The sequence below is a fragment of the Paracoccus broussonetiae genome (genome assembly GCF_031854425.1).
Classification (GTDB): Bacteria; Pseudomonadota; Alphaproteobacteria; order Rhodobacterales; family Rhodobacteraceae; genus Paracoccus; species Paracoccus broussonetiae.
On sequence record NZ_JAVRQI010000004.1, the window covers coordinates 1 to 56,223 of the forward strand.

Sequence of the window (56,223 nt, forward strand, 5' to 3'; positions counted from 1 at the left end):
AAGCCCCGCCTATCGACATGCCCCAATCAATGCCATATCCCGCGACCCGGCTCGACCATCCGGTCAGGAGCCTTCGGCGGATCACGCCCTGCGGCATCTCAGGGTCCAGTCCCAGATCGGCGACCTACTTCAGCCGGCTGTTCTGGTCTTCCAGCGCCGTCAGCCGCCGGATCTCGTCACGCAGCAACCTGGCTCTCAACCACGGAAGGCTCGCCGAAAACTCCCGCTATAAACGGTCCGGTTTCCAGCGGGCAGAGCGGGCAGCAGTGCACGGGGCGATGCGGAGCCATGACATCTCGCAACGCCGGAGGCTCGCGCTACCAGATGGTGTCGTGCCCGGCGCGCTTGCCCTGAAACCACCCGCCCATTTTCGATCAGAAACCGGCCAACTCTCATGATGATCGAGGGAACCGCGGCGACAGGCGGTTTCCTATACAATTCCTATAAAACGCATCGCCCGCCCGTCTCGAAGCACTATGCGGGCCGGGATTATATCCGGTCCATACCGATCCGGATGGCACGCAGGGTTCCGGGCGGTTCGCATTCGGCGCCCATGCGGACGCCGTGCATCATCGGAGATGATTGATGGACATTCTTGTTCTGGCCGTCGCGGCCGGATTTTTCGCGCTGATGGCAGGCTACATCGCCGCCTGCGAAAAACTTTGAAGGAGGGCGGCATGTTATTCGACTATGCCCTGGGGTCAGCGGTCGCCGTCTTTATCTGCGGTTACTTGCTTTACGCCCTCGCCCGCCCCGAAAGGTTCTAGGGCGGTATCATGACAATCAACGGATGGATCCAGATCCTGATATTTGTCGGGATCACCTTGGCGCTGATCAGGCCGCTGGGCGGCTATATCACCCGCGTCATGACCGGCGAACGCACGCTGCTGTCGCCCGTCCTGTCCCCGGTCGAGACGCTTCTGTATCGCGCTGCAGGCACCGATCGCGACCGCGAACAGCATTGGAGCGGCTATATGACCGCGATGCTGGTCTTCTGCGCGGCGGGCTTTGGCCTGCTGTATCTGATCCAGCGGGTGCAGGGCTCATTGCTCCTGAATCCTGCAGGCATGGGCGCTGTGGAACCCACCAGCGCCTTCAACACCGCCATCAGCTTCATGACCAATACCAACTGGCAGGGCTATGTCGGCGAAGCGACGATGAGCTATCTGACCCAGATGTCGGGCCTGACGGTGCAGAACTTCGTCTCTGCCGCCGTAGGCATGGCGGGGGCGATGGCAATCATCCGGGGCTTTTCGCGTGCGGAAAGCCGGACGGTCGGCAACTTCTGGGTCGATCTGACGCGCGCCACTCTTTACGTCCTGCTGCCCATCTGCATCATCGGCAGCCTTGTGCTGGTATGGCAGGGCGTGCCGCAGAACCTGTCGTCCTATACCGTGGCAACCACGCTGGAGGGCGGGCAGCAGACCATAGCGCAGGGGCCGGTCGCCTCGCAGATGATGATCAAGCATCTGGGCACGAATGGCGGCGGCTTCTTCAACGCGAACGCTGCGCATCCTTTCGAAAACCCGACCGCGCTGACCAACCTGATCCATCTGGTATCGATCTTTGCCGTGTCGCTGGCGATGCTGAACGTCTTTGGCCGCATGGTCGGCAACCCGCGTCAGGGCTGGGCGCTGCTGGGGGTGATCGGGGTGATCGTGCTGGTGGGCATCGCCACCGTCTATTGGGCCGAAAGCGCGGGCAACCCGGCCTTGGGCATCACAGGCGGCAATATGGAGGGGAAAGAGACCCGTTTCGGCATCGCCCTGTCATCTCTGTTCGCGGTGGTGACGACCTCGGCATCGACGGGGGCGGTGAACGGGATGCATGACAGCCTGATGCCACTGGGCGGGCTGGTGCCCCTGTTCTTCATGATGATCCCGCCCCTGGGAGGGATCGGTGCCGGCGTCTATGGCATGCTGATCTATGCCATCGTCTCGGTCTTCATCGCCGGGCTGATGGTCGGGCGCACCCCGGAATATCTGGGCAAGAAGATAGAGGGGCGAGAGGTCAAGATGGCCATCCTTGCCATGCTTGGCCCGTCAGCCGCCGTGCTGGCCCTGACGGCCATCGCAGTTGTGGTCCCGGCGGGCCTGTCCAGCCTGCAAGACGCCGGACCGCATGGTTTCTCCGAGGCGCTTTACGCCTTTACCTCGGCCGCGAACAACAACGGCTCGGCATTCGCGGGCATCAGCGCCAATACGCCTTTCTACAATATCATGCTGGGTCTGGGCATGCTGATGGGTCGCTTCCTGCTGATCGTCCCGGTGCTGGCGATTGCCGGATCCTTGGCGGCGAAAAAGACCGTGCCCGTATCGGCAGGGACGCTGCCCACCACCGGGGCGCTGTTCATCGGCCTTGTCATCGGCATCACGCTGATCGTGGGCGGCTTGACCTTCTTCCCGGCGCTGGCCCTTGGCCCGGTGGTCGAGCATCTGGCGATGACCCTGGGCCAGGCCTTCTGAACCTGCGGGCCGCCCCATGCGCGGCGGCCCATTCCCCATCCGCTGGAGTCTTTCATGGACCAGTCCAATTCCGCGAGCATGCTTGATGCCCGCATCCTTGTCCCCGCCATCGGGGACGCCTTCCGCAAACTTGATCCACGCTGTCTGGCCCGCAACCCGGTGATGTTCGTGGTCGCCGTGGTGTCCGCGCTGACCACTGTTTTGCTGCTGCGCGACCTGCTGACCGGGGCCGCGAATATCGGCTTTTCGGTGCAGGTGGTCGTGTGGCTATGGTTCACCGTCCTGTTTGCGAACTTCGCCGAGGCCGTCGCCGAGGGGCGCGGCAAGGCGCAGGCGGAATCGCTGCGCAAGACGCGCAGTGAAACTCAGGCCAAGCTGCTGTCGGATGGCGGCGATTACCGGATCGTCCCCGGCAACAGCCTGAAACCGGGCGACGTGGTGCTGGTCGAGGCGGGCGACATCATCCCCTCGGACGGTGAGGTGATCCAGGGCGTGGCGTCGGTGAACGAGGCCGCGATCACCGGAGAAAGCGCCCCGGTCATCCGCGAATCTGGCGGCGACCGCAGCGCCGTCACCGGCGGCACGCAGGTGCTGTCGGACTGGATCAAGGTGCGGATCACCGCCGCTGCAGGGTCGACCTTCATCGACAAGATGATCGCGCTCGTCGAAGGGGCCGAGCGGCAAAAGACCCCGAACGAGATTGCGCTGAACATTCTGCTGGCCGGGATGACGCTGATCTTTGTGCTGGCCGTCGCCACCATTCCCAGCTTTGCCACCTATGCCGGCGGGGTGATCCCGGTCATCGTGCTGGTCGCGCTGTTCGTGACGCTGATCCCCACCACCATCGGCGCGCTGCTGTCGGCCATCGGCATCGCGGGCATGGACAGGCTGGTGCGCTTCAACGTTCTGGCCATGTCGGGCCGCGCGGTCGAGGCGGCGGGCGACGTGGATACGCTGCTGCTGGACAAGACCGGCACGATCACGCTGGGAAACCGGCAAGCCGCTGAGTTCCGCCCTTTGCGCGGCGTCACCGACCTTGAACTGGCCGATGCGGCGCAGCTTGCATCGCTGGCGGACGAGACGCCCGAGGGCCGTTCGATCGTCGTTCTGGCCAAGGAGAAATACGGCATCCGGGGCCGCGACATGACTGGGCTGAACGCGCAATTCGTGCCCTTTACCGCCCAGACCCGCATCAGCGGCGTCGACTTGGACGGCAGCTCCATCCGCAAGGGCGCGGTCGAGGCGGTGCTGCGTCAGCTTGACCCCGCCACCCGTCAGGACAGTCGCGGATTGCAGCGCATCGCCGACGACATCGCCAAGCAGGGCGGAACGCCCCTGGCCGTGGTCCGCGACGGGCGCCTTCTGGGCGTTATCTATCTGAAAGACATTGTGAAGGGCGGCATCCGCGAGCGTTTCGCCGAGTTGCGCCGCATGGGCATCCGCACCGTGATGATCACCGGCGACAACCCGATGACCGCCGCCGCCATCGCGGCCGAGGCAGGGGTGGACGATTTCCTTGCCCAGGCCACGCCTGAAAACAAGCTGGACCTGATCCGGCAGGAACAAGCCAAGGGCAAGCTGGTCGCCATGTGCGGCGACGGCACCAACGACGCGCCCGCCCTGGCGCAGGCCGACGTGGGCGTCGCCATGAATACCGGCACCGTCGCCGCGCGCGAAGCGGGCAACATGGTGGACCTGGACAGCGACCCCACCAAGCTGATCGAGGTGGTGGAGATCGGCAAGCAGTTGCTGATGACGCGCGGGGCGCTGACCACTTTCAGCATCGCCAACGACATCGCCAAGTATTTCGCGATCATCCCGGCAATGTTCCTGGCGTTCTACCCGCAGTTGTCGGGGCTGAACGTCATGGGGCTGGCCAGTCCCGAAAGCGCCATCCTTTCGGCGATCATCTTCAACGCGCTGATCATCGTCGCGCTGATCCCGCTGGCGCTTCGGGGCGTCAAATACCGCGCGATCGGCGCGGGAGCGTTGCTGTCGCGCAATCTGCTTGTCTACGGTCTTGGCGGCATTCTGGTGCCCTTTGCCGGGATCAAGTTCATCGACATGGCGATCACCGCCATGGGTCTGGTCTAAGGGGGCCGTCATGCTGACATATCTTCGCCCGGCGCTGGTCCTGATCGGCGCGTTCACCGTCATCACCGGACTGGCCTATCCGCTGGCCGTCACCGGCATCGCGCAGGCCGTCTTCCCCAGGCAGGCCGATGGCAGCCTGATCGAACGGGACGGCAAGGTCATAGGCTCGGCCCTGATCGGACAGAACTTCACTGGGGCGGGCTACTTCCATGGTCGCCCCTCGGCCGCCGGGGCGGAGGGCTATGACGCCGCGGCGTCCAGCGGATCGAACCTAGGCCCGACAAGTGCTGCGCTGGTGGAGCGGGTTGCGGCGGAAACGCAGCGCCTGACGGCGGAAAACGGCAGCGTGCCGCCGATCGATCTGGTGACGACCTCGGGCAGCGGGTTGGACCCGCATATCACTCCCGAAGGCGCGCTGTATCAGGTTAACCGCGTGGCAAAGGCGCGGGGCATGTCGCCCGACGCGGTGCGGGCGCTGGTCGCGGGTCACACCCAACCGCGCCTGCTGGGCGTGCTGGGCGAACCGGTGGTCAATGTGCTGGAACTGAACCTTGCGCTGGACGCCCAAGGCTGACGGAAAAACGCCCTCGGTGATCCGGGGGCGTGCTTTTTATGCGGCACGGTTGGCGGTGTGAGGCGCCCGCAACCCGGCCCAGATCCGCAGCCCGCCACCGGGACCTGCGCCGCGTCGCCATTGCGAGCGTGAGGCCAATGCTGCAGCCATTCATGACGCCGTGCGGGTTTTGCCTGGCCTTCGCATGACTGGCTGTGGGCTGATCTTTATAAGAATCCTATATTAATGGTGGGGCTTCCGTCTCGCATCCTTATGGGCCAGGTGACAGATTAGGGGGCCAAGACTGGACCCTCCGCATGCCTGACGCGAATGACGACGCCCGCCCTCTGCCCGAGGCGCTGCTGGAAAAAGCGGTGCAGGAAACGCGCGGGCGGCTGAAGATTTTCCTGGGCGCCGCGCCCGGCGTCGGCAAAACCTATGAAATGCTGGAATCCGGCCGCGCGCTGCTGGCCGATGGGCAGGAGGTGGTGATCGGCGTCGTCGAAACCCACGGCCGGGCCGAGACATCGGCGCTGCTGGACGGGTTCCAGATCGTACCGCGCCAACGCATCCCCTATGGCGGTCAAACGCTGGAGGAAATGGACCTGGACGCCATCATCGCCCGCGCCCCCGCGCTGGTGCTGGTGGATGAACTGGCCCATACCAACGCGCCGGGCAGTCGCCACCCCAAGCGGTATCTGGATGTGCTGGAACTGCTGGCGCGGGGCATCGACGTCTATACCACACTGAACATCCAGCATGTCGAAAGCCTGAACGATGTCGTGGCCCAGATCACCCGTATCCGCGTGCGCGAAACCGTCCCCGACAGCGTGATCGATCGCGCCGACGATATCGAAATCATCGACCTTACCCCTGACGACCTGATCAAGCGCCTGCACGAGGGCAAGGTCTATCTGCCCCGCACCGCCAAACGCGCGATCCAGAACTATTTCTCGCCCGGCAATCTGACGGCTCTGCGGGAACTGGCGCTGCGGCGGACGGCGCAGCGGGTCGATGCGCAGCTTCTGACCCATATGCAGGCGCATGGCGTGCGCGGACCCTGGCCCAGCGGCGACCGCATTCTTGTCTGCGTCGATGCAAGTCCGCGTGGCCCGGCGCTGGTGCGCTATGCCAAACGTCAGGCGGACCGGATGCGTGCGAGCTGGACCGCGCTGCATGTCGAACTGGCCCAGGACATGCGCCTGTCCGACCCCGACAAGGACCGCATCGCCAGCACCATGCGCCTTGCCGAACAACTGGGCGGAGAGGCCGTGACCCTGCCCGGCCAAGGCGTCGTGCGCGAGATCATGCGCCACGCGATGACGCACAACTTCAGTCATATAATCGTCGGGCGTACCGAAAAGGCGGTCTGGCAGGAATGGCTGCGCGGCACGGTCTCGACCGAGCTGATCCGGCAGGCGCGCGACATCAACGTGCATGTGGTGGCGGGGCGGGAACGCGACAGGTCCGCCACGCGCGGGCTGTCCTTCGCCACCCGGCAGGAACTGGGCCTGCTGCCCTATCTGCAGGCCACGCTTTACACCGGAATGGCGGTGCTGGTGGGCATGGCGCTGTTTCGCATCTTCGATGTCAGGAATATCGGGCTGGTGTTCTTGATGGCGGTGTTGACCTCGGCTGCGACGGCGGGGCTGTTGCCTGCGCTGTTCGCCTCGATCCTTGGGGCGCTGGCCTATAACTACTTCTTCCTTGCGCCGCAGTATTCGCTGACCATCCGCGACCCGGAAAGCGTGGTGGCTTTGATCTTTTTCCTGTGCGCGGCGGCGATCACCTCGAACCTGACGGCCCGGGTGCATCGTCAGGCCCGGGCAGCGCGGATCAGGGCACGGATCACCGAAAGCCTGTATCTGTTTTCCAAGCGGCTGTCGGTCGCAGGCACGCTGGACGATGTGCTGTGGGTCACGGTGAACCAGATGGCGACCATGCTGCGCGTCAATACCGTGCTGCTGATGCCCCAGGGAGATACCGTCGCCGTCCGCGCCGGGTTCCCGCCCGAGGACACGCTGGACGACGCCGACATCGCCGCCGCGCAATGGGCGTTCGAACACAGCCTGCCTGCGGGACGCGGGGCCGACACGCTGCCCGGCGCGCGCCGGCAGTATATGCCGCTGCGCACCGGGCGCATGACCGTGGGCGTGATCGGGCTGGACAACGATCGCAGCGGCCCGCTGCTGACCCCGGATCAAAGCCGACTGTGCGATGCGCTTGCCGATCAGGCCGCGCTGGCGATCGAGCGGATCCAACTGGTCGATGATCTGGACCGCGCGAAACTCTCGGCCGAGGCGGACAAGCTGCGTTCTGCGCTGCTGACCTCGATCTCGCATGACTTGCGCACGCCCTTGGCGGGGATCATGGGCGCGGCGGGGATGCTGCGCGATTACTTCGACGCGCTGGCCCCGGACAGCAGGCGGGACTTGCTGGCCACGGTGAACGACGAATCCGAACGGCTGAACCGTTTCATCGCCAATCTGCTGGATATGACGCGCATCGAAAGCGGCGCGACCGTGCCCAACTTCCAGGCGGTCTATGTGGACGAGGCGGTGGGCGCGGTGCTGCGCCGCGCGGAAACGGTGCTGGCGCGGCACCGCATCACCGTCACGCTTGCCCCCGAACTGCCGATGCTGCGGCTGGACCCGACGCTGTTCGAACAGGTGCTGTTCAACCTGCTGGACAATGCCGCGAAATACGCCCCCGAGGGCACGCCGATCGGCATCGAAGGCTGGCAAGAAAACGGCAGCGTCATCCTGCAAATCGGGGACGAGGGGCCGGGCATTCCACCCGCCGATCTGGAACGGGTCTTCGACATCTTCTACCGCGTGCGCAAGACCGATCAGGTGCTGGCCGGGACCGGGCTGGGTCTGGCCATCTGCCGCGGCTTCATCGAGGCGATGGGCGGGACCATCCGCGCCGCGAACCGTGCCGACCGCAGCGGCGCCCTGTTCCGCATCCGGCTGCCCTTGCCACAGGAGATTGCCCCATGAACGACGTCAAAGTGCTGATCGTCGATGACGAACAACCGATCCGCAAGCTTCTGCGCACCGGCCTGATCATCGAAGGCTACACCGTGATCGAGGCACGCAATGGCCGGGAGGCAAGGGAACTGGCCGCGTCCGAACGACCGGACCTGATCGTGCTGGATTTGGGGCTGCCCGACATGCAGGGCCATGACCTGCTGGAACAATGGCGGTCGCAGGCGCTGGAACTGCCCATCGTCATCCTGTCCGCGCGCACCGACGAAACCGGCATCGTTCGCGCCCTGGAACTGGGAGCGGACGACTACGTCACCAAGCCCTTTGGCATGAAGGAGCTGGCTGCCCGTATCCGCGTCGCGCTGCGCCACCGCCTGCAACAACAGGGCGAACGCCCGCTGTTCCAGACAGGTGCGCTGTCGGTCGATCTGGTGCGCCGCATCGTGCGGATTCACGACCGCGAGGTGAAGCTGTCGCCCAAGGAATATGACATCCTGCGTATCCTTGTGCAGCACGCTGGCAAGGTCATCACCCATCAACATCTGCTGCATCATGTCTGGGGGGACATGGGCGAGGTGCAATACCTGCGCGTCTATGTCCGTCAGCTCCGCCAGAAGATTGAGGAAAGCCCAGAGGCCCCCATCTATATCACGACGGAAACCGGCGTTGGGTATCGTCTGCGCGAAGCCGATCCGATTACTGGGCGCAAGGAGTGAACGATCTGCCGGATTTCCACATTCCTCCCGATCGCCTAACTGATCCCCATGACTTCAGTTGATGAAAAGGAAGAATGCCCATGTCCGTCCTTGTCCGAAACCTGCGTCGCGTCGCCGCCGTTGCAGCACTGACCCTTGCCCCGTCCGTGGCGCTGGCCGCACCCTCGTTCGAAACCACGGTCGCGGGGATCGAGCAGCGTCTTGGCGGGCGGGTCGGCATCGCGGTGCATGACAGCGGCGCGCGGCAGGGCTGGGGATACCGCCAGGATGAGCGGTTCCTGATGAACAGCACCTTCAAGGCGGTGCTGTGCGGCGCTGTCCTGGCCCAGCGGGACAAGGGTGCGCTGTCCCTGTCCGAGGTGCTGCCCATCGCGAAATCCGACATTCAGGATCACGCCCCGATCGCCAGCACGCGCATCGGCGGCGGCATGTCGCTGGCAGAGCTGTGCTTCGCGACCCTGGACCAAAGCGATAATACTGCCGCGAACCTGCTGATTCAGCGGCTGGGCGGCCCCGCAGGGGTCACGGCTTTCCTGCATGGGATCGGGGATCAGGTATCGCGCCTCGACCGGATGGAGCCGGAACTGAACACGCTGACCCCCGGCGATCTGCGCGACACCACCAGCCCCGCGGCGATGATCGCGACTTGGCAGAAGATGTTGCAGGGTGATGCGTTGACGCCGGATTCGCGCCGCCAACTGGCGGACTGGATGCGTCCGGGCGGTGTCACGGGGGCGCTGCTTCGCCCTTCGGTTCCCAAGGGCTGGGATGTCGCGGACAAGTCGGGAAGCGGCCGGAACACCCGCAATATCGTGGCGATGCTGACGCCGCCCGGTCGCGCGCCGATCTTCGTCGCGATCTATATCTCGGATACCGATGCCGATTTCGCGACTCGCAATGCCGCGCTGGCCGAGGTGGGGCGCGCTGTCATGGGTCGGTTGACCGAGGACTGACCGCCGCGCTCAATGGGGCGTGGCATGGCTTGCGGCGGTGGTCTTCAGCATCCGCACCAGATCCTCGGCGAACATGGCCGCGGCCAGCCCGCGGCTTTTCCTTTCGCGCTGCACCAGCGAGATCATGTTTCCCGACAGGATGGGGTCGCGGATGGGGATATAGGCAAGGCTGCCGTTCCGTTCTTCCTCGGCAATGTCGAACTTGCTGAGAAAGGCGATCCCGTCCCCGGCCGAGGCAAGGCATTTCATCGCCTCGATCGAATTCGAGCGGAAGGATGGCTCGACGCCAAGGTCCAGATCCTCGAATGCGCGGTCGACGATGTCATGGATCAGCATCGTCCGGTCCGCGAAAATCAGGGGATAGGGCGCGCAATGCGCAAGCGTCAGGCTTTCGGCCCCGACAAGCGGATGGGCGGGGGACAGGACCGCGCCCAGCCGCGTGTCATGTTTCCACAGGGTTTCCAGCTGCGGGGTCGCGGGCAGGTTGAAGGCCAGGCCAAGGTCTGCCTCGCCCTCTTCGACGGATTTCACGACGTCATGGGCGAACATCACGCGGATCGACACCTTCAGGCGCGGGTGGCGGGCGCAGAAACTGGCCACCGTGCGCGGGACGATGCCGCCCGCAAGGCCGTTCATCGTCGCCAGGATCAGCTCGCCCGCCTCAAGGTTCTTCAGGTCGCGGATCTCGGCCTCGACCTGGCTGTATTCGCGGATCGTGCGGCGGATATGCGCGACCAGGATTTCCCCCGCGGGGGTCAGGCGCAAGCCGCGGGGCAGGCGCTCGAACAGCGGCTCTCCGATTTCCTCCTCAAGCAGCAGCAGGTGCTTGTTGATGGCCGAGGGCGCGATGTTCAGCTTCTGCCCCGCCGCCCGGATCGAACCGGTGCGGGCCACTTCGTCGATATAGCGCAGGACACGGGAATGAAGCATATTGGTGTTCTCGAAAAGCGTTCGCTCTGCACGGAAAATACTGCTTTTCGGAAGCGACGCAATCCCGTCATATAGGGGCAAGGGGGCGCGGGAAGCCGCGCATGGGAAAAGCCGGTCATCGCTAAGTGTTGTCTATTCAATGGCTTGCCATTGACCGATGGCGATTGTCCGACGCTTTGCCCACCCCGTCACGACCAGAAGGGACAGGCCATGAAAGACGGCATCGAACACAGCGAAACGCAAGAATACGCCAAGGTCCGCGAGATCTTCGAGATCCTGCACGGCCGCGCCACGGCGGATCTGCTGATCCGCAACGTCAACATTCTCGACGTGCATGGCGAGACGGTGTTTCCGGGGACGATCCTTGTCCATGACAAAAAGATCATCGGTTTCAGCCCGGACGAGGCGATCCTGCAGGTGAAGCAGATCTTTGACGGCAGGGGGCTTTACGCGATCCCCGGCCTGATCGACGCTCATATCCATTTCGAATCCCAGCTTGCCCATCCCGTCGCCCTGGGCGAGGCGATGGTGGCGCAGGGCACGACCACGATCTTTGCCGAATGCCTTGACCTGCTGTCCGCCGCGGCGGGCGAAGGGGTCGAGGCGGCGCGGAACCTGTTCCGCGACCATGAGCTTCTGCCCTATCGCCTGTTCGCCTTCGCGCCGGGCAAGAAGGTCGATGCAGCGGTCACGCGTGAGGTCCTGAAGATGGACCCGGTGATCGGCCTGGGAGAGTTCGAGCATTTCACCTATAGCTCGGGGGACGAGGACGACTTCCGCAAGGCCGCGTGGCTGCGCGCGCAGGGCGGCTTCATGAACACCCATTGGGGCGTGACCGCGCTGGACGACATGGTGCTGAACTATCTTCCCGCCATCGGCGCCTCGAACAACCACGATGTCTGGAACGAGAAAGACATCGAGAAAAGCGTGCGCTTCGGCATGCCCACGCAAATCAAGTTCGGTGTCGGCAGCGCCGAGGTCATCAAGGTTCTTCTGCGCGCGATCGTCGATCGCAAATGGCCCACCGACAATTTCCAGCTTTGCACCGACAACATCTCGATCCAGCGGTTGCTGACAATGGGGCACATGGACTGGATTGTCTCGCTTTGCGCGGAAATGGGGATCAACCCGATCCACGCGATCAAGATGGCCAGCTACAATACCGCGCGGTCGTTCCACATGGACCACCTGATCGGCTCGCTGGCGCCGGGCCGCTTTGCCGATATCGTGCTGACCGACAGCCTGTCCCGGATCAACCCGCTGCATGTCTTCAAGGACGGCGAGCTGGTCGCCGAAAGCCGCCGGATGCTGAAGAAAAGCGCCGAGATCGACTATTCGGTGATGTGCAAGCCGGCGGTGAAGGGGGCAGGGGATCTGATGCCCGCCCAGCTTGATCTGCAACCGCTGGAGATTTCGGCCGATGGCAGCCAGGCCAAGGTGCTGCTGTTTGACGTCTATGGGCGCGGGCACCTGAAATTCCACCAGGAGGTCTGGGTTCCCTATGTCGATGGGCGCGTCCTGCCCGAAATCGATGGGGTCGCGCATAGCCGGATCTCGGTGATCCAGCGCTATCCCACGGGTGAACGGCACGTCGTCAACGGGTTGTTCCGGGGCGTTCATGTCACGCGCGGCGCGGTCGCGACCTACTGGCCGGCACCGCATCCCTATTTCGTCACCGTGGGGCAGGACAGCGCCGAGATGTGCCATGCCGTCCAGCGTGTCGACAGCCATGCCGGGGCCTGCATCGTGACCGAAGGCGGGCAGGACAAGGCCGTCCTGCCGCTTGAGATCTATGGGGTGATGGCGAACATGACGGTCGCGGAACTGACCGCCGCTGCCCATGCCATCGACGCGGCGCTGGCCGAGCTTGGCAACCGGAACGAGGGCGAGCCGGTGGTGAACAAGCTGCTCAGCCTGTTCATCTCATTGCACCGCTTCCGCTTCCTGAAATGACCGATTGCGCCCCCGCCCCGCGCGGGGGCCCCGACCACATGCGCCCCAAGGGGGAGGCGCCCATAAAAAGGGAGGAACATCATGGATCACGGATCCACGGCCGAGGCCGAAATCGTCGATACCGGCAGCCTGAAGGGGCGCTGGATCATTTATGTCGTCGGGATCTATCTGCTGACGCTGGGCGTCAGCATGGCGATCCGCGCGGGCATCGGCATCTCGCCGCAAAGCTCGCTGACGCGGACGATGACGCTGGTCTTTCCACCGCTAAGCCAGGGCACCTATAACTTCTGCCTTGAGCTTATCATGCTGGCGCTGACCTTCCTGATCCTGCCCAAGGGCTGGGAGATGAAGAACTTCGCCTCGCTGATCCCGGCCTTCGTGCTGGCGCTCTGCCTGGACTTCAATCTGAAGATGACGGGCTGGGTGCAGCTTGACGCCTATTGGGCCAAGGTTCTGCTGCTGCTGGTGGGCGATGCCGCGCTGGCCTTCGGCCTGTTCCTGATGATCCGCGCCAATCTGGTGCTGATGCCGATCGACATGTTCGTCAACACGATCTTCAAACGGACCGGCTGGAAATGGGGCAATATCAAGTCCTGCTTCGACCTGACCTTGCTGGTCATGGCCGCGCTGATCGGGCTGGCCTTCCTGGGCGAAGTCAAGTTCATCCGCGAAGGCACGCTGCTGAACGCGATCTTCGTCGGACAATACATCAAGCTGTATTTCTGGCTGTTCAAGCGCCATCAGGCGCGCAAGACCGCCGGGTCCGGCGTCACCGCCTAAGTCATGACCAGCCCGACAGGAATGCCCCGGATCTCCGGGGCGTTTCGTCGTTCCTGCATGGCCGGCCTTCGCCTGATGGTTGTCCCTCGGGTGGACGCGAGCGGGGCTTTGGTGCTTACTGGCACCGCGGCCAGTGCCGTGACGGAGGGGGGATGGCGGATGTGATCGGGGTGATCGGCCGGCATGTCGGGCTGACCGCGCAACTGTTTCGCCGCTATGGATTGCTGCTGACCGCCATCTGGGCGGCGGGGGCGCTGCTGGAGGAAATCCTGATCCGCGTGGCGGTGCAGATCGGACTGTTCAGCCGGATCCTTGGGCTGGTCGCGATCGCGCCGGTGATCCTGCTTCAGCTGGTCATCTTCGTCGCCTTCTTCGTGATCCTGCGAAACGGCCTGCCGCTGATGCGCCTGCGCCGACGCAGACGGGACGCACCGGAAGGGGCAGCCCAACCGCCGGATGGCGCTGTTGCGCCCGGCGGTTTCGCAGTCGCGCTGCTGGCCGTGCTGGTGCCCTTCTATGGCTATTACGCGGGCTGGGGGCTGCTTGGCGACACGCTGCGCAGCTATTCCCAGATCTTCTATGCCGCGCAGATGGCACGGATCGACTTCACCAATCCCCAGGCTTCTCCGACCGCGCTTGAGATCGGGCAGACCGGGTGGGTGGTGCTGGCCGTCGTGCTGATCTGGGGCGTCCGTCGGCTGGCCAAGCATTGCGACCGCCGCAGCGACGGGAATGGCTGGGCCATGCTGATCGTCGCCTGCGAGGCGACCTGGGCGCTGCTGGGCCTTTACGTCATCTCGGGGTGGAAGGACGAATTCGCCGCCTTTCTCGCGACGCTGCCATCGCCGGCAACTCTGTTCGACTGGCTGGTCGGCGCGGCGCGGGCGGATGTTAGCGATGCGGCGCGGATGCCGGTTGATTGGCCCGGACCACCCCAGCCCTGGGCGGTGGTCAGCGCGCTGTTCTGGTATGCGTTGCTGCCGCTGATCTGGTTCAATCTTGGCGCGATCGTCTATGGTCACGACATGAACGCCTTGCGCGGCGAGACACGGCGCATCGCCAGTCGCGCGATCCGGGGTTGGCAGGCGCTGCCAAAACCGCTGACAGACTTCATCGGCCATTTCTGGGACGGGATCGTCCGGCGCTGGCATGCGGTGACGAACGGGATCCTGCTGGCGGCGTCGGCGGGCTTCGCGCTGACCGCCTCGGTCCTGGTGCTGTGGCGCTTCGTCGATTGGCTGGGGAACTGGGCCTGGATTGGGTTGGCCCACCTGATCGGCCCACAGGACATGCTGACATGGCAGGTGGCCACGGTCCCGCTGGGGGCGCTGTTCAACTCGCCCGGTGCCCCGCCGGGAGGGTTGCTGGTCAGCCCGCTGCAATTCTGCATCCTGGCCGCAGGGCTGGAGCTTGCGGGCCGCGCGCAGGCCAAGGCCGCGCCGCAGCCTAGGCCGGAGGCAGCGTCAACGCCGGCCTGAATGGCAGGGACAGTGCCTCGGGGCGTGTCTTCATCGCCGAGATTTCCAAGCGCAATTGGTCCAGCAGGTCCGACGGAATCAGGAAGGCCAGTTCGGAAAAGGACGGCCCGCCATCCTCGGGGGCAAGCGACAGCGACTGGTCGCAATTCCGCCCGCTGGCCCCGGCATCGCCCAGAACCTTGACGATCTGCGTGCCCGCCATGTTGGCCAGCGGCAGCCACCTGCGCCCGGCCCCGTCGATCAGGCCGATGTCGCAGCTGAGCCAGTCGCGTAACGGCGGCCCATCCGATTGCAGACCAAGCCGCAGATAGACGATGGCCCGGTCGGGCGCGACTGGCATGATCATTGCGCGTGCCTGATCGACAAAGACACGGACGCCGCGCAGCTCTCCCTTCGGCTGGTCCGATTGCGTGACGTTCCAGTTCCGGTTCTGCCGGAGGGTCTGAAGATCCGGCCAGGCGACGACCAGCATCGACAGCGCAAGGAACAGCAGCGTCGCGGCGATCAGGCCCAGCGTCTTCATTCGTCCAGCCTTGCCAAGGTTTCATGTCCGGGCGGCGTTTCGGGCGGAGCGATTTGCAGCGTGCCCTCCATCGGCGGGTTCAGCGGCAGGGTCAGCAAAAGCGCTCCGCCCGCGATCTCGTCCGGGGGCAGCTCGAAGACCGCGAAGGTCTTGTTCCTGATGCCGGGCTGCAGCCATAGCTGGTCGATCAGGCGCGGCGGCCCGCTGACCCGAGAGGTTGCGCGATACTGCCGCTTGCTGGCCCCGATCCAGGTCGCCGCCACCATGGTCGAGGTCGTGGTTCCCGACAGCGTCAGGTCCGCGATCAGGAAAACGCCGCCGGTCCCGCGGGTCAACTTGCGGCCATATTGTGAAAACTGGACGCGGTCCGCCGTGCGCCAGCCGTCAAAGCGGCCCGCGATCAGCCGGGTCCGGCCCATCTCGCCAGGCTCGGCTTCGGCGACAAAGGGGCGGATCGCGCTGTTATAGTCGGGATTGCTCAGCATCATTGCGCCCAGCAGGACGGCGGCGACGACAAGGATCAGGCCATTCGCCACGATCTTCATGGCGTGTCCTCGGGCTCGACCGTCATTCTGGCAGAGGGGACAAAGCCAAGCCAGCTTGACTGCCCGTACAGGTTGTCGCGCAGCTTGAAGGTCTGGCGCGCAAAACCGATCTCGACCGGCTGCGCGTGCCAAGGCCGGGGCAGGGTCCAGGCCAGCGTGATCCGCTCGGGCAGGCGCGGCTGCAATTCGCGCAGCATCTCGCCATCGCGCAGCAGGGTGACTTCGGGCGCGTCCAGCGGCGCACCGTCGATGCTGAGGCCGGGCGGGCGCGGGGGGCTGCCGAACACCGCCGCCTGGGTCGCGCCGGTGATGTTCTCGATCAGCGCCGTCATGACCAGCTGGTCGGGGCCGTCCGGCTGGCGGCGCAGGACCAGGGCCTCGGGGGTGAACAGGCTGCGGCCAAGATCGATCTGCTGGCCGAAGGCGGTTTCCGGTGCGTCGTCGGGGCTGCGCGCCTCGTCGATCCTCCACCACCAGCTAAGCAGCACCGCCGCCGCGATGCCGAGCGTGGCCAGAAGTCTCAGCCACAAGCGCCGAAGAAGACGAGGTTCCGCATCGGGCGACATGCTTCATCTGAACTCGCGTTCCGGGCGAGATCAAGCAGTATTGATTATCCCCTGCGGGCGTTTGCCGGTCCGTGGTCCGCGTCGAGCGTGCGGATGAACTGGCCCGCCGCGTCGGTCCAACTCCAGTTGGCGACCGTCTGGTGAGCGGCGCGCGACATCTCCTGCCGGGCGGCGGGGGACAGGTCCATATAGCGGGTGATCGCCGCGGCGAAGCTGTCCGGGGTCGGGTCGCAAAGATAGCCGTTCACCGCGTCGCGGACCAGTTCTGGCGCCACACCCGCAATGCCGGACACGACCGGCGTCCCGCAGGCCATCGCCTCGATCAGCGGCAGCCCGAAACCTTCTTCTAGCGAGGGGAAAAGCCACAGGTCGCAGCCCTGATAGATCGACGGGATGCGGGACTGGTCGGGCCTGCGATGAAAGACCGTGTCGGCCCGCGAGAGGTGTTCGTCCGCCGGTTGGTCGGTCCCGAAGACGACCAGTTTCGCCTTGATGCCCCGCGCGGCCAGCAGGTCCAGCAGGGGAAAGGCCAGGTCCGAATTCTTGATCGAGGGCTGCGAATAGACCATGCCCAGCGTCAGGCAATCGTTTTCGCGCGTGGGGCGAAAGGCGAAGCGGGCCGCATCGACCGCGTTATGGATCACGGCATCGGCGGTGCGGCCGTGATTGGTCTCGACCATGTCCGCGATCCAGCGCGACACCGCGACCTTGATCGTATCAGCCTCGTATGTGCGGGCGACGCGGTCGCGGGGCACCCAGGGGAACATCTCGTATCCCTGCATCAGGTGGGCAAGGCGGCCCTTGCTGGCGGGCATGGGGGCGGCCCACTCCACCGTCTCCCACCACGAACAGACCAGAAAATCCGCGTCGGGCAGGTCGCTGGCCCGCAGCTTGCGGCGTGCCGGAAAGGTGCGCAGCCGGTCCGCGACATCGAAGAAATAGTCGGACAGGTCCTCGCCCGAGCGGCGCCGGAACGCGCGCCCGCGCAGGATGTCCCGCAGCCGTGGCTGCTGCGGCTCGCGCGCGACAAAGGCGACGTCGTGGCCCTGACGGGTCAGTTCCCGCCCGTATTCGCCAATGACCCGGATCCCGCCATTAAGTGACAGCTGGGGCATCAGGAAGGTTATGCGAGTCATCTGTCAGTCTCGTTTGGGCGGCCCAGCGGCATGCGCAGGTTGCCGGGTTCCGGTTGCCGGTTCAAGTCCGTTGCCCGAAGCCGCCTGCGAAAGTTATCATGCTGCGATGCAGTATGATCATCCGGTGAAGAAGTGTTTACAATTTTGCCACGTCGCGCTAAACATTGATCATCGCATCCGCAGACGGGAGGGCGCGTTGAGCGATTTCGAGCGCCAGGACCGGATTGTCACCTTGCTGGATGAGCAACCTTTCGCATCCGTGCGTGATCTTCAGCACCTGATCGGCTGCTCCGGCGCCACGATCCGGCGCGACATCGAAAAACTGAACGAGGCCGGCCGCGCCCGCAAGGTCTATGGCGGGGTCGCGGCGATCGAACGGGGCGTGCGCACCGCATCGCTGCCCTTTGTCGAGAATCGCGACATCGCCGTCGCCGCCAAGCGCGCCATCGCGCGCGAGGCCGAGCGGCTGGTTCAGGACGGCAGCGCGATCATCATTCACGGCGGCTCGACCTGCTTTCACTTCGGTTGCCGCATCGCCAACCGCAATCTGCGCGTCTTTACCAATTCGCTGCCGCTGGCGGCCTATCTGGGCGAATACGGCACCTGCCAGCTGACTCTGGGCGGGGGCGATCTGCATCGCGAACCGGGCATCGTCTATGACGTCGCGGCGCGCGAGCAGCGCTTCTACGCTTCGCAGTTCTTCGTCGGGGCGCTGGGCATCAGCGAACATGGCATCCTTGAACAGCACCCCCTGCTGGTCCGTCTGGCAGAGGAGATGAGCCGGACTGCGGCCGAGGTGATCCTGCTGGCCGACAGCCGCAAGTTCTCGATCCGTCCGCCGACCGTCTCGTTGCCCTTTGCCCGCATCGCGCGGGTGGTCACCGATGACGGCCTGTCCGACGCCCATGCCCGGATGCTGGAACGCGCGGGCGTCGAAGTCATCATCGCCCAGGTCGAGAGGGAGCAATGACCCAGTCCCACATCCTTGAGATGCGCAACATCTCGAAGACCTTCGGCGCCGTCCGCGCGCTTCGGGATGTCAGCCTGACCGTCCTGCCCGGAGAGCTTCATGCCCTGATGGGCGAGAATGGCGCAGGCAAGTCGACGCTGATGAAGATCCTGTCGGGGGCTTATGTCGCCGATCCCGGCGGCACCGTCATCATCGAGGGCAAGCCCCAGCACGAGGCGGCGGGCAGCGTCGCGGTGATCTATCAGGAACTGTCGCTGGCCCCGAACCTGACCGTGGCCGAGAACATGTTCCTGGGACGCGAGATCGCGTCCCGCGGCGTCCTGAACCGGGCCGAGACACTGGCCCGTTCCGAACCGATCCTGAAGCGGCTGGGCGTCAGCTTCGATGCGCGCACACGGGTGGGTGACCTGTCGCTGGGCGAACGCCAGATGGTCGAGATCGCGCGCGCCCTGACCACCGACGCGCGCCTGATCGTCATGGACGAGCCCACCACATCGCTTTCCGCGCGTGAGACCGAGCGTCTGTTCGAAGTCATCGCCCGGCTGAAGGCGCATGGAATCGCCATCATCTATATCAGCCACCGCATGGAAGAGGTCTATGCGCTGGCCGACCGCTGTTCGGTGCTGCGCGATGGGGTTTACATTGGGACGCTGGACCGGGCCGAGCTTTCGGCGCAGAAACTGGTCTCGATGATGGTCGGCCGCGACCTCGACAGCTTCTATAAAAAGGAACATGTCGCCTCGCCCGACCATACCGGCACGCCGGTTCTGTCGGTGCGGGACATGTCCGATGGTGGACTGGTCAAGGGTTGTTCGTTCGATCTGTATCGTGGCGAGGTGCTGGGCATCGCCGGGCTGGTCGGGTCCGGGCGGACGGAACTGGCGCGGCTGATCTATGGCGCGGACCCGCGCACCAGCGGCACCGTCGCCATCGACGGAAAGCAGGTCGACACCTCAAGCCCGCGCGCGGCGCTGGCATCGGGGCTGGCCTATCTGACCGAGGACCGCAAGAAGCTGGGCCTGTTCCTGGACATGTCGATCCTTGAGAACGTCAATATCGGCGTGATCGAGAAGGATGCGAAATCGGGCGGGCGGCTGGATTTCCGAACCGCCGCGCGCCGCGCCAACGACGCCATCAAGTCGCTGGCGGTCAAGGCCCCCAATTCGCGCATGGCCGTGGGTGGCCTGTCGGGCGGCAACCAGCAAAAGGTGCTGATCGCACGGTTGCTGGAAACCGGGCCCAAGGTCGTGATCCTGGACGAACCGACGCGCGGCGTCGATGTCGGGGCCAAGTCCGAAATCTACAAGCTGATCGACGGGCTGGCCCGCCGGGGCGTGGGTGTCGTCATGATCTCCAGCGAACTGCCCGAGATCATCGGCGTCGCCGACCGCGTGCTGGTGATGCGCGAGGGGCATATCGCGGGGCAGGTGCCCTCGGCGCCCGGCCACGCGATCAGCCAGGAGGCCATCATGGAACTTTCGACCGGGACGGTTTCGGAGCCCGCCACTGCGACGGAAGGAGCAACGCAATGACAGAGAACAAGACCAACGCCCCCGCCGCCAGCCAACGCCTGCGCACGGTAATGAGCGTGGTGGGCATGTTGCCGGTGCTGATCGTGCTGGCGATCGTCTTCCAGATGATGAGCGGCCGCTTCATGAGCGTGGGCAACATCTCGAACGTGATGCAGCAGGCCTCGATCAACATCGTCCTGGCCTCGGGCATGACCTTCGTGATCCTGACGGGCGGCATCGACCTGTCGGTCGGCTCGATCCTGGCGACGTCCGCGATGGTCGCGGTCATCGTCTCGCTGATCCCCGAAATAGGCTGGCTGGGCGTCCCGGCGGCGATGGGGGTCGGGCTTGCCTGCGGGTTGGCGAACGGCATCCTGATTTCGGCGCTGAGGCTGCCACCCTTCATCGTGACGCTGGGGTCGTTGACGGCGGTCCGAGGCATCGCGCGGCTTCTGGGCAACGACACCACTGTCTTCAACGCCGACCTGCCCTTTGACGTGATCGGCAACGGCACGCTGTTCGGCATCCCCTGGCTCGCGATCATCGCGGTCGCCATCGTCCTGCTGTCATGGTTCATCCTGAAGCGGACGGTGCTGGGCACCTGGATCTATGCCACCGGCGGCAACCCCGAGGCGGCGCGCCTGACCGGCATCAAGGTGCCGCTGGTGCTGCTGTTCGTCTATGGCGTCTCGGGCCTGTTCGCGGGACTGGGCGGGGCCATGGCGGCGGCGCGGCTTTACGCGGCGAACGGGCTGCAACTGGGCCAGGCATATGAACTTGACGCGATCGCGGCCGTCATCCTGGGCGGCACCAGCTTCGTCGGCGGCGTGGGCTCGATCTGGGGCACGCTGATCGGTGCGCTGATCATCGCGGTGCTGTCGAACGGCCTGATCCTGATCGGCGTGTCGGACATCTGGCAATATATCGTCAAGGGCCTGGTCATCATCGCGGCCGTGGCTCTGGACCGCTATCGCCAGACCGGCGCGCGCACCTGAACAACTGTTCTCACTACGCATATAACGGGAGGAACCTCATGCGTTTTGCGAAAACTCTGGCCTCGGCGCTTGCGCTGGCGGCAGTCTCGGCGGTGCCTGTCTCCGCCAAGGATCTGAACAGCATCGGCATCTCGGTCGGCCTGCTCGGCAACCCCTTCTTCGTCGCGACGATCAAGGGGATCGAGGACGCGGCCAAGAAGATCAACCCCAACGTCAAGGTCACTTCGGTTTCGGCCGACTATGACCTGAACAAGCAGGTCGGTCAGATCGACAGCTTCGTTGCGGCGGGCGTCGACATCATCATGCTGAACGCGGTGGACGCCGCCGCCATCGCGCCCGCGGTCAAGCGCGCGCGGGATGCGGGCGTCGTCGTCGCGGCCTTCGACGTGTCGGCACCGGGTTCGGACGTGACCGTGATGACGAACAACGTGCAGGCGGGTGAAAAGGCCTGTGCCTTCATCTCCGAGCATCTGGGCGGCAAGGGCAACGTGGTCATCGTGAACGGCCCGGCCTCGTCCTCGATCCTTGACCGGGTCAAGGGCTGCAAGGACGAATTCGCCAAGCATCCCGACATCAAGATCCTGTCCGACGACCAGAACGCACAGGGTTCGCGCGATGGCGGGATGAATGTCGGCCAGACCCTGCTGACCCGCTTCGACAAGATCGACGGCGTCTTCGCGATCAACGATCCGACCGCGATCGGCTTTGCGCTGGCCGCGAAACAGGCGAACCGCAGCGAGTTCATCATCACCGCCGTCGATGGCGCCCCCGATATCGAGGGCGAGCTGAAATCGGGCGATGGGCTGATCAAGGCCTCGGCCTCGCAGGATCCCTATACGATGGCCGGGCAGGCGCTTGATCTGGGCTACAAGGTGCTTCAGGGCGAAAAGCCCGAACAGGACACCGTGCTGCTTGAGCCCGAACTGATCACCAAGGACAATATCGACAGCTACAAGGGCTGGACCGCTCCCCGCTGACGGGGGCAGGGCGCGCGCGGGGGCGAACCCCTGCGCGCGCCATCCCGGAACGACTTTGAAGGCACTTTCCATGAACGACGAACTTCTTCGCGGCGCCGTGCTACAGGCCAATCTTGATACCGTGCGGCACGGACTGGTGCTTTCGACCTTCGGCAATGCCAGCGGCATCGACCGCGCGGCGGGCCGCATCCTGATCAAGCCCAGTGGCGTGCCCTATGACAGCCTGACGGCGGCGGACATGGTGCCTTGCGATCTGGACGGGCGCGCGCTGGACAACCGGCTGAAGCCTTCGTCCGACCTGTCGACCCATGCGGTGCTGTACCGCGCGTTCACCGGGATCGGCGCGGTCATCCACACGCATTCGACCTACGCCACGATCATGGCGCAGGCTCGCCGCCCGATCCCGGCGCTGGGCACGACCCATGCCGATTATTTCTATGGCACGATTCCGGTGACGCGCGACCTGACCCCGGACGAGATCGCGCAGGATTACGTCCTGAACACCGGACAGGTCATCGTCGAGACCTTCGCGGGCATCGACCCCCTCAGCATTCCCGCCGTGCTGGTCGCGGGCCACGGCCCATTCGTCTGGGGCCGGACCCCGGACGAGGCTGTCCACAACGCCCTGATCCTCGAGGAGGTCGCGCGGATGGCGTGGCATGTCATGGCGCTCAATCCCGATCCGCAGCCGATCTCGCAGGCGCTGCTGGATCGTCACTACCTGCGCAAGCACGGCGCGCAGGCGACTTATGGGCAAGGGAACTAGGCCATGATCGTTGCCGGCGTCGATTTCGGCACGCTCAGCGTGCGCGTGACCCTGATGGAAACCGAAACCGGGGCGACGCTTGCGGGCGCGACCTCGGGCTATGCGCTGAAGCGCAGTGCGGCTGATCCGCTGCTGGGCGCGCAGGCCCATGCCGACCACATGACCGCGCTGGCTGCCGCCATGCGCGAGGCGGTGGCAAAGGCCGGGATCGACGGCGACCGGGTCGCGGCGCTGGCCTGCGACACCACCGGCTCAAGCGTGGTGATGGTCGACGAAGACCTGCAACCGCTGGCCGATTACTATCTGTGGTGCGACCACCGCGCGCATCACGAGGCGGCGCAGATCACCGCCCTTGGCCGGGCCGAGGGACTGGCCGCGCTGGACTGGTGTGGCGGCACCTATTCCCACGAATGGGGCTATGCCAAGGTCCTGCATTTCCTGCGCCACAATCCGGGTCTGCGGAACCGCTTTGCCACCGCGCTGGAACATTGCGACATGGTTGCGGCGACGCTGTGCGGGATCCGCGACCTAGCCGAGCTGCCGCGCAGCATCTGCGCCGCCGGGCACAAGTGGATGTATGGCGCGCCCTGGGGCGGGCTGCCGCCGCAGGACTTCCTCAGCCGCGTCGATCCGCTGTTCGATGGCATCAACGACCGCCTTGCGGGGCGCTTCGTGACCTCGGACGCGATTGCCGGTCACCTGTCGCCGGAATGGGCAGAGAAGCTGGGCCTTCGCCCCGGCATCCCGATCCCGGTCGGTGCCTTCGATGCGCATTGGGACGCAATCGGCGCGGGAGCGCGGCCGGGCGACATCGTCAACGTGGTCGGCACCTCGACCTGCATCATCGCGATGGGGCCGCAGGGTTTCCCGCCGGTTCCGGGCCTGTGCGGCGTGGTGCCGGGCAGCGTGCTGCCGGGCTGGACCGGGATCGAGGCCGGGCAATCCGCGACCGGCGACGTGTTCGAGGCCATCGCGCGCCGCGCGGGCAGCGATGTCGCGACGCTGTGCGAGGGGCTGGACCGCTTGCCTCCGGGCGGCAGCGGGCTCATGCGGCTGAATTGGGACAATGGCGACCGCACGGTTCTGGTGCGTTCGGACCTTGGCGCGGTGACGCTGGGTTGGGACCTGAACCACACCGCCGGGGACGAAATGCATGCCGCGATCGAAGGCATGGCCATGCATGTCCGCATCATCACCGAGCGGATCGAAAGCGGCGGCATGGACACGGCCCGCATCGTCAACGCGGGCGGCATCCCGCAAAAGAACGACGTGCTGAACCAGATCTATGCCGATGTGCTGGAACGCGAGGTTCACGTCCCCGCCAGCTCTCCGGTCGGAACCGGTTCGTGCATCTTCGCTGCCGTGGCTGCCGGCGCCTTCGACACATTCGAGGCCGCGCAACAGGTCTTGTGCCCACCGTCGCGCGTGTTCACGCCGCGCGAAGGCACGCGCGCGGGATATGACCGGTTGTTCGACCTGTTCCGCGAGGTCTATTTCGGTTTTGGCGAGGGAAGGGCGGTCGATCTTGCCAGCGTCTTGCCGCGCCTGCGCGCCTTCCGGCTTGAGGGCGCGGCCAGCCGCTGACCCTATCTGACCGCAAGTCCGGCATTCAGCCCGCCATCGATCAGGTGATCGGCGCCGGTGATGAAGCTGGCCCGGTCGGAGCAGAGAAAGGCGATCAGTTCGGCCACTTCCTCGGGTTCGCCGATCCGGCCAAGGGGATGGGCCGCGCCGAAACGGGCGAAGACCTCATCTTTGGACAGGTCCCCGCCCAGTTTATGGGCGGCCAGCGACAGGATCGGCGTGCGGACCGAGCCGGGCGAGACCGAATTGACCCGGATCCCCGCCGCCGCATGGTCGATGGCCATGGCACGGGTCAGGGCATGGATCGCGCCCTTGCTTGCGACATAGGCCGCGACCCCCTGCTGGCAGCCATGCCCCTGCACCGAGGACAGGTTCACGATTGCGCCGCCGCCCCGGCTTTCCATCAGCGGGATGCCGAAGCGGCCGGTCATGTAGATGCCGCCGACATTCACCGCCATGCAGCGCGCCCAATCCTCGGGTCCGGTGGTCGTTACCGTGCCATAGGGATGGACCGCGGCGGCGTTTACGATGATGTCCAGCCCGCCGTGGCGATCCACGATGTCGGCCATCAGGTCCTGGATTTCGTCCTGCTCTGAGACGTCAGCCCGCCGCGCTTCCAGTGACAGGCACTGCGCCACGCCCAGTGCGGAAAGTTCCTGATTGGCATGGATGTCAATGCCGCAGGCCACGACCTCGGCCCCGCCGCGCGCAAGCCGGATCGCCGCGGCTCGACCGATACCGGTGCTTCCGGTCACCAATGCGACCTTGCCGCTGAATTCGTCCTCGGGCATCCGCTTTTCCTTCCGATCCGTCGTGGTTTTCAAGTGTCGCCGATGGCGTTTAGGACCGCCCCTGCAATGCGCGCGGTCCCGTCCCAGCCGGGCAGGGCCCGACCGGCGCTGGCGGCGGCAAAGGCCATGGCCTGCATCCGCGCCGGGTCGTCCAGCACGGTTCGAAGCGCGTCCGCAAATGCCGCGCAATCTTCGGGCGGGACCAGCAGCCCGGCCTCCGGCGGCACCGTGTCCCGCACCGCGCCGCTGTCGCAGGCAATAATGGGCAGGCCGTTGGACAATGCCTCGTCAAAGACGATGCCGTATCCTTCATAGCGCGTCGCCAGTGCAAAGACCGAGGCGCGGCGGTAAAGCGCGTCCAGCCGGTCCTCGGACACTTCGCCTGCAAGTCTCAGCCGATCCGCCAGCCCGCATTCGACGATCAACTGACGCAGCGCCTCGGCATGACCGGGATCGCGCGCGCCCCCGACGATCACCGCCTGCCAGTCAAGATCGGCGATGGCGGCCAATGCACGGATCAGAACGTCATGACCCTTGCGCGGATGCAGGATGCCGACCGACAGCACCAGCGGCGGCGTCACCGCCTGCCGCGCGCCGGGCCGGGGGCGGTCGGTGCCGGGACGCGCGACGGTGATCTGATCCGGCGCGACGGCATAGCCCGAGACCAGCAGGTCGCGGACATGCGGGCTGGGGACAAGGACATGGCGGGCATGGCGCAGGTTCTGACGCTCGGTCCGATGCAGGTGATCGCGACGGGCGGGATCCAGCCCGCTTTCCATCGCCAGCGGATGATGGACCAGCGCGACCACGGGCGCCGCGACCTGCCGCAGCCCCACCGGGTCCAGCGCGCCAAGGGCCAGCCCGTCGACGATCAGCACCCCTTCACCGGGAACCGCTTGCAGGGCGGCCAGCGCGTCTTGCATCCCGGCCGGATCGGGGTCGGGAAAGCTTGCTGGCAGTTCCAGCACCTTGACCTGCCAGCCCAGCTCGCCAAGTCCCGCGATCAGGCGGCGGTCATAGAAATAGCCGCCGGTCCGCGTCCTGATGTCGCCGGGCACGGCAAGCGTCACCACGCGCCGGACCGTCATGATGGCCGGTCCTGATTGGCCGAGAAGCTGCGCAGGAACAGGTCGCGCAGATCCTCCATCGGGATGGCGGGACTGGCGGGGGGCGGGACAAGGCCGGGCGACAGGCCCCAATCCGCGACGCGGTCAACCAGTGGGGCGGGGCCGATGACATGGACCGGAACCTCGCGCCGAGCATCCTGCCCGATCGCGGTCGCGGCCTGATGGTCGCCCAGAACGATCAGCAGGGGCGGGTTCGCGGCATGAAGCCGCGCGTAATCCAGCACCGTCGCCAGCGAATACGAGATCGCGTCGCGGTATTGCGCGGCGACCCGCGAAGGATCACGCCAGACCACCTCTGGCGGATCGCCCTGTGTCGCCATCCGGTCAAAGGCATGTCCATCGCCAAGCTGGTCCCAGCCGATCATCTGCGGCACCGGAACCCAGGGCGCGTGCGAGGAAGTCAGCACCACCTGCGCGAAAAGCGGGCGGGGATCGTCGGCTGTCCCGGCCGTCAGGCGGTCAAATGCGGCCAGCGTGAACTGGTCTGGCATCGTCACCCAGTTGAAGGGCTTGCCCGCATAGCCAAGATCGGGCGCGGTCAGGACGCGGTCGAAGCCCATCCCGGCCGCCTCGGGCCAGGGGCGGGTGATGCCGGGCGCGACCGTGGCGGTGCGGAACCCCGCCCGGCGTGCAAGGTGGAACAGGCTTTGCCGACCGCTGGCCAGCGCCGCGCGATAGCGGGTCTGGTCGTCGATGCGCAGGCCATTCGCCAGCGTCGCGTGGGCCAGCCAGCTTTGCCCGCCATGCGTCGGAGAGGTCACGAAGCCCGAGCGCATCGCCAGCCCCTCCGCCTGAAGCCGGGATTGCGCCGCGCGCAGGATCGGCAGATGCGCCGCCGCGTAAAAGTCGGTGTCGAAGCTGGTCCGACCATAGCTTTCGACGAAGACGATCACGACATCCCGATCCAGCCGCGCAAGATCGGGGGGTGTCGCCCGCCACGGGTCCAGCCGCGCGGCTTGGCGGAACAGGCGCAACTCGGCAAAGGTGCGCGCCGTCTCGACCCCCTTGTCCAACAGGAAGCCCGAGGCCCCCGCGCCGCCGGTCGTCGCCGAAAGGATCAGCACCGTCATCAGGCCCAGCCGCGCCCGAAGGGTCGGGGCAAGACCCGAGATGGTCCCCGTCGCGCGCCACAGCGCGGCCGCCAGTGCAGGGACCAGCAGCACCGCCGCGACAAGCACTGCGGCCACCGGAAGCCTGCCGAAGCTTTCCGCCAGCAGGTCCAGCAGGTCGCGGATCAGGGGCAGGTCGCTGGCCGGGTTGAAGCCACGATCCAGCAGGTTCCGCATCACCAGATCGGCGCCGGCCAGAACCAGCGCCGCCATCATCAGCAGGACCAGCAGCGGCCGCAGCAGTCGGGCGGCGCGGGGCGGCAGGGACAGAAGCAGGATCAGCGCCGGCAGTTCGACCGGCACCGGCAGGAACGCGGCGGGACCGGTCCCCGCGCCCAGCCCGCAGACCAGAAGCGTGCCCCACAGCAGCGCCAGCGCCGCGACGGTCCGCCAAAGCGAGGTGGCGGGGGGCGCGACGCTCAGCTCCGGTGCCGCCACAACCACACCATGTCCAAAGCAAAGGACCAAAGCAGCAGCGCGATGGCCAGCCACGCCGCCAGATCCGCCATCTCGCGCGGCAGGGCGGGCAGTTGCAGCAGGATCAGGACGGCAAGCTGTGTGACGCAGATCGCCTTGCGGCGGAAGCGCTGTGGCAGCTCTGGTCGCATCCAGGGCCACAGCAGGCCGCCCAGCAGAAACGCATAGCGGGGCAGGCCAAGCAGCAGGACCTCGGGGCCGGGGGCGCCGCCTGCCAGCGCGTGCAGCGACAGGACCAGCCCGAAGGCGGCATCGACCTCCATGTCGAAGCGCGCGCCGAACTCTGAAACCAGACCGCTGCGCCGCGCCAGCCAGCCATCGGCCCCATCGAGCAGCAGGCTGACCGTGGCCAGCGCCGCCAGCACCAGCCCCGCCAGCTGACCCGCGAGCAATGCGCCCAGCAGGGACAGCACCAGCGCCGCCCGCCACAGGGTCACGGCATTGCAGGCCCCGAAGCGCGGATGGGGATAGAACCGTGCCAGATAGCGGCGGATGACGCCCAGCAGAACCGCATAGCCGACAAGCGCGGGCAGCAGCATCCATCCTGCGCCCAGCAGGACCGAGGACAGCACGATCACCGCCACGCCGCCCAGCCCGGCCCCGGCCAGTCCGCGCAGGTTATGCCCTTGGGGTTGGCCGGACCGCGCGCCCGGCGCAAGTCGGGCGATTCCTGCCGAAAGGCTGTGGCCCAGCTGCTCCATGTCGAAATCCTATGGCAGCGCATGGTTTTTTCAAGCCGCGTCTTGATCTGTTCGCGCCGAGGTTTACGCTGTCGGGACAGGAGGTCAGGCGATGATCACCCAGCCCGAACGCTATCGCAGCACGGCGCGCCTGCTGCACTGGATTGTGGCGCTTCTGGTCCTGCCGATGATCGCGGCGGGGCTGATCATGACGCAGGACGGGTTGGCCCGCCCGCTGCAGGACGCCTTGTTCCTGTTGCACAAGCATATCGGCCTGCTGGTCCTGTTCCTTGCCTTGCTGCGCATCCTGTATCGCTGGTTCAACCCGGCCCCGCCCTTGCCGCTGTCGATGCCCGACTGGCAGCGGCGGGTGGCGCAAACCTCGCATGTGCTGATGTATGTCCTTTTGGTGGTCATGCCGGTCAGTGGCTTCATCCGCGTCCGGGCCGGGGGCTTTCCGATCGAGCTTCTGGATGCCTTGGGGCTGATCGGCCCGATCCCGCGCTCGAAGGAGCTGGGGGATACCGCGTCGGCGTTGCATCAGGCGGCCGCCTTTCTGCTGATTGCTCTGATCTGCCTGCATGTCGCGGCGACGCTGTATCACGCGCTGATCCGGCGGGACGGGATCTGGGCGCGGATCTGGCCCCCCTCTGGCGGGGATTGACGCGGGTTCGCGGATTTTTTTCGCGACCAAGGGATAAGAACCGCGCCGGGCTACGTATATGCGTCAGGATGCCCACGGAACCCGACCCCATACTGGACCAGTTGCCCGCCCTGCGCCGCTATGCGCTGGCCTTGTCGCGCAACGATGCCGAAGCCGATGACCTGGTGCAGGAAACCCTGCTGCGCGGGCATGAGAACCGCCGCGGGATCCGCATGGGCGGCAATATCCGCGCATGGCTGTTCACCATCCTGCGCAATATCTTTCTGGACCGGCTGCGCAGCCGCCGGGCCGAACGCAGGCGGCATGACACTTTGGCCGCCATCGCACCGCAGGCAATGGACGCGCCGCAGGATGCCGCGATGCGTCTGGCGCAATTGCGGGGCGCGTTCATGGACCTGCCCGACGATCAGCGCGAGGCCCTGTCGCTGGTCGCGATCGAGGGCATGACCTATGCCGAGGCCGCCGAGCTGGCGGGTGTGCCGCTGGGGACGCTGATGTCCCGCGTCGGGCGCGCCCGCGCGCAGCTGCGCGCCTTCGAGGAAGGAAAGACCCCGGCCCGCGGGCTGAAACTGGTGGGAGGACGCGATGCAGCAGGCAAGTGACGCGATTTCCGAACTGGACCTCAACGCCTATGTCGATGAGCAACTGGACGACTGGCAGCGCCTGCGGGTCGAGGATCACCTGGCGCGCCACCCCGAGGCGGCGGCGCGCGTGATGCAGGATATCCGGCTGCGGCGCGAACTGCGTCTGGCGCTGGCCCCGGCAGGCACGCCCACCGGCGCGCATCGCGCGGGTGCGGCGCAGCTGTCGCGGGCGCTGCGTCGGGATGAACGCATCCGTCGCGCGATCCGGCTGGTGCCCGTCGGCCTGCTGGTCGTGACCGGCTGGCTGGCGAACGAGGGCTTCGGCCCGCTTTCCGTGGGCAAGGTCGTCGCCTCGCAAGCACCGCCGCCGGTCGTGTCGGCCGCGCTGTCCGCGCGTGAGGCCAGTCTTGTGCGCCTGCCGATGCGGTCGCAACCGCAAGCCTCGCGGCTTGATCCGGCCGAGTTGCGGGCCGCGACGGGGATACTTCTGCCGCGCTTCGACCGCGACTGGACGATCCGCGACGCGCAGGTCTTTCCCTCGCCCCAAGGGCCGGGGATCGAGATCGTCTTCGACGCGGGCGATCTGGGGCGGCTGACGCATTTCGCCGTCCGCACCGGTAGCTTTGCCGTCACCATGCCCCATGTCGAGACGCATGGCCGCGAGAACGTCGCCTGGTTCCAGATCGGCGAGACGGCGCATGTCATGATCGCGGATCGCGGCGACGTCGCAAGCCTGCTTGGGATCGCCGAGCAGCTTTCCTCAACCCTTTACTGAACCTGACCCAGCGGAGATTGACCATGGACCAGACGACCCGGGGCCGCAGTGCCGGCTTCTCGCCCGCCGCCGCCTATGACCAGGGGCTGCGCGCGCATATGCTGCGCATCTATAACTACATGGGGCTTGGCCTTGTGCTGACGGGCATCGTCGCGATGCTGGTTGCCTCGGTCCCGGCGATCTATGTGCCGATCTTCGGCTCGCCGCTGAAATGGCTGGTCATGCTGGCGCCGCTGGGCTTCGTGATGTTCCTGTCCTTCCGGATCGAGGCAATCTCGGGCGCGACGGCGCAGGCGCTGTTCTGGGCCTTCTGCGCGGTGATGGGGCTGTCGCTGGCCTCGATCTTCCTGGTCTATACCGGCACCTCGATCGCGCGGGCGTTTTTCGGTGCCGCCGCGATGTTCGCGGGGATGAGCCTTTACGGCTATACGACGAACCGCGACCTCAGCAAGTTCGGCAGCTTCCTGATCATGGGCCTGATCGGCGTCATCATCGCCAGCATCATCAACATCTTCCTGGGCTCGTCGGCGCTGCAATTCGCGATCTCGATCATCGGCATCCTGGTCTTTGTCGGCCTGACCGCCTGGGACACCCAGTCGATCAAGCTGCAATATGGCGAACACCATGACGACGAGACCCGCCAGAAGCTGGCGGTGATGGGCGCGCTGTCGCTGTACCTGAACTTCATCAACATCTTCCAGCTTCTGCTGAGCCTGACCGGCCAGCGGGAGGAATAAGCAGACATCCCGCAAGAAGGAAAACCGAGGCATGGACCACAATGACAGGCAGGCCATCGAGGGCCTGTTCGACAAGCTCGCGCATGTCGAGCGCCAGGCGGCGCCCCGCGATACCGACGCAGAACACTTCATCTCGGGGCAGATCGCCCGCCAGCCCGGCGCGCCCTATTTCATGGCCCAGACCATCGTGATGCAGGACCACGCGCTGAACGCCGCGCAGGCCCGTATCGAGGAACTGGAATATCAGGCCCAGGCGTCCCGCCAGGGTGCGGGTCAGGGTGGGTTCCTGTCGCGCATGTTCGGCGGCGGCGCGGCCGCGCCTTCGCCCCAGATGTCCCAGCGCATGGCGCCGGGCATGGGTGCGCGCCCGCAGGGCTATGGCGGAATGCCTGCCCAGCAGGGGCAGGGCGGGGGCTTTCTCGCCGGTGCCGCGCAGACCGCAATGGGCGTCGCCGGCGGCGTCCTGCTGGGCAATGCGGTGATGGGCATGTTCGCGGGCGAGGCCGAGGCCGCACCCGCGCCCGAAGAGGAAGAGGATGATCCCGGCGCCTTCGAGGATGCCGGCGGCTGGGACGAGGAAATCTGAGACCCGGAGAAGGCGGCCGTCCTCCCCCGGCTGCCGGTTGCTGACCGCTCCGGTCAGGCACCCCGCGGCGCGCCAGCGTGCCGCGGGGTGCTGTTTTTCGGCGGCACTTGCCTTTCCCCGCCGCCGGTCATTTGATGACCAGAAGCAACGCTTTCGGGGATCTGCATGACGACCCATCCGGTGAAACCACCCATCGGCCCGGCCACCCGGCTTTGCATGTCGCTGGCCGCGCGGCCCGGCCAGTTCGGCTCTCGGTTCCACAACCGGCTTTACGAAAGACTGGGGCTGGATTTCGTCTACAAGGCCTTTACCACCACCGACCTGCCCGCTGCGCTGGGCGGGATCCGCGCGCTGGGCATCCGGGGCTGCGCCGTCTCGATGCCCTTTAAGGAGGCGGTCATTCCCCTGATCGACGGGCTGGAGGGATCGGCGGCGGCCATCGACAGCGTGAACACCATCGTCAACGATGACGGGCGGCTGACCGGATACAACACCGATTACAGCGCCGTCGCGCAATTGCTGGATCGCGCCGGAATTGCGCCCGAGACGCCCTTCCTGCTGCGCGGTTCGGGCGGGATGGCCAAGGCCGTGGTGGCGGCTTTGCGCGACCGGGGCCACCGGCAGGGCACCATCATCGCCCGCAATCGGGCGACCGGACAGGGGCTGGCCGATCTTTACGGTTTCATCTGGACCCCCGAGCTGCAGACGCAGACCGCACCCCTGATCGTCAACGTGACGCCCCTTGGCATGAAGGGCCCCGAGGCCGCGCAGCTGGCCTTTCCCCAGGCGGCCATTGTCGCGGCCGAAACCGTCTTCGACGTGGTGGCCCTGCCGTCCGACACGCCGCTGATGCGGGCGGCCGAGGCACTGGGCAAGACGTGCATTTCGGGTGCCGAGGTGGCGGTGCTTCAGGCACTGGAGCAGTTCGTCCTTTACACCGGTATCCGCCCCGATCCCGAACTGGTCGACGAGGCGGCGGCTTTTGCCCGCGCGACCTGACCGGCGGCGCGGGCGCGGGTTGCTTCAGTGCGCCGCAGGCCAGCCCGCCGCGGCCGCATCCACCGCCAGCATGTAAAGGCTGGTCGTCGCGGTGATGAATAGCCGGTTGCCGCGCGGGCCGCCGAAGCAGATGTTCGACACCACCTCGGGGACCAGGATCTTGCCCAGCAGCACCCCGTCGGGGGCAAAGACATGGACCCCGTCCGCGGCCGAAGACCAGACATTGCCCTGCGCATCGCAACGGATCCCGTCGGGCAGGCCCTGGTCGATCCGCGCAAAGTCGCGCCCGTTTGCGACCGAGCCGTCAGGCGCGACGTCAAAGACCCGGATCACCGGCGGCACACCCGGGTCATGGCTGGAGCCCGATTCTGCGACATAAAGCAGGCCTTCGTCGGGCGAGAAGCACAATCCGTTCGGCTGGGTGAAATCGGTGATGACGGCGCGCGGCTCGCCCCCTTCGGGCGGGACGCGATAGACGAACGAGCCGTCCTGCTCGCGCGGGGCGCGATATCCCTCGAGGTCGGACAGGATTCCATAGGTCGGATCGGTGAACCAGATGCTGCCGTCCGAATGCGCCACCACATCGTTGGGCGAATTCAACCGGCGACCGGCATGGCTGCTGGCGACGATGCTGCGGCTGCCGTCATGTTCGGTCCGCGTAACCGCGCGCAACCCGTGATGGCAGGTCACAAGCCGTCCCTGCGGGTCGCGGGTATTGCCGTTGCTGTAGTCGGAATGCTCGCGGAAGACGGTGCAGCCAGTCTCGGCCGTCCAGCGCATCATGCGATGCGCGGGAATGTCCGAGAACAGCAGCATCTGCGCTGCGGGGAACCAGGCCGGCCCCTCGGCCCATTCAAAGCCGCTGCCGATCTGGCGCAGCTGCGCATTGGGATGGATCAGGGCGCGGAAACGTGGATCCCGCTGGTCATAATGGCTCATGCGTTGGCCTTTCTGCCGCTGGCGACGGCGACGATGGCGATGATGATGATCCCGGTGGACAGCAGGCGCACGCCCGCTCCCAGGCCATAGGAGTTCAGCATCGACACGATCAGATACATGAAAAGTGCGCCCGCCCAGATGCCGGGCACATTGGAATTTCCGCCCGCAATGGACGAGCCGCCGATCACGGTCACGGCGATGGACATCAGCAGGAATTCTGCCCCCATGTTCAGCGCCGCCCCGCCCGAGAAGCAGGCCAGCAGAAAGCCGGTCAGCGCGGCCATGATGGCGCAGGTCACATAGGTCGCGCCCATGACCCGGCCGACCGGCACACCCGCCAGCCGCGCGGCCCGCTGGTTCTGCCCGATGGCCGAGACGCGGCGCCCGAACAGCGACAGGTTCAGCAGCACCCAGAAGCCCGCGCTGATCGCCAGCGCGACCCAGGCAAGGTTCGGGACGCCCAGCAGGTCTCGGGCCGTGGTGAAGTCGGCCAGTGCCTGCGGCGGCTTGATGCGCAGTCCCCGGTTCGACCAGATCGCCAGCGACTGGTAAAGAAAGCTGGCCGACAGCGTCGCGATGATCGGCGGGATGCGCAGCAGGCGGATCAGCGCGAAATTCGCAATCCCCACGCCTGCACCGATGGCGATGGTGGACAAAAGCCCGGCCAGCACGACCAGCGCAGGCGCCGCCGTCATGCCCCCCATCAGTTTCAGCGACAGGGTGCCGGCCAGGGTCATCGTGGCCGGGATCGACAGGTCGGTATTGCCCGGCCCCAGCGTGATGACCAGCATCTGCCCCAGCCCCGTCAGTACCGAGAAGCTGGCGAAGGTCAGCGCGGCGACGGCCAGTGCCATTCCTCCGCCGCCGCCCGCGCTCATCGACCAGGTGGCCAGGAAGGCGGCGAAGGCCGCGACCCAGGCCCAGAACCAGGGCGCGCGGTGAAGGTTCGCAAGTCCGCTCATGCCCGTTTCTCCGCCTGCCGGACGACCAGCCGCGCGGCCAGCACAAGGATCAGGATCGCGCCCTGCGCGCCGATCTGCCAGTCGGGGGACAGCCGCAGAAAGGACAGGAAGCTGCCTGCCAGCGTCAGGGTCAGCGCCCCGATCACCGCGCCCACGGGCGACACGCGTCCACCGGTGAATTCGCCCCCGCCCAGGATTACCCCGGCGATGGACAGCAGGGTATAGCGCAGCGCGATATTCGCATCCCCCGAGGTCGTCAGCCCGACCAGCGCCATGCCCGCCAGCACCGCGAAGATCCCGGCAAGGCCATATGCCATCGCCCGCAGCCGGATGGTCGAGCGTCCGGCCCGCGACACCGCCCGCGCATTGCCCCCCAGCGCCCGCAGCCGGACGCCGAAGCCCGAGCGCATGACCAGAAGATGCGCGACGGCGGCGATCAGCACGCTGGCGATGATCGCCATCGGCACCAGCGGCGGTTTCGATTTCATGATCGCCGTCAGCCATGCCGGAGAGGTGCCGCCCGGTGACGGCAGGATCAGCACCGCCGCACCGCCCCAGACGAAGGACATGCCCAGCGTGACGACGATGGCGGGAAGCTGGCGGATCTCGATCAGCGCGCCAAGCGCGGCATAGGCCAGCACGCAGCCCACCAGCATCGCCACGCCCAGTGCCGGGTTCACCGGCAGGACCGAGGCGGTGATGCAGGCCACAAGGCTGACGAAGGCGCCCATCGACAGGTCGATGTCATTGACCATGATGATGATCATCTGCGCCACCGTCGCCAGCGCGATCGGCACGGCCAGGTTGAACAGCAGGTTGATGCCGACATAGCTCATGGCGCGGGGCTGCAGCCAGAAGACGGCGGCGACCAGCACGGCAAGCGACAGGACGGGCAGCGCGAGCCTTGGGTTCACAAGGCGCATCATGCGACGTCCTCGCCCAGTTCGAAGCTGGCGGCCAGGACGTTTTCCTCGGTGATGCGGTTGCCCTCCAGTTCGGCCGAGATGACGCCATTGCGGAAGACGAAAACCCGGTCGCAATTCCGGATCTCGTCCATCTCGGTGGAATACCACAGGAAGGTGCGGCCATTCGCGGCCTCGGCGCGGATCATGTCGTAAACCTCGGTCTTGGTGCCGATATCGACGCCGCGCATCGGGTCGTCCATGACGACGACCGGTGCGGTGGTCGCCAATGCGCGCGCGAAAAGCGCCTTTTGCTGGTTGCCTCCCGACAGCGACAGGATCGGGTTGCTCATGTCGGGCGTGCGGATGCCGATGCGTTTCTGCCAGTCGGCCCCGACCCGCGCCTCGGCCGCGCGGTCGATCAGGCCGCGACGGGTCAGGGTCGCCAGCGCGGCAAGGGTCAGGTTGCGGCGGATCGACCAGATCGGCATCAGCCCGTCCCGCCTGCGGTCGCCCGCGACAAAGACGGCGGCGGGCGCGGGTGTGGCGCGCCAGTCCGAGCTTTGCGAGAGATAGAAGCGCGCCAGCGCCTCGGCCTGTCCATGCCCGGCCAGACCGGCAAGGCCCACGATCTCGCCCTTGCGGGCCTCGATCCCCTCGGGGGTGCGCAGAATGGGATGGGACTTGTCGCCCAGGGTGCGGGCAAGGGCCGCGGGGCTGGGCTGGTGCCCGTCCTCGGCCACATGGCCCATCGCGTCGACCAGCCCCTGCCGGGTGAAGGCGGCGGCGGGGCGGTCCGCGATGCTGCGGCCGTCCCTCATCACGACGATGCGGCTCGCGACCTCGAAGATCTCGCCCATCATGTGCGAGATGAAGATCACCGCCCCGCCATTTGCACAGAACCGGCGGATATGGGCCAGCAACTGGGCTGCGATGGCCGCGTCCAGCGACGAGGTCGGCTCGTCCAGCACCACCAGCCGCGCGGGCGCTTCGCCTTCGGCAAAGCCGATCGCGATCTCGACCATCTGCTGCTCGGCCAGCGTCAGATCCAGGACCGGCGTCTCGGGGCGGATGCGGTGGCCGGGGAAAATGCGGTCAAGCTGGCTGCGGATGCGTTCGCCCGCCCGCTTGCGCCAGCCCGCGCCGGTCAGATCGCGCTGCACCACCTGCAGGTTCTCAAGCGCGGTCAGGTTCGGGCAAAGCATGCCTTCCTGCGAAATGGCGCGGATGCCCGCCCCGCGCGGATCATGTGCGCCGGGATAGGCGACGCGGCCGTCGCTGGGCTCGAACAGCCCGGTGATCAGGTTGACCAGCGTGGACTTGCCCGCGCCGTTATGGCCAACGAGGCCAAGGCATTCGCCGGGCGCAATGGAAAGATCGACGCCGTCCAGCGCCTTGAGCGCGCCGAAGCGCTTCGACGCGCCCTCCAGCACGACGACCGGGGCGGAATGCGCCCCGGTGTCCTTGATCTGTGCGGCCATCACTTCGCCTCGGCGATCACCTTCTTGGCGTCGTCCTGGGAATAGTCGACATTGGTGACGCCACCTTCGGGGGTGCCTTTCAGCGACTCGTCCAGCGTCTCTTGCGTTACCGAAAGGAACGGCACGGTCAGTTCCTTGGGCACGTCCTGCCCGTCCAGGATCTGCTGCGCGACCCAGAAGGCCAGGGTCGAGACGCCCGGCGCGATCGAGGTCGAGACGGTTTCATAGCCGTTCGCGTCGCGCTGTTCGGCCCACCATTTCAGTTCGTCCTGGCGGTTGCCCATGACGATGATCGGGGTCGGGCGACCCGCCGCGGCAAAGGCCTGCGCCGCGCCATAGCCGTCGCCGCCCTGCGTCACCACCGCGGCGATTTCCGGCAGCGAGGGCAGGACGCCCGCGACCGCCTTTTGCGCCACGTCCTGCGCCCAGTCGCCGTTGACCGAGCCCACGATCTTGAAGTTCGGATGCGCCTTCACGCCTTCCTCGATGCCCTGGTGGATCTCATCATCGACTGAGACGCCGGCAAGGCCGCGGATCTCAAGCAGGTTGCCGCCGTCGGGCAGGCGCTTGGCAAGGTATTCGACCTCGTCCCGACCCATCTTGACGAAATCGACCTTGACCCGCCAGGCACAAGGCTCGGTCACGACGCCGTCGAACGAGACCACGGTGATCCCGGCATCGCAGGCCTCCTTGATCGCGCCGTTCAGCGCGGTGGGCGAGGCGGCGTTGATGACGATCGCATCATAGCCCTGCAGGATCATGTTCTGGATCTGGGCGGCCTGTTCGGTCGCCTGGTTCTCGGCTGTGGTAAAGGCATCCGCGCTGGCCACGACCTTGTCGGCGACGGCCTTGTCGGTGACGCGCTTCCAGCTTTCCAGCATGGCCTGGCGCCAGCTGTTGCCGGCATAGTTGTTGGAAAGCGCGATCTTCTTTTCGGCGGTGTCGGCCATGGCCTGCGTCCCAAGGACCAGGCCCAGCGCGGTGGCGGCAGTCAGCAGCATTCCCTTGCGGGTCATGTCGTTTCTCCTCCCAGTTGTCATCGGCCCCTTGACCGGGGTCCGTTCTCTCCCAGGTGCAGGATATGCGGTTCGGACATTCTGCATAGGGGCGATTTGCGGTCCGCCTGCGTCCGCCCGCGTGGCATGTGCGGGAACCCGCAAGTCGCCCCTATCTCCGTGGAATGGCCCGCGAAACTGTGCCATCGTCCGCGGGCCGTTGGGGGGAGGCGGCACGAGATGGAACATGGCCGCATCACTGCCGCGCCGGACCGGGCCGACATGCCCGAGGCGGTCCCGGAACCGCTTTGGTCGCACCTGTTCCGCATCTCGCGCGCCTTGGCGGGGCGGCTGGATTTCCTGTCCGCGATCCAGTCGGTGGCCCGAGAGATCGCGCGCTTCCTGCCCTATGACCACCTTGATCTGTGCCTGCTGCGCCATGACGGCACGCTGTCGGCCGCCTATGAAACCGGGATCGACACGGCATGGGGGCGGCTTGGAAATGCCTCGGTGCAGTCAAGCCCGATCCGTGACCTGCTTCTGGGGCGGTTCGACCACATGCTGACGGGCGATGCGATGCGCGATCCCCGTTTCCACTATCCCGGTGCCTTCACCGCTCCCATCCACGATCACGGCCTGCGCGCGCGCGTGCATGTGCCACTGGTCGTAGGCGGAGAGATCATCGGCGCGCTCAGCATCTCGTCCTTCCGCGCAGATGATTACGGCATTCCGGACGTCGCTGCCGCCCGGCAGGTCGCGGACCTGATCTCGCCCTACATGTTCGCGCTGCGCGAGGCCGAGCGTTCGCGCCACGCCGCCATCATCGAGGCCGAGGCCCGCGCGCGTGAAGAAGGGTTGCGTCAGGGCGCGCTGAACCTGACCGAGGCGCTGGAGCAGGAGCGCCAGCGCATCGGCATGGACCTGCACGACCAGACTCTTGCCGACCTGAGCCGCCTGATGCGCGACCTGTCGCGCCCCGGCAGCGTCGATGCCGAGGCGATCCTGTCCCGGCTGGACGATTGCGTCGCGGATCTGCGGCGCATCATCGATACGGCGGTGCCCTCGATCCTGGACATGTTCGGCTTTGCCCATGCGGTGCGCGTGCATCTGGAACGCGCGGCGGGCGAGGGCACCCGGATCGAGGTCCATGACGACAGCGGTGGCGCGCCCGACATGCTGGACCCGGTCGTGCGCATCGCGCTGTTCCGCATCGTGCAGGAGGCGATCAACAACGCCGGCCGCCATGCCCGCGCGTCGCGCATCGGGGTGCGCATCGCGGGGCGGCCCCGGCTGCGCGTCACCATTGCCGATGACGGCTGCGGGCTGCCCGAGGAAATCCGTCGCGGCCGCCGCAAGGGCGGCATGTCCCACATGCGCACGCGCGCCCAGCTGATCGGCGCCAAGTTGTCGGTCCGCAGCGGGCGCACCGGCACCAGCGTCAGCGTCAGTCTGGGCGGCACTCCGGGGACCGCGCCATGAAGGTTCTGCTGGTCGAGGACGATCCCCTGCACGCCGCCTTTTTGCGCGATGCGGTCGGTCAGGCGCTGCCCGAGGTCAGCCAGATCCTGACCGCCGACAATGGGCGCGAGGGAGAGGTCATGGCCCGGCGCGGCGTCGGCGCGGTGGTCATGGACCTGCAGATGAAAGAGCGTAACGGCATCGACGCCGCCCGCACCATCTGGTCCGAACGTCCCGAGACCCGCATCCTGTTCTGGTCGAACTATGCCGATGAAGCCTATCTGCGCGGGCTCAGCCGGATCGTGCCGCATGGCTCTCCCTATGGCTATGTCCTGAAGACCGCGCCCGTGCAGCGACTGCATCTGGCCATGCGCGCCGTGCTGGTCGAGGGTCAGGTGCTGGTCGACCGCGAGATCCATCGCCTGCAGCAGCGCCAGTCCCGCCCGGCCCATGCCCTCAGCGAAAGCGAATATACCGTGCTGCTGGACATGGCGCTGGGCCTGCCGGACCGCGAGATCGCGCGCCGCCGCGGCATGTCCGAGCGCACGGTCCAGAACCGGTTGTTGTCGCTTTACGACAAGCTGGCGGTCGATCTGCCGGGGGAGGGCGCGCCCGCGATCAACAAGCGGGTCCGCGCAGTGGCTTGCGCGCTGTCCAGCGGCGCCCTGAATGCGGAGGCCCTGCGCATCGCCGAACGCGAGATGCGGGACTGGCTGCTGGCCCGGCCCGCTGAATCTCAGGCCGGGTCGATCCGTTCCAGATAGGGCAGCGGATCGGGCTGGATCATCTCCTGCACCGCCTCGATCCGCAGCATGGCGCGGCGGCGCGAGATGCGCAGATGCGCGACCAGCGCGGCCCTTGCACCCGCGATGTCGCCCGAGAGAAGTCGAAGGACGACCTCGCGGTGTTCGGTCAGAAAGGGTTCGGTCCCGAACAGTTCCAGCGTCAGCTGATACAGCATGTGATGCGCGATCAGCAGGGATTGCGGCAGGCGGATGGCCCGGATCAGCGCGTCATTGCCGCAATGGCCCAGCATCTCGACATGCAGGCGCTGCTCAAGATGGTCCAGCAGGGCGCTGTCGCGATGGGCGTCGGGGGCCATCGCGGCCTCAAGCTCGGCCAGCATCTGGTCAAGCAATCCGCCCGGCAGATGTGGCAGCGCCTTTTCCATCGCAACCGGCTCCAGCAGCCAGCGCAGTTCGAACAGCTCGTCGATATGGCGGGCCGTCAGGGCGGGGGCGAACCAGCGGCCGCTGTCGTCCTTGCGGATGATGCCGCGGTTCTGAAGGCGGCCGACCACGTCGCGCGCCACCGTCCGGCTGACGCCACAATGGCGGGCCAGCATCGCCTCGTTCACGCGCCAGCTGCCCAGCGAACTGCGCGAGACGATCTCCATCTCGATCTCGGGATACAGCATCTCCCACCCGGCGCGGGGCGTCAGGCGGACGGGATCGGCGGGGGCGGGGCGCGGGACGGGCTGGACGCTGTTCGCGGCGACGCTGAACCGTGCGGCCCCCTGACGCTCCAGCAGGCCCAGCCGGGCCAGTTCCTCAAGCGCCTGCCGCGCGGGCGAACGGCTGATCCCGAAACGCTGGACAAGCTGGCCCTGCGTCAGGATCGCGCCGGGCGGCAGCAGGCCCTGTTCGACCTCGCGCGCAAGTGCCGCTGCCGCCTGCTGGTAAAGCCGCGGGGCAAGGCGGCTGGGGTCTGTGGTCATGTCTGCTGGCTCCGCCTTGGTCCGGGCAGGATGGCCCTGTCGGGCGGCATTGGCAATCTTGGGGTGCGGCGGACCATTGTGCGGGCCCCGCCATCGTGTCTAGTGTGCGCAACAGACATTTCGAGGGGGAGGAGATCGGATGACCCAGGACCGCCATATTGCGCTGGCCGAGCTGGACCGTTTCTGTCGCGCGGCCTTTCTGGCCGTGGGCGCGGACGAGGCGACGGCGGATGCGGCGACGCGTTCGATGATGCATGGCACGCGTTTCGGCGTCGACAGCCACGGCGTGCGCCTGCTGCCGCATTACCTGAAGGTGCTGCAAGGAGGCCGCCTGAACCCCCGGCCGCAGGTCAGGAAGGTCGGCGGCATGGGCGCGATCGAGGTGCTGGACGCCGATCACGCGCAGGGCGCGCTTGGCGCCTATCGCGGGATGGAACGCGCGTGCGAGCTGGCGCGCCAGTTCGGCATCGGCGCGGTCGCAATCCGCAACAACTCGCATTTCGGGCCCGCAGGGGCCTATTCCCTGGCAGCGGCACAGCAGGGCTTGATTGGCATAAGCTTTTGCAATTCCGACAGTTTCGTGCGTCTGCATGACGGAGCGATGCGGTTTCACGGCACCAACCCCATCTCGGTCGCCGTTCCGGTTCAGGGAGAGGACCCGTGGTTCCTGGACATGGCGACCAGCGCGATCCCCTATAACCGGGTGCTGCTGTATCGCAGCCTTGGTGTCGAATTGCCGGTCGGCGTCGCCTCGGACGAGGCCGGGGTGAACACCATCGACCCCGGAAAGACCGAGATGCTGGCCCCGCTGGGGGGTGAGTTCGGCTTCAAGGGGGCAGCACTGGCAGGCGTGGCCGAGATCTTCAGCGCGGTCCTGACCGGCATGACGCTCAGCTTCGACATTCCGCATATGGACGGGCCGGATTTCTCGACCCCGCGCCGGATGGGGGCCTTTGTGCTGGCGCTGAACCCGGATGCGTTTCTGGATCGCGCCCAGTTCGATGCGGGGATGCGGCGCTATGTCGACACCCTGCGCAATTCCCCCGCGCGCGAGGATTGCCGCGTCATGGCGCCGGGGGATCGCGAATGGCAGGTCGCCCGCCAGCGCGAGGTTCAGGGGGTGATTCTGGACCCGACGACCGCGACCGAGTTCGCGTCGCTGTCGGCAAGCCTGGGGATCGCGCCATTGGCCTGACCGCTTTATCCCCCTGTCTCGACTTGCGAAATTCGCCGGGGCAGGGGGAAATCAAGCAAAACCCGTCCGCTGCACTGCAAATTTTTCTTGACCGGACGCATTTCGGATTCCTAATCTCGAATTGGTCAAACCAGTTTGACCCCGCGCCATGTGGAGGTGGCGCAGGTTCCGGAGGACAGATGCACCACGACGCCAAGCCCCGCCGGCAATACCGGCAGGTGGCCGACCAGATCCTGTCGCTGATCGCGACACAGGGGCTCGCGCCGGGGGCGCGGCTGCCCTCGGAACGTGATCTGGCCGAGCTGCTCAGCGTGTCGCGCCCGTCGCTTCGCGAGGCGCTGATCGCGCTGGAGGTTGAAGGGCGCGTCGATATCCGCATGGGATCGGGCATCTATGTCGGCGCCAGCCTCCTGCCCGAAAGCGGCGGGATCGGGCTGGACAGCGAAGGTCCGCTGGAGATCCTGCAGGCCCGCGCCATCATCGAAAGCGCCATCGCCGAAGAGGCCGCGCGCCATGTCACCCCCGCCTTGCTTCAGCGGCTGGACGACAACCTGCATGAGATGGGGCAGGCGCTGGACGACCGCGGGCGCGCGATCGTGCTGGACGGGCAATTCCACATCGCCGTCGCGGGCGGGGTGGGCAACGGCGTGCTGTCGAACTTCACCGCCGAGATCTATGAAAAGCGGCTGTCGCCCTTTTTCGTGCAGTTCTCGACCCGGTTCGAGGGGCCGCGCACCTGGCGCCTGGCCTTGGCCGAACATGGCGCGATCCGCGATGCCATCGCCGATGGCGATGCCCCCGCCGCGCGCGAGGCGATGCGTCATCACCTGACGGAATCGCAACGAAGATTTACCGAAAGCTTCCTGGTCGAGGGTACCCTGGGAGCCTGACCACAAGACCCTGAACTCAACGCTACTGGGAGGATATGCATGAAGTTCACGATCAAGGGCCTGATGGGCGCTGCCGCCATGATGATGGCCAGCACCATCGCCGCACATGCGCAGACCACGCTGAAATGGGCGCATGTCTACGAGACGTCCGAGCCGTTCCACACCGAATCCGTGTGGGCGGCCGAAGAAATCGCCAAGCGCACCGACGGTCGCTACAAGATCGACGTCTTCCCGGCGTCGCAGCTGGGCAAGGAAGCCGACATCAACCAGGGCCTGAAGCTCGGCACGGTCGACATCATCATCTCGGGCTCAAGCTTCGCCGCGCGCGACTACAAGCCGATCGGCGTGACCTATTACCCCTATATCTTCCGCGATCCGGCGCACCTGATCGCCTATACGAAAAGCGATGTCTTCAAGAAGCTTGCGCAGGGCTATGAGGACGCGACCGGCAACCACATTGCCGCAGTCACCTATTACGGCACCCGCCACACCACGGCGAACAAGGAAATCAAGACCTGCGCCGACATGAACGGGGTGAAGATCCGCGTGCCGGACGTGCCTGCCTATCTGGCGATGCCGCGCGCCTGCGGGGCGAATACCACGCCCATCGCCTTTGCCGAGGTCTATCTTGCGCTGCAGAACGGCACCGTCGAGGCCCAGGAAAACCCCCTGACCACCATCGAGGCCAAGAAGTTCTACGAGGTCCAGAAGAACATCGCCCTGACCGGTCATATCGTCGACCACCTGAACACCGTGATCTCGAAACAACTGTGGTCGAGCCTGTCGGACGAGGACAAGAAGATCTTCTCTGACGTGATGATGGAGGCTTCCGAGCGCGCCACCAAGATCGTCGAAGAGCGCGAGGCCGCACTGGTCGAGAAGTTCAAGGCTGACGGCCTGACCGTGACCGAGGTCGACAAGGCCGATTTCGAAAAGACCGTGCTTGAGAACCAGCCGGTCGAATCCTTCGGCTATGTCCAGGCCGATTACGACGCGATCCGCGCCGTCCAGTAATCGTCCCCGCGCCCCGGCGACACCTTGCGCCGGGGCCATCCCCCACCAGTTTCGGAGCCTATGACATGGCCGAGCAAGATCACACGCTGACCAGCGTGGAAGAGATGGCGCATGCCTTCGAGGACGAAAGCGGCCCCGTCGATCTTTCCCCCTATTCCGTCGAGGACTGGATCACGCTTGCGGTGTTCTGGGCGATGGGGGGCTGCGTCTTCCTGCAATTCTTTACCCGCTACGCACTGAACAACAGTCTCGCATGGACCGAGGAGATCGCGGCGAACTGCCTCGTCATCATTGTCTTCCTTGGCGCGATCATGTGCGTTCGCCTGGGCCGGCATATCATCGTCGACCTGCTCTACAACATTCTTCCGCAGCGTGTCGGACGAGTGCTGCAGGTCATGGTGGACGTCATCGGCATCGGCTTCTTCGGCTACATGTCCTGGCTGATGTGGCGCTACATCGAGGTCGTCGGCACCGAGCGCATGGTCACCGTCGACCTGCCGCGCGGCTTCGTCTTCTACACCGTCTTCATCGCCTTCGTCCTGATGCTGCTGCGCGCGGTGCAGAACTTCGTGCGCGACCTGACCAGACCCAAGACCGTCCGCGAGGAAGCGGCCGAGTCCGGCTTCACAGGAATCTGAACCATGCTCCTGCTTATCGGATCATTCCTTCTTCTGATGATCATCGGCGTGCCGGTCGCGATCGCGATGGCGGTGGCGTCGCTGGCCTATATCGGGGTCTATAACGTCGCCCCCGATATCATCGCCGCGCAGCGCATGATCGCAGGCGTCGAAAGCTTTCCGCTGATCGCCGTCCCCTTCTTCATCCTTGCGGGCAACCTGATGAACATCGCGGGCGTCACCGGCCGCATCTATCACTTCGCCCTGTCGCTGGTCGGCTGGATGAAGGGCGGGCTCGCGCAGGTGAACATCATCGGCTCGGTCGTGTTCTCGGGCATGTCGGGCACCGCGCTGGCCGACGCCGCCGGGATCGGCACCATCGAGATCAAGGCGATGAAGGACCACGGCTATCCGGTCGAGGCCGCGGTCGGCGTCACCGCCGCCTCGGCGACGCTGGGGCCGATCTTTCCGCCGTCGTTGCCCTTCGTCATCTACGGGATGATGGCAAACGCCTCGATCGGCGCGCTTTTCATGGCCGGCATCCTTCCCGGGATCGTCATGACCTTGCTGATGATGCTGACGGTCTATGTCTTTGCCCGCCGCAAGGGCTGGGGCTCGGACACGCCGTTCCAGCTGAAACAGCTTCTGGGCGCATCGCTTGAGGTGCTGATCGTCCTCAGCTTCCCGCTGGTGGTCTATCTGATGGTCATGGCGGGGCTTTCGGTCAACATCGCCGTCCTGATCGGGCTGACCGCGCTGATCGCGCTCGACTGGTATTTCGACTGGCACGCGGTAATGGCGCTGATGGCCCCGGTGCTGCTGATCGGTGGCATGACCATGGGTTGGTTCACGCCGACCGAGGCCGCCGTCGCCGCCGTGATCTGGTCGCTGTTCCTGGGCCTTGTGCGCTATCGCACCATGACCTTCCGCAGCCTCGCCAAGGCCAGCTTCGACACGATCGAGACGACCGCCTCGGTCCTGTTCATCGTCACCGCGGCCTCGATCTTTGCGTGGCTGCTGACGGTTTCGCAGGCCGCGACCGTCTTTGCCGACTTCATGTTCGCGCTGACGGACAACTGGTGGACGTTCCTGATCATCGTCAACATCCTGTTGCTGATCGTGGGCGCATTCCTTGACACCATTGCGGCGATCTCGATCCTGGTCCCGATCCTGATGCCGGTCGCCGCGCGCTATGGCATCGACCCGGTGCATCTGGGGCTGATCGTGACGCTGAACCTGATGATCGGGCTGCTGACGCCACCGGTCGGGATGGTGCTGTTCGTGCTGTCGCGAATATCGAAGATGTCGGTCGAGCGGACGGCGCTGGCCATCCTGCCTTGGATGATCCCGCTGTTCGTGGCCTTGCTGCTGATCACCTTCATCCCGCAACTGACGTTGTGGCTGCCGACGCAGCTGGGCCTGATCCGCTGAACCATGCCCGCGTGGCCGCTGGGTTGCGCGGGCATCGCTTGAACTGGCACCCATGCGGACCTTGGCCGGTGTCGCATGGGTATTTATGAAACGGTGAAAGGCTGAACGATGCGCACAAGGGTTGCACGCCTTTACGGTGCCCATGACCTGAGGGTCGAGGAGCAGGAGGTTGGCCGCCCCGGCCCCGGCGAGGTTCTTCTTGCCATGGCGGCGGGCGGAATCTGCGGATCGGACCTGCATTATTATCACGACGGCGGCTTCGGCCCGGTCCGCGTGCGCGAGCCGATCATCTCGGGGCACGAAGCTTCGGGGCGGGTGCTGGAGGCGGGCGAAGGGGTCGATCTGGCGCCCGGCACGCTGGTTGCGGTCAGCCCGTCCCAGCCCTGCGGCACCTGCGAATATTGTCTGCGGGACATGCCGGTCCATTGCCTGGACATGCATTTCATCGGCAGCGCCATGCGGTTGCCCCATGAGCAGGGCATGTTCCGTGACCTGTTCACCGTCCCCGCGCGGCAGGTCCATGCCTTTCCCGAAGGCATCACCGAGGGCGAGGCCGCCTGTTCCGAGCCGCTGGCCGTTTGCCTGCACGCGGTGGCGCAAGCGCGCGACCTGCTGGGCGATCTGTCCGGACTGCGGGTCATGGTCACGGGGGCCGGGCCGATCGGGCTGCTGGTCCTTGCGGCGCTGCGCCATGCCGGCGCGGGCGAGGTCATCGTCACCGACCTGACCGATGCCGCGCTGGACCGCGCCCGGGCGATGGGGGCGGCGATGACGATCAATGTCGCGACCGACGCGGGGCCGCTGGAGCCGCTGCAGAAGGACAAGGGCCAGATCGACCTGATCTTCGACTGCTCGGCCGCCGGTCCCGCCCTGCGCACCGCCTTCGCCGCCATTCGTCCGCGCGGCACCTTGATCCAGGTGGGTGTCACCGGTGACATGACCATTCCGCTGAACGCGCTGGTCGGCAAGGAGATCACCTGGCGCGGCTCGCAGCGCTTCCATGCCGAATTCGCCGAGGCCGTCCGCCTGATCGGTAGCCGTGCCATCGACCTGCGCCCGATCATCAGCCACAGCCTGCCGCTGGAACGCGCGCGGGAGGCGTTCGAGCTGGCTTCGGACCGCAGCATTGCCTGCAAGGTGCAACTGACCTTTGCCCATCAGGAGCAAGTGAAATGAAATACACGTGGCGCTGGTTCGGTCCCGTCGACAAGGTAAGCGTCCGCGACGCCTTGCAGGCGGGTGCGCATGGCATCGTCAGCGCGCTGCATCACGTCCCGACCGGCGAGGCATGGACCGTCGATGGCATCCGCCAGCGACAGGAGGAGGTGCGCGCGGGCGGGCTGACATGGGACGTGGTCGAAAGCGTCCCGGTCTCCGAGGACATCAAGACCCAGACCGGCGACTGGCGCGCCCATGTCGCCAATTGGCAGGACAGCCTGCGCCGCCTGTCGCAATGTGGCATCCGCACGGTCTGCTACAATTTCATGCCGGTGCTGGACTGGACCCGCACCGACCTGCGCTGGGAAACGCATCAGCACGCCCGCGCCATGCGTTTCGATCTGCCCGATTTCGTGGCCTTCGACATTCATATCCTGAAGCGCCCCGGCGCCGTGGCCGACTATCCCGAGGCTATGGCCGAGGAAGCCGCGCGCCGCTTTGCCGCCATGCCGGATGAGCGCGTCGCAGCGCTTGGCCGCAATATCGGGGCCGGGCTGCCGGGTTCGGCGGACGGCTATACGCTGGAGCAGCTTCTGGAAAAGCTGCGGACCTATCAGGGGATCGATGCGATCCGGCTGCGCATCAATCTGGTCGATTTCCTGTCGCAGGTGGTGCCCGTGGCCGAAGAAGTCGGCATCAACATCTGCGCCCATCCCGACGACCCGCCGTGGCCGCTGCTGGGGCTGCCGCGCATCCTGTCGACCCGCGACGACTATGCCCACATGCTTTCGCAGGTCGACGCCCGCGCCAATGGCGTGACGCTGTGCTCGGGTTCGCTCGGCGCTCGTCCCGACAACGACCTGCCGCAGATCGCCCGCGAGTTTGCCGATCGCATCCATTTCGTCCATCTGAGGAATGTCACGCGCGAGGCGGAGAGCATCCCCTGTTCCTTCTTCGAGGACGAGCATCTGGAAGGCGGCACCGACATGGTCGAGGTCATCGCCGTGCTGCTGGCCGAGGAAAAGCGCCGTCGGGACGAGGGTCGCGAGGATCACCAGATTCCGATCCGCCCCGATCACGGTCAGGAAATCCTCGACGACCTCAACCGCGGCGCGCAGCCCGGCTATCCCGCCATCGGCCGCCTCAAGGGGCTGGCGGAACTGCGCGGGATCGAGCGGGCGCTGTCGCATCCGCGTCTGGGGGCCTTTGCATGAGCCGGCTTTCCTCGCAATCCGTGCTGCCTGAAGCCGTTCACGTGCCGGAATTCGACCGCGCGACCCTGCTGCCGGGCATCGTCCATCTGGGCTTTGGCGCGTTTCATCGCGCGCATCAGGCGGCCTTTACCCAGCGCGCGCTGAATGCCGACCCCGACGCCTGGGGTATCGTCGCGGTCAACCTGCGTTCTGCCGGTCCGATCCGCGATCTTGAGGCGCAGGACGGGCTTTACACCATCATCACCCGTGGTCCCGATGGCGACAGTGCCGAGGTGATCGGCGTGACCGAGGATTGGCTCTGCGCCGCCGAGGACGGGGCCGAGGTGCTGGCGCGGCTGGCGGATCCGGCGATCCGCATCGTGACGCTGACGGTGACCGAAAAGGCCTACGGCGTCGATCCCGCGACCGGCGGGCTGGACCGGAACCATCCCTCGATCGCGGCCGACCTTGCCGACCCAAGCCATCCCGGCGGCGCGGTCGGGTTGCTGGTCGAGGGGCTGCGGCTGAGGCGTGCGGCGGATACCCCTTCCTTCACCGTGCTGTCCTGTGACAACCTGCCGTCGAATGGGCGGGTGTTGCGGCGTCTGGTCACCGAATATGCCGCGCTGACCGATCCCGGGCTTGCCGACTGGATCGCGGCCGAAGTCGCCTTTCCGTCAAGCATGGTCGACCGCATCGTTCCGGCCGCGACCGATGCCACCCGCGCCCGTGCGGCGGCTCTGCTGGGCGGGGTCGAGGACGTGCTTGCGATCGAGACCGAGCCTTTCATCCAATGGGTGATCGAGGACGAATTTCCGCAGGGTCGCCCGGCATGGGACAAGGCGGGGGCGGTCATGGTGGCGGATGTCGAACCCTATGAGAACATGAAGCTGCGGATGCTGAACGGCACCCATACGCTTGTCGCGCATCTGGGCATCCTGAACGGGTTGGAGCATGTCCGCGACGTCATGGCGGTGCCCGCGCTGGTCGCGCAGGTCCGCGCGCATATGCTGGCGGCGCGGGCGACGCTGGACCCGGTGCCGGGGATCGACCTTGACCGCTATGCCGACGACCTGATCCTGCGCTTTGCCAATCCCGCCATCGCCCACCGCAATATCCAGATCGCGATGGATTCGACGCAGAAGCTGCCGCAGCGCATCTTCTCGCCCGCCACTGACGCGCTGGCGGCGGGGCAGGACATCACCCCCTTTGCCCGAGTCATGGGCGCGTGGATCGCGGCGATCATGAAGTGGCGCGAGGCGGACGATCCGCGCCGCGCCGAACTGCTGGCGGCAGCCGAGGCCGGGGAAAATCCGGCGCGTGCCTTCCTCGACCTGCCCGGCCTGCTGCCGCAGGCGCTGGCGGTAAGCGCGGAATGGCACCGTGCCGTCACCGCAGCCGTCGCCGAATTTTCCCATCTGACCGAAAGGAGCGCGTCATGAAGGCGCTGATCTGCGAGGAACCGGGGCTACTCGCCCTGATCTCGCGCCCCGAACCCGTCAGGGGGCAGGGCGAAGTGCTAGTCCGCGTCCGCCATGTCGGCATCTGCGGCACCGATTTCCACATTTTCGGCGGCAAGCACCCCTTCCTGGAATATCCCCGCGTCATGGGCCACGAGCTTTCCGGCACGGTCGAGGAAGCCCCCGAGGGAAGCCACCTGAGCGCGGGTGATCCGGTCTATATCGTGCCCTATCTGTCCTGCGGCTCGTGCCAGGCCTGCCGCATCGGGCTGACCAATGCCTGCTGCAACATCAAGGTGCTGGGCGTTCATACCGATGGCGGCATGGCCGAGCTGATCTCGGTGCCGGCGCAGAACGTCATTCCGGCGGAGGGCATCCCGCTTGAGGATGCGGCGATGATCGAGTTCCTTGCCATTGGCGCGCATGGCGTGAAGCGCGGAAACATCACCGCCCGCGACCGGGTGCTTGTCACCGGATCGGGACCGATTGGCATGTCCGCGATCATCTTCGCCAAGGCACGCGGCGCACACGTCACCGTCATGGACACGCGCGAGGACCGGCTGGCCTTTGCCCAAAGCGGGCTTGGCGCCGACGCCGTGATCTTTGCCGACAAGGATGCCGAGGCCAGTGCCGCCCGCCTGACCGGCGGCGACTGGTTCGACGTGGTGATCGACGCGACCGGGGCCGCGCCGCCCATCGAGCGCGGCTTCGGCTTCCTCGCCCATGGTGCGCGCTATGTGCTTCTGTCGGTGGTGCGTCAGGACATCACCTTTGCCGACCCGGAATTCCACAAGCGCGAGGCGACGCTGATCGCCAGCCGCAACGCCCAGCCCGACGATTTCGCCGAGGTCGTGGCCCAGATGCGGGCGGGCCGCGTGCCGACCCGCGCGCTGAACACACATCGGGGTTCCCTGTCGGACGGGGTGCACCTATTTCAGGACTGGTCGCGCCCCGAGGCGGGCGTGATCAAGGCCATTCTCGATCTTTGAAGAAACGGAACGAAGCCATGAGCGCGCCCAAGACTGTGCCAGCCATCATCCGCCTGCGGCCCGAGGACGATGTCATCATCGCCACGCAACCCATCCCGGCAGGCACGGTCCTGTCCGAGGAGGGGATCACCACGCTTGGCGACATCCCTCCGGGCCATAAGATCGCGACGCGTGACATTGCGGCGGGCGAGGCGGTCAGGCGCTACAACCAGATCATCGGCCTCGCCTCGGTCGCGATCCCGGCGGGCAGCCATATCCATGTCCATAACCTTGCCATGACCGATGTGCAGATGGACCATGCCATCGGCGCGGATGCCCGCAATGTCGAGATGGTGGCCGAGCCCGCGAGCTTCATGGGCTATCGCCGCCCCGACGGGCGTGTGGCGACGCGGAACTATATCGGCATCATCTCGTCGGTGAACTGCTCGGCCCGCGTTGTGCGTTCGATCGCGGATCATTTCCGCCGCGACATCCGCCCCGAGGCGCTGGCCGATTTCCCGAATGTCGACGGGGTCGTCGCGCTGACTCACGGCATCGGCTGCGCGGTGGATTCGAAAAGCGAATCCATGCGCATCGTGCGCCGGACGCTGGCGGGCTTTGCCACCCATCCCAATTTCGCCGCCGTCCTGTTCATCGGCCTTGGCTGCGAGACGAACCAGATATCCGAGATCATGGCGCAGGGTGGTCTGGCCGAGGGGGCGAATCTGAAAGCCTTCACCATTCAGGATCAGGGGGGCACGACCAAGACGATCGAACACGGCGTGAACCAGATCAAGGCGATGCTGGCCGATGCGAATGCCATCGCGCGCCAGCCGATCCCGGTTTCCGAACTGGTCGTGGGCCTGCAATGCGGCGGGTCGGACGGCTATTCGGGGATCACGGCGAATCCGGCGCTGGGTCATGCGGTCGATATCCTCGTCAGCCATGGCGGCACCGCGATCCTCAGCGAGACGCCGGAAATCTACGGCGCCGAACACCTGTTGACCCGCCGCGCCGAGACGCAGGAGGTCGGCGAAAAGCTGATCGCCCGCATCGACTGGTGGAAGGAGCACACCTCCCGCAACGGGGCCGAGATGAACAACAACCCCTCGGCCGGGAACAAGGCGGGTGGGCTGACCACGATCCTTGAAAAGTCGCTGGGCGCGGTCGCCAAGGCCGGGACCACGAACCTGCGCGGGGTCTATGAATATGCCGAGCGGGTGACGGAACATGGCATGGTCTTCATGGACAGCCCCGGCTATGACCCGGTGTCCGCGACGGGGCAGGTGGCCTCGGGCGCGAACCTGATCTGCTTCACCACTGGGCGCGGCTCGGCCTTTGGCTGCGTGCCCGCGCCGTCGCTGAAGTTCTCGACCAACACGGCGACCTGGAAGCGGCAGGAAGACGATATGGACCTGAACTGCGGCACCATCATCGAGGGCGAGGCCACCATCGAGGAACTGGGCGAGACCATCTTCCAGATGATGATCGACTGCGCCTCGGGCAAGAAGTCGAAAAGCGAGGAACTGGGCTACGGTCAGGACGAATTCGTGCCTTGGCAGATCGGCGTCGTTACCTGAACCGCCGGAAGGTGGCCGCGGGGCAACAGCCGCGCGGCCCGATTTCCGGCCCGTTGCAGGCCCGCATCCTGGCCGCGAAATTGGGGCCGACCTTCACCCGACGAGAACCCCATGCTGCGCGCCGCTTTCCTTGCCCTGTCCCTTCTGTCCGCTGTCCCCGTCTTGGCCGAACAGGCCGGTGGCTCGGGCCTGCCTGCCCCCGAGAACCGCAAGGAATGGATTCGCGCCGTGCAAAGCCGCGTCGAGGCCAATGCGTCCGCCAGGTTCTGGGCGCAGGGGCAGCGCGACTCGTCGATGAAGGACAAGACGGCCAAGATCCAGTTCATCGTGCATCCCGATGGCGGCATCGCCGATGTTGAAATGGTCGAGGCCAGCGCCGGGCTTTCGGAACAGGCCCGCAAGCGTCTGGTGGCGGCGATCGAGGATGTGCCGCGCCTGCCCACCTTTACCCCGGACATGCAGCAGAAGCCGATCACGATCTTGCTGCCGCTGAACCTCGACTGACGCGCTGGCCGAACTGCAAAGCCGCGACCCATTCGGATCGCGGCTTTCTGGTCGGGCAGCGGGGAGGAGCCGCCCGTTCGGGCCGCACCGGGATCAGTCGGCGCTGGCCTCGCCCAGGCGCAGGCCGGCAGGTGCGGGGCGCAGCGTCGTGACAGGATGGACGGCGTCCATGTCCTCGCCGGCAAGGGCACGGTCCAGTGCCTCGCGGTCCAGCGCGCCTTCCCAGCGGCTGACGACGATCGTCGCGACCGCGTTGCCGATGAAGTTGGTCAGCGAGCGGCATTCCGACATGAAGCGGTCGACGCCAAGGATCAGCGCCATGCCGGCGACCGGGACCGTCGGCACGACCGACAGCGTCGCCGCCAGCGTGATGAATCCCGCCCCGGTCACGCCCGCCGCCCCTTTCGAGGACAGCATCGCGACCGCCAGCAGCAGAAGCTGCTGCGACAGCGTCAGATCGGCATTCGTCGCCTGGGCGATGAACAGGGCCGCCAGCGTCATGTAGATGTTGGTGCCGTCCAGGTTGAAGCTGTAGCCCGTGGGCACGACCAGCCCGACGACCGAACGCGAACACCCGGCCTTTTCCATCTTCTCCATCAGCGCGGGCAGCGCCGATTCCGAAGAAGAGGTGCCCAGCACCAGCAGCAGTTCGGTCTTGAGATAGGCGATCAGGCGGAAGATCGAGAAGCCGTTGGCAAGTCCGACCGCGCCCAGCACCACGATCACGAACAGGGCCGCGGTCAGGTAGAAGGTTCCGACCAGCGCCGCCAGGTTCACGACCGAGGCGATGCCGTACTTGCCGATGGTGAAGGCGAAGGCCCCGAAGGCGCCAACCGGCGCGGCCTTCATCAGGATGTCGACGACACGGAAGACCACCTGGCTCAGCGTCTCAAGCAGCGAGACGACGGGCTTGGCCTTTTCGCCGACCAGGATCATGCCGATCCCGAACAGGATCGCGATGAACAGGACCTGCAGGATGTTGCCGTCCACGAAGGCCGAGGCCATGGTCGACGGGATGATGTCCATGACGAAGCCGGTCAGCGTCGTTTCATGGGCCTTGGCGGCATAGGTGGTGACCTTGCTGGCATCCAGCGTCGCGGGGTCGATGTTCATGCCCGCGCCGGGATGGATCACGTTCGCGGTCACCAGACCCACGATCAGCGCCAGCGTCGAGAAGGTCAGGAAATAGGCGAACGACTTGCCCACCACGCGACCGACGCCCTTCAGCGAGCCCATGCCGGCAAGGCCGGTCACGATGGTCAGGAAGATGACCGGGGCGATGATCATCTTCACCAGCTTGATGAAGCCATCGCCCAGCGGCTTCAGCGCCTCGCCGGTTTCCGGATAGAAATGCCCGATCAGCGCGCCCGCGACGATGGCGAACAGGACCTGGACATAAAGATGACGATAGAAGGGTCGGGATGCGTGCGTGGTCGGCTGCGTCGACGTGTCGAGTTGCATTTGGCCTCCTCCAACCTGCAATGATGTGACTGTGACGGACATGCTACAGTTCTGTTCAGCGCCGCCCAAATTCGCGGCGCATGGCAGCAATGCGCTGATTTCATGGGGTTTTGGCGGGATGGCGTCGCCAATATTGTGTGGTTTTCCGCACAGTGGAAATGTGCTAGTGTGAAATTCCACACAAGCTTGGTCAGGTTTCCGGAATGGCGTCCGTCGGGAAGGCCCTTGATTCGAGAGCGCCGGGCGGCGTCCCCCGTTGGCTGTGGCTGCTGATTGCCCTGGTGCTGGCGGGCGTCCTGGCGAGCGGTTTTCGCATCGGCCAGCATGACGCGCTGAACGATCTGCGCCTTGCACAGGAGGTCGAGCTGCGCACGCGCGTGCAGGCGCTGGAAGGCGTGCTGTCGCGCCAGCGCGCGGTCGCGACAGTGCTGGCTGATGACGCGCTGGTGCGGGACGCCCTGGCGGACCCCTTGCCGGGGAACCGCGCCGCGGTCTCGTTGAAGTTCGACCGGCTGCGCGACCAGACCAACAGCTCGGTCATCTATCTGCTGGACCATCGCGGGGTGGCCATCGCGGCCTCGAACTGGGACGAAGCGACCAGCTTTGTCGGGCAAGACTACAGTTTCCGCGATTACTTCAGCGATGCACTGCTGCGCGGAGAGGCGACGCAGTTCGCGCAAGGCACGGTCAGCCATCGTCCCGGTCTGTATCTGTCCCATGACGTGGTCGGGCTGGCGGGCGGGCACCCCGATACCGCGACCGAGCCGCTGGGCGTGGTCGTGGTCAAGGTCGAATTCGACGCGCTGGAACGGAACTGGGCGGGGAATGCTGCACAGACCTTTGTCACCGACCCCTCGGGGCAGGTGATGCTGGCGGGTGATCCGGCGCTGCGCTTTCACCCGATGCCGAACGAAGGGGACGCGATCCGCACGACGCAGGCGGTGCCGGGGATCGACTGGACGATGACGATGGCCTCGTCCACGGGTGCAGCGCGCTATGCCGGGCTGCTGACGATGGGCGCGCTGGGTTTCGTCCTGACGCTGCTGGCCGTTCCCGTCGTGATCCTGATGCGCGCCCGCCGTCGCGCCGCGCGCGAGGCCGAGGCTGGACGCCGCTATCGCGTCGAGCTTGAACGCGCGGTCGAGGAACGCACTCGCGCCCTGACCGGAGAGATGCGCGAACGCCGTGCCGCCGAAGAGCACGTAGCCCGGCTTCAGGACGAGATGGTGCAGGCCAACAAGCTGGCCGCGCTGGGCCAGATCACCGCGGGCGTGGCGCATGAGGTGA

The 56,223-nt window shown here is 66.2% G+C and carries 51 protein-coding genes (1 of these 51 only partly in view); 35 read left to right on the top strand and 16 right to left on the bottom strand.

Features of this window, described 5'->3' with window-relative positions:
* Window positions 1–776: 776 nt before the first annotated feature.
* The 6 genes from kdpA to bla all read left to right on the top strand — a co-directional run bounded on the left by kdpA (window position 777) and on the right by bla (window position 9,768).
* Window positions 777–2,465 carry a potassium-transporting ATPase subunit KdpA gene (kdpA, locus tag RM190_RS05780; RefSeq protein ID WP_311758465.1) on the top strand — a complete coding sequence of 563 codons (1,689 nt, stop codon included), beginning with the start codon at window positions 777–779 and terminating at the stop codon, window positions 2,463–2,465.
* A gap of 78 nt (window positions 2,466–2,543) precedes the next feature.
* Window positions 2,544–4,559 (top strand): potassium-transporting ATPase subunit KdpB, encoded by a 2,016-nt coding sequence (gene kdpB, locus RM190_RS05785; RefSeq protein ID WP_449301380.1) that lies wholly within the window; start codon window positions 2,544–2,546, stop codon window positions 4,557–4,559.
* A 10-nt stretch (window positions 4,560–4,569) separates the two neighbouring features.
* Entirely contained in the window at window positions 4,570–5,133 is a 564-nt protein-coding gene (gene kdpC, locus RM190_RS05790) for a potassium-transporting ATPase subunit KdpC (protein WP_311758467.1), read from the top strand.
* A gap of 296 nt (window positions 5,134–5,429) precedes the next feature.
* Window positions 5,430–8,111: a sensor histidine kinase KdpD gene (locus RM190_RS05795; RefSeq protein WP_311758468.1), complete on the top strand. Its 2,682-nt coding sequence runs from the start codon at window positions 5,430–5,432 to the stop codon at window positions 8,109–8,111.
* Window positions 8,108–8,815, top strand: a complete 708-nt coding sequence (locus tag RM190_RS05800) for a response regulator transcription factor (RefSeq protein ID WP_311758469.1) — start codon at window positions 8,108–8,110, stop codon at window positions 8,813–8,815. Before RM190_RS05795 ends, RM190_RS05800 begins: the two co-directional genes overlap by 4 nt.
* Before the next feature lie 80 nt (window positions 8,816–8,895).
* Window positions 8,896–9,768: a class A beta-lactamase gene (gene bla / locus RM190_RS05805; protein WP_311758470.1), complete on the top strand. Its 873-nt coding sequence runs from the start codon at window positions 8,896–8,898 to the stop codon at window positions 9,766–9,768.
* A 9-nt stretch (window positions 9,769–9,777) separates the two neighbouring features.
* On the opposite strand, the gene RM190_RS05810 is transcribed toward bla, so the two are convergent.
* Window positions 9,778–10,698, bottom strand: coding sequence for a LysR family transcriptional regulator (locus RM190_RS05810; RefSeq protein ID WP_311758471.1), 921 nt, complete (start codon window positions 10,696–10,698; stop codon window positions 9,778–9,780).
* 210 nt (window positions 10,699–10,908) lie between these two features.
* Here RM190_RS05810 and RM190_RS05815 point away from each other — a divergent pair, with 210 nt between their 5' ends.
* From RM190_RS05815 to RM190_RS05825, 3 genes are all read left to right on the top strand, one after another.
* On the top strand, window positions 10,909–12,651 hold the full coding sequence (locus tag RM190_RS05815) for an adenine deaminase C-terminal domain-containing protein (protein ID WP_311758472.1): 1,743 nt from the start codon (window positions 10,909–10,911) through the stop codon (window positions 12,649–12,651).
* Window positions 12,652–12,732: 81 nt separating this feature from the next.
* Window positions 12,733–13,431 carry a YczE/YyaS/YitT family protein gene (locus RM190_RS05820; protein ID WP_311758473.1) on the top strand — a complete coding sequence of 233 codons (699 nt, stop codon included), beginning with the start codon at window positions 12,733–12,735 and terminating at the stop codon, window positions 13,429–13,431.
* Window positions 13,432–13,583: 152 nt separating this feature from the next.
* Window positions 13,584–14,909 (top strand): hypothetical protein, encoded by a 1,326-nt coding sequence (locus RM190_RS05825; protein WP_311758474.1) that lies wholly within the window; start codon window positions 13,584–13,586, stop codon window positions 14,907–14,909.
* Here RM190_RS05825 and RM190_RS05830 read toward each other — a convergent pair.
* From RM190_RS05830 to RM190_RS05845, 4 genes are all read right to left on the bottom strand, one after another.
* Window positions 14,878–15,432 (bottom strand): hypothetical protein, encoded by a 555-nt coding sequence (locus RM190_RS05830; RefSeq protein ID WP_311758475.1) that lies wholly within the window; start codon window positions 15,430–15,432, stop codon window positions 14,878–14,880. The genes RM190_RS05825 and RM190_RS05830 overlap by 32 nt on opposite strands.
* Complete coding sequence (locus RM190_RS05835; RefSeq protein WP_311758476.1) at window positions 15,429–15,977, bottom strand: hypothetical protein; 549 nt, start codon at window positions 15,975–15,977, stop codon at window positions 15,429–15,431. The genes RM190_RS05830 and RM190_RS05835 overlap by 4 nt, the downstream gene beginning before the upstream one ends.
* Window positions 15,974–16,507, bottom strand: coding sequence for a hypothetical protein (locus RM190_RS05840; RefSeq protein ID WP_311758477.1), 534 nt, complete (start codon window positions 16,505–16,507; stop codon window positions 15,974–15,976). The genes RM190_RS05835 and RM190_RS05840 overlap by 4 nt, the downstream gene beginning before the upstream one ends.
* 80 nt (window positions 16,508–16,587) lie before the next feature.
* Window positions 16,588–17,679, bottom strand: coding sequence for a glycosyltransferase family 4 protein (locus RM190_RS05845; protein WP_311758478.1), 1,092 nt, complete (start codon window positions 17,677–17,679; stop codon window positions 16,588–16,590).
* 196 nt (window positions 17,680–17,875) lie between these two features.
* Here RM190_RS05845 and RM190_RS05850 point away from each other — a divergent pair, with 196 nt between their 5' ends.
* From RM190_RS05850 to RM190_RS05875, 6 genes are all read left to right on the top strand, one after another.
* A complete protein-coding gene (locus tag RM190_RS05850) occupies window positions 17,876–18,649 on the top strand; it encodes a DeoR/GlpR family DNA-binding transcription regulator (protein WP_311758479.1) in 774 nt (257 codons plus the stop codon).
* Entirely contained in the window at window positions 18,646–20,181 is a 1,536-nt protein-coding gene (locus RM190_RS05855) for a sugar ABC transporter ATP-binding protein (protein WP_311758480.1), read from the top strand. Before RM190_RS05850 ends, RM190_RS05855 begins: the two co-directional genes overlap by 4 nt.
* Window positions 20,178–21,155 (top strand): ABC transporter permease subunit, encoded by a 978-nt coding sequence (locus tag RM190_RS05860; protein ID WP_311758481.1) that lies wholly within the window; start codon window positions 20,178–20,180, stop codon window positions 21,153–21,155. Before RM190_RS05855 ends, RM190_RS05860 begins: the two co-directional genes overlap by 4 nt.
* Before the next feature lie 38 nt (window positions 21,156–21,193).
* Complete coding sequence (locus tag RM190_RS05865) at window positions 21,194–22,132, top strand: ABC transporter substrate-binding protein (RefSeq protein WP_311758482.1); 939 nt, start codon at window positions 21,194–21,196, stop codon at window positions 22,130–22,132.
* Between the two features lie 70 nt (window positions 22,133–22,202).
* A complete protein-coding gene (gene araD, locus RM190_RS05870; protein WP_311758483.1) occupies window positions 22,203–22,898 on the top strand; it encodes an L-ribulose-5-phosphate 4-epimerase AraD in 696 nt (231 codons plus the stop codon).
* Between the two features lie 3 nt (window positions 22,899–22,901).
* Window positions 22,902–24,482 (top strand): ribulokinase, encoded by a 1,581-nt coding sequence (locus tag RM190_RS05875; protein ID WP_311758484.1) that lies wholly within the window; start codon window positions 22,902–22,904, stop codon window positions 24,480–24,482.
* Window positions 24,483–24,484: 2 nt separating this feature from the next.
* Here RM190_RS05875 and RM190_RS05880 read toward each other — a convergent pair whose 3' ends face one another.
* From RM190_RS05880 to RM190_RS05895, 4 genes are read right to left on the bottom strand one after another with little or no spacing between them, the layout of a single operon-like run.
* On the bottom strand, window positions 24,485–25,273 hold the full coding sequence (locus RM190_RS05880; RefSeq protein WP_311758485.1) for an SDR family NAD(P)-dependent oxidoreductase: 789 nt from the start codon (window positions 25,271–25,273) through the stop codon (window positions 24,485–24,487).
* Between the two features lie 29 nt (window positions 25,274–25,302).
* Window positions 25,303–26,361, bottom strand: a complete 1,059-nt coding sequence (locus RM190_RS05885; RefSeq protein WP_311758486.1) for a glycosyltransferase family 4 protein — start codon at window positions 26,359–26,361, stop codon at window positions 25,303–25,305.
* Window positions 26,358–27,947, bottom strand: coding sequence for a sulfatase-like hydrolase/transferase (locus RM190_RS05890; RefSeq protein WP_311758487.1), 1,590 nt, complete (start codon window positions 27,945–27,947; stop codon window positions 26,358–26,360). The genes RM190_RS05885 and RM190_RS05890 overlap by 4 nt, the downstream gene beginning before the upstream one ends.
* Entirely contained in the window at window positions 27,929–28,687 is a 759-nt protein-coding gene (locus RM190_RS05895) for a CDP-alcohol phosphatidyltransferase family protein (RefSeq protein ID WP_311758488.1), read from the bottom strand. Before RM190_RS05895 ends, RM190_RS05890 begins: the two co-directional genes overlap by 19 nt.
* A 91-nt stretch (window positions 28,688–28,778) precedes the next feature.
* Here RM190_RS05895 and RM190_RS05900 point away from each other — a divergent pair, with 91 nt between their 5' ends.
* From RM190_RS05900 to RM190_RS05925, 6 genes are all read left to right on the top strand, one after another.
* Complete coding sequence (locus tag RM190_RS05900; RefSeq protein ID WP_311758489.1) at window positions 28,779–29,330, top strand: cytochrome b; 552 nt, start codon at window positions 28,779–28,781, stop codon at window positions 29,328–29,330.
* 68 nt (window positions 29,331–29,398) lie between these two features.
* The gene (locus RM190_RS05905) at window positions 29,399–29,932 is read left to right on the top strand and encodes a sigma-70 family RNA polymerase sigma factor (RefSeq protein ID WP_311758490.1); all 534 of its coding nucleotides are present in this window, start codon (window positions 29,399–29,401) and stop codon (window positions 29,930–29,932) included.
* Complete coding sequence (locus RM190_RS05910) at window positions 29,916–30,689, top strand: anti-sigma factor family protein (protein ID WP_311758491.1); 774 nt, start codon at window positions 29,916–29,918, stop codon at window positions 30,687–30,689. The genes RM190_RS05905 and RM190_RS05910 overlap by 17 nt, the downstream gene beginning before the upstream one ends.
* A 23-nt stretch (window positions 30,690–30,712) precedes the next feature.
* A complete protein-coding gene (locus RM190_RS05915) occupies window positions 30,713–31,426 on the top strand; it encodes a Bax inhibitor-1/YccA family protein (RefSeq protein ID WP_311758492.1) in 714 nt (237 codons plus the stop codon).
* 31 nt (window positions 31,427–31,457) lie between these two features.
* Entirely contained in the window at window positions 31,458–32,012 is a 555-nt protein-coding gene (locus RM190_RS05920) for a DUF2076 domain-containing protein (RefSeq protein ID WP_311758493.1), read from the top strand.
* 165 nt (window positions 32,013–32,177) lie between these two features.
* Complete coding sequence (locus RM190_RS05925; RefSeq protein ID WP_311758494.1) at window positions 32,178–33,011, top strand: shikimate 5-dehydrogenase; 834 nt, start codon at window positions 32,178–32,180, stop codon at window positions 33,009–33,011.
* 24 nt (window positions 33,012–33,035) lie between these two features.
* Here RM190_RS05925 and RM190_RS05930 read toward each other — a convergent pair whose 3' ends face one another.
* From RM190_RS05930 to RM190_RS05950, 5 genes are read right to left on the bottom strand one after another with little or no spacing between them, the layout of a single operon-like run.
* Window positions 33,036–33,950: an SMP-30/gluconolactonase/LRE family protein gene (locus RM190_RS05930; RefSeq protein ID WP_311758495.1), complete on the bottom strand. Its 915-nt coding sequence runs from the start codon at window positions 33,948–33,950 to the stop codon at window positions 33,036–33,038.
* Window positions 33,947–34,912 (bottom strand): ABC transporter permease, encoded by a 966-nt coding sequence (locus RM190_RS05935; RefSeq protein WP_311758496.1) that lies wholly within the window; start codon window positions 34,910–34,912, stop codon window positions 33,947–33,949. The genes RM190_RS05930 and RM190_RS05935 overlap by 4 nt, the downstream gene beginning before the upstream one ends.
* Complete coding sequence (locus RM190_RS05940) at window positions 34,909–35,838, bottom strand: ABC transporter permease (RefSeq protein WP_311758497.1); 930 nt, start codon at window positions 35,836–35,838, stop codon at window positions 34,909–34,911. The genes RM190_RS05935 and RM190_RS05940 overlap by 4 nt, the downstream gene beginning before the upstream one ends.
* Window positions 35,835–37,295 (bottom strand): sugar ABC transporter ATP-binding protein, encoded by a 1,461-nt coding sequence (locus tag RM190_RS05945; protein WP_311758498.1) that lies wholly within the window; start codon window positions 37,293–37,295, stop codon window positions 35,835–35,837. Before RM190_RS05945 ends, RM190_RS05940 begins: the two co-directional genes overlap by 4 nt.
* Window positions 37,295–38,311, bottom strand: coding sequence for an ABC transporter substrate-binding protein (locus RM190_RS05950; protein WP_311758499.1), 1,017 nt, complete (start codon window positions 38,309–38,311; stop codon window positions 37,295–37,297). Before RM190_RS05950 ends, RM190_RS05945 begins: the two co-directional genes overlap by 1 nt.
* 219 nt (window positions 38,312–38,530) lie before the next feature.
* Here RM190_RS05950 and RM190_RS05955 point away from each other — a divergent pair, with 219 nt between their 5' ends.
* The gene (locus RM190_RS05955) at window positions 38,531–39,769 is read left to right on the top strand and encodes a GAF domain-containing sensor histidine kinase (RefSeq protein ID WP_311758500.1); all 1,239 of its coding nucleotides are present in this window, start codon (window positions 38,531–38,533) and stop codon (window positions 39,767–39,769) included.
* Window positions 39,766–40,512 carry a response regulator transcription factor gene (locus RM190_RS05960; RefSeq protein WP_311758501.1) on the top strand — a complete coding sequence of 249 codons (747 nt, stop codon included), beginning with the start codon at window positions 39,766–39,768 and terminating at the stop codon, window positions 40,510–40,512. Before RM190_RS05955 ends, RM190_RS05960 begins: the two co-directional genes overlap by 4 nt.
* Here the strand turns inward: RM190_RS05960 and RM190_RS05965 are convergent.
* Window positions 40,485–41,465, bottom strand: coding sequence for a GntR family transcriptional regulator (locus tag RM190_RS05965; protein ID WP_311758502.1), 981 nt, complete (start codon window positions 41,463–41,465; stop codon window positions 40,485–40,487). The two genes, RM190_RS05960 and RM190_RS05965, sit on opposite strands and share 28 nt — an antisense overlap.
* 139 nt (window positions 41,466–41,604) lie before the next feature.
* On the opposite strand from RM190_RS05965, the gene RM190_RS05970 reads away from it, so the two are divergent.
* The 11 genes from RM190_RS05970 to RM190_RS06020 all read left to right on the top strand — a co-directional run bounded on the left by RM190_RS05970 (window position 41,605) and on the right by RM190_RS06020 (window position 53,475).
* Window positions 41,605–42,660, top strand: coding sequence for an Ldh family oxidoreductase (locus RM190_RS05970; RefSeq protein ID WP_311758503.1), 1,056 nt, complete (start codon window positions 41,605–41,607; stop codon window positions 42,658–42,660).
* A 179-nt stretch (window positions 42,661–42,839) separates the two neighbouring features.
* Window positions 42,840–43,550, top strand: a complete 711-nt coding sequence (locus RM190_RS05975; protein ID WP_311758504.1) for a FadR/GntR family transcriptional regulator — start codon at window positions 42,840–42,842, stop codon at window positions 43,548–43,550.
* A gap of 39 nt (window positions 43,551–43,589) precedes the next feature.
* Window positions 43,590–44,564 (top strand): sialic acid TRAP transporter substrate-binding protein SiaP, encoded by a 975-nt coding sequence (locus tag RM190_RS05980; protein ID WP_311758505.1) that lies wholly within the window; start codon window positions 43,590–43,592, stop codon window positions 44,562–44,564.
* 65 nt (window positions 44,565–44,629) lie between these two features.
* Window positions 44,630–45,202 carry a TRAP transporter small permease gene (locus RM190_RS05985; protein ID WP_311758506.1) on the top strand — a complete coding sequence of 191 codons (573 nt, stop codon included), beginning with the start codon at window positions 44,630–44,632 and terminating at the stop codon, window positions 45,200–45,202.
* 3 nt (window positions 45,203–45,205) lie between these two features.
* A complete protein-coding gene (locus RM190_RS05990) occupies window positions 45,206–46,612 on the top strand; it encodes a TRAP transporter large permease (protein WP_311758507.1) in 1,407 nt (468 codons plus the stop codon).
* Window positions 46,613–46,720: 108 nt separating this feature from the next.
* Window positions 46,721–47,788, top strand: coding sequence for an L-idonate 5-dehydrogenase (locus RM190_RS05995; RefSeq protein ID WP_311758508.1), 1,068 nt, complete (start codon window positions 46,721–46,723; stop codon window positions 47,786–47,788).
* The gene (gene uxuA / locus RM190_RS06000; protein ID WP_311758509.1) at window positions 47,785–48,984 is read left to right on the top strand and encodes a mannonate dehydratase; all 1,200 of its coding nucleotides are present in this window, start codon (window positions 47,785–47,787) and stop codon (window positions 48,982–48,984) included. Before RM190_RS05995 ends, uxuA begins: the two co-directional genes overlap by 4 nt.
* A complete protein-coding gene (locus RM190_RS06005; RefSeq protein WP_311758510.1) occupies window positions 48,981–50,405 on the top strand; it encodes a mannitol dehydrogenase family protein in 1,425 nt (474 codons plus the stop codon). The genes uxuA and RM190_RS06005 overlap by 4 nt, the downstream gene beginning before the upstream one ends.
* Window positions 50,402–51,412 carry a zinc-binding alcohol dehydrogenase family protein gene (locus RM190_RS06010; RefSeq protein ID WP_311758511.1) on the top strand — a complete coding sequence of 337 codons (1,011 nt, stop codon included), beginning with the start codon at window positions 50,402–50,404 and terminating at the stop codon, window positions 51,410–51,412. Before RM190_RS06005 ends, RM190_RS06010 begins: the two co-directional genes overlap by 4 nt.
* A gap of 17 nt (window positions 51,413–51,429) precedes the next feature.
* On the top strand, window positions 51,430–52,971 hold the full coding sequence (locus RM190_RS06015; protein ID WP_311758512.1) for a UxaA family hydrolase: 1,542 nt from the start codon (window positions 51,430–51,432) through the stop codon (window positions 52,969–52,971).
* 111 nt (window positions 52,972–53,082) lie between these two features.
* The gene (locus RM190_RS06020; protein WP_311758513.1) at window positions 53,083–53,475 is read left to right on the top strand and encodes a TonB C-terminal domain-containing protein; all 393 of its coding nucleotides are present in this window, start codon (window positions 53,083–53,085) and stop codon (window positions 53,473–53,475) included.
* Window positions 53,476–53,568: 93 nt separating this feature from the next.
* On the opposite strand, the gene RM190_RS06025 is transcribed toward RM190_RS06020, so the two are convergent.
* Window positions 53,569–54,936 carry a dicarboxylate/amino acid:cation symporter gene (locus tag RM190_RS06025; protein ID WP_311758514.1) on the bottom strand — a complete coding sequence of 456 codons (1,368 nt, stop codon included), beginning with the start codon at window positions 54,934–54,936 and terminating at the stop codon, window positions 53,569–53,571.
* A gap of 203 nt (window positions 54,937–55,139) precedes the next feature.
* Between RM190_RS06025 and RM190_RS06030 the strand changes: the two genes are divergently transcribed.
* Window positions 55,140–56,223 carry the 5' portion of a sensor histidine kinase gene (locus tag RM190_RS06030; RefSeq protein ID WP_311758515.1) on the top strand. It continues 620 nt past the right edge of the window, so 1,084 of the gene's 1,704 nt are visible here — the first part of the coding sequence; its start codon is at window positions 55,140–55,142; its stop codon lies off the right edge, out of view.

What these genes read in the sequence shown, in the direction of transcription:
- RM190_RS05820 (WP_311758473.1), top strand. Translation starts at nt 12,733, where the DNA reads ATGGATCACGGATCCACGGCCGAGGCCGAAATCGTCGATACCGGCAGC.
- RM190_RS05950 (WP_311758499.1), bottom strand. Translation starts at nt 38,311, where the DNA reads ATGACCCGCAAGGGAATGCTGCTGACTGCCGCCACCGCGCTGGGCCTG.
- RM190_RS05865 (WP_311758482.1), top strand. Translation starts at nt 21,194, where the DNA reads ATGCGTTTTGCGAAAACTCTGGCCTCGGCGCTTGCGCTGGCGGCAGTC.
- RM190_RS05925 (WP_311758494.1), top strand. Translation starts at nt 32,178, where the DNA reads ATGACGACCCATCCGGTGAAACCACCCATCGGCCCGGCCACCCGGCTT.
- RM190_RS05955 (WP_311758500.1), top strand. Translation starts at nt 38,531, where the DNA reads ATGGAACATGGCCGCATCACTGCCGCGCCGGACCGGGCCGACATGCCC.
- RM190_RS05860 (WP_311758481.1), top strand. Translation starts at nt 20,178, where the DNA reads ATGACAGAGAACAAGACCAACGCCCCCGCCGCCAGCCAACGCCTGCGC.
- uxuA (WP_311758509.1), top strand. Translation starts at nt 47,785, where the DNA reads ATGAAATACACGTGGCGCTGGTTCGGTCCCGTCGACAAGGTAAGCGTC.
- RM190_RS05895 (WP_311758488.1), bottom strand. Translation starts at nt 28,687, where the DNA reads ATGGAGCAGCTGGGCCACAGCCTTTCGGCAGGAATCGCCCGACTTGCG.
- RM190_RS05800 (WP_311758469.1), top strand. Translation starts at nt 8,108, where the DNA reads ATGAACGACGTCAAAGTGCTGATCGTCGATGACGAACAACCGATCCGC.
- araD (WP_311758483.1), top strand. Translation starts at nt 22,203, where the DNA reads ATGAACGACGAACTTCTTCGCGGCGCCGTGCTACAGGCCAATCTTGAT.
- kdpA (WP_311758465.1), top strand. Translation starts at nt 777, where the DNA reads ATGACAATCAACGGATGGATCCAGATCCTGATATTTGTCGGGATCACC.
- RM190_RS05985 (WP_311758506.1), top strand. Translation starts at nt 44,630, where the DNA reads ATGGCCGAGCAAGATCACACGCTGACCAGCGTGGAAGAGATGGCGCAT.
- RM190_RS06005 (WP_311758510.1), top strand. Translation starts at nt 48,981, where the DNA reads ATGAGCCGGCTTTCCTCGCAATCCGTGCTGCCTGAAGCCGTTCACGTG.
- RM190_RS05880 (WP_311758485.1), bottom strand. Translation starts at nt 25,273, where the DNA reads ATGCCCGAGGACGAATTCAGCGGCAAGGTCGCATTGGTGACCGGAAGC.
- RM190_RS05825 (WP_311758474.1), top strand. Translation starts at nt 13,584, where the DNA reads ATGGCGGATGTGATCGGGGTGATCGGCCGGCATGTCGGGCTGACCGCG.
- RM190_RS05945 (WP_311758498.1), bottom strand. Translation starts at nt 37,295, where the DNA reads ATGGCCGCACAGATCAAGGACACCGGGGCGCATTCCGCCCCGGTCGTC.
- RM190_RS05930 (WP_311758495.1), bottom strand. Translation starts at nt 33,950, where the DNA reads ATGAGCCATTATGACCAGCGGGATCCACGTTTCCGCGCCCTGATCCAT.
- RM190_RS05830 (WP_311758475.1), bottom strand. Translation starts at nt 15,432, where the DNA reads ATGAAGACGCTGGGCCTGATCGCCGCGACGCTGCTGTTCCTTGCGCTG.
- RM190_RS06015 (WP_311758512.1), top strand. Translation starts at nt 51,430, where the DNA reads ATGAGCGCGCCCAAGACTGTGCCAGCCATCATCCGCCTGCGGCCCGAG.
- RM190_RS05845 (WP_311758478.1), bottom strand. Translation starts at nt 17,679, where the DNA reads ATGACTCGCATAACCTTCCTGATGCCCCAGCTGTCACTTAATGGCGGG.
- kdpC (WP_311758467.1), top strand. Translation starts at nt 4,570, where the DNA reads ATGCTGACATATCTTCGCCCGGCGCTGGTCCTGATCGGCGCGTTCACC.
- RM190_RS06020 (WP_311758513.1), top strand. Translation starts at nt 53,083, where the DNA reads ATGCTGCGCGCCGCTTTCCTTGCCCTGTCCCTTCTGTCCGCTGTCCCC.
- RM190_RS06010 (WP_311758511.1), top strand. Translation starts at nt 50,402, where the DNA reads ATGAAGGCGCTGATCTGCGAGGAACCGGGGCTACTCGCCCTGATCTCG.
- RM190_RS05855 (WP_311758480.1), top strand. Translation starts at nt 18,646, where the DNA reads ATGACCCAGTCCCACATCCTTGAGATGCGCAACATCTCGAAGACCTTC.
- RM190_RS05885 (WP_311758486.1), bottom strand. Translation starts at nt 26,361, where the DNA reads ATGACGGTCCGGCGCGTGGTGACGCTTGCCGTGCCCGGCGACATCAGG.
- kdpB (WP_449301380.1), top strand. Translation starts at nt 2,544, where the DNA reads ATGCTTGATGCCCGCATCCTTGTCCCCGCCATCGGGGACGCCTTCCGC.
- RM190_RS05960 (WP_311758501.1), top strand. Translation starts at nt 39,766, where the DNA reads ATGAAGGTTCTGCTGGTCGAGGACGATCCCCTGCACGCCGCCTTTTTG.
- RM190_RS05965 (WP_311758502.1), bottom strand. Translation starts at nt 41,465, where the DNA reads ATGACCACAGACCCCAGCCGCCTTGCCCCGCGGCTTTACCAGCAGGCG.
- RM190_RS05990 (WP_311758507.1), top strand. Translation starts at nt 45,206, where the DNA reads ATGCTCCTGCTTATCGGATCATTCCTTCTTCTGATGATCATCGGCGTG.
- RM190_RS05935 (WP_311758496.1), bottom strand. Translation starts at nt 34,912, where the DNA reads ATGAGCGGACTTGCGAACCTTCACCGCGCGCCCTGGTTCTGGGCCTGG.
- RM190_RS05910 (WP_311758491.1), top strand. Translation starts at nt 29,916, where the DNA reads ATGCAGCAGGCAAGTGACGCGATTTCCGAACTGGACCTCAACGCCTAT.
- RM190_RS05940 (WP_311758497.1), bottom strand. Translation starts at nt 35,838, where the DNA reads ATGATGCGCCTTGTGAACCCAAGGCTCGCGCTGCCCGTCCTGTCGCTT.
- RM190_RS05900 (WP_311758489.1), top strand. Translation starts at nt 28,779, where the DNA reads ATGATCACCCAGCCCGAACGCTATCGCAGCACGGCGCGCCTGCTGCAC.
- RM190_RS05975 (WP_311758504.1), top strand. Translation starts at nt 42,840, where the DNA reads ATGCACCACGACGCCAAGCCCCGCCGGCAATACCGGCAGGTGGCCGAC.
- RM190_RS05915 (WP_311758492.1), top strand. Translation starts at nt 30,713, where the DNA reads ATGGACCAGACGACCCGGGGCCGCAGTGCCGGCTTCTCGCCCGCCGCC.
- RM190_RS05995 (WP_311758508.1), top strand. Translation starts at nt 46,721, where the DNA reads ATGCGCACAAGGGTTGCACGCCTTTACGGTGCCCATGACCTGAGGGTC.
- RM190_RS05920 (WP_311758493.1), top strand. Translation starts at nt 31,458, where the DNA reads ATGGACCACAATGACAGGCAGGCCATCGAGGGCCTGTTCGACAAGCTC.
- RM190_RS05875 (WP_311758484.1), top strand. Translation starts at nt 22,902, where the DNA reads ATGATCGTTGCCGGCGTCGATTTCGGCACGCTCAGCGTGCGCGTGACC.
- RM190_RS06025 (WP_311758514.1), bottom strand. Translation starts at nt 54,936, where the DNA reads ATGCAACTCGACACGTCGACGCAGCCGACCACGCACGCATCCCGACCC.
- RM190_RS05970 (WP_311758503.1), top strand. Translation starts at nt 41,605, where the DNA reads ATGACCCAGGACCGCCATATTGCGCTGGCCGAGCTGGACCGTTTCTGT.
- bla (WP_311758470.1), top strand. Translation starts at nt 8,896, where the DNA reads ATGTCCGTCCTTGTCCGAAACCTGCGTCGCGTCGCCGCCGTTGCAGCA.
- RM190_RS05905 (WP_311758490.1), top strand. Translation starts at nt 29,399, where the DNA reads ATGCCCACGGAACCCGACCCCATACTGGACCAGTTGCCCGCCCTGCGC.
- RM190_RS05835 (WP_311758476.1), bottom strand. Translation starts at nt 15,977, where the DNA reads ATGAAGATCGTGGCGAATGGCCTGATCCTTGTCGTCGCCGCCGTCCTG.
- RM190_RS05795 (WP_311758468.1), top strand. Translation starts at nt 5,430, where the DNA reads ATGCCTGACGCGAATGACGACGCCCGCCCTCTGCCCGAGGCGCTGCTG.
- RM190_RS05810 (WP_311758471.1), bottom strand. Translation starts at nt 10,698, where the DNA reads ATGCTTCATTCCCGTGTCCTGCGCTATATCGACGAAGTGGCCCGCACC.
- RM190_RS05980 (WP_311758505.1), top strand. Translation starts at nt 43,590, where the DNA reads ATGAAGTTCACGATCAAGGGCCTGATGGGCGCTGCCGCCATGATGATG.
- RM190_RS05815 (WP_311758472.1), top strand. Translation starts at nt 10,909, where the DNA reads ATGAAAGACGGCATCGAACACAGCGAAACGCAAGAATACGCCAAGGTC.